The sequence below is a fragment of the Arthrobacter sp. NicSoilC5 genome (assembly GCF_019977395.1).
GTDB lineage: Bacteria > Actinomycetota > Actinomycetes > Actinomycetales > Micrococcaceae > Arthrobacter.
On the sequence record NZ_AP024660.1, the window covers coordinates 519,045 to 576,715 of the forward strand.

Annotated in this window: 49 protein-coding genes, 1 tRNA gene and 1 pseudogene (2 of these 51 cut by a window edge); 21 read left to right on the plus strand and 30 right to left on the minus strand. The window is 65.3% G+C overall.

What is annotated here, in order from left to right; translation table 11 throughout:
* From LDO22_RS02360 to LDO22_RS02445, 18 genes are all read right to left on the minus strand, one after another.
* Window positions 1-28 carry the beginning of a carbohydrate ABC transporter permease gene (locus tag LDO22_RS02360; RefSeq protein WP_224025968.1) on the minus strand. 881 nt of this gene lie to the left of the window's left edge, so 28 of the gene's 909 nt are visible here — the first part of the coding sequence; its start codon is at window positions 26-28; its stop codon lies beyond the left edge, outside the window.
* Window positions 25-963: a sugar ABC transporter permease gene (locus LDO22_RS02365; protein ID WP_224025969.1), complete on the minus strand. Its 939-nt coding sequence runs from the start codon at window positions 961-963 to the stop codon at window positions 25-27. The genes LDO22_RS02360 and LDO22_RS02365 overlap by 4 nt, the downstream gene beginning before the upstream one ends.
* Window positions 953-2,173 (minus strand): extracellular solute-binding protein, encoded by a 1,221-nt coding sequence (locus LDO22_RS02370; RefSeq protein ID WP_224025970.1) that lies wholly within the window; start codon window positions 2,171-2,173, stop codon window positions 953-955. The genes LDO22_RS02365 and LDO22_RS02370 overlap by 11 nt, the downstream gene beginning before the upstream one ends.
* Before the next feature lie 272 nt (window positions 2,174-2,445).
* Window positions 2,446-3,501, minus strand: a complete 1,056-nt coding sequence (locus LDO22_RS02375) for a LacI family DNA-binding transcriptional regulator (protein WP_224025971.1) — start codon at window positions 3,499-3,501, stop codon at window positions 2,446-2,448.
* A 171-nt stretch (window positions 3,502-3,672) separates the two neighbouring features.
* The gene (locus tag LDO22_RS02380; RefSeq protein WP_224025972.1) at window positions 3,673-4,677 is read right to left on the minus strand and encodes a carbohydrate kinase; all 1,005 of its coding nucleotides are present in this window, start codon (window positions 4,675-4,677) and stop codon (window positions 3,673-3,675) included.
* A gap of 91 nt (window positions 4,678-4,768) precedes the next feature.
* Entirely contained in the window at window positions 4,769-6,193 is a 1,425-nt protein-coding gene (locus LDO22_RS02385) for a glycoside hydrolase family 32 protein (RefSeq protein ID WP_224025973.1), read from the minus strand.
* A gap of 320 nt (window positions 6,194-6,513) precedes the next feature.
* On the minus strand, window positions 6,514-7,584 hold the full coding sequence (locus LDO22_RS02390) for an ABC transporter ATP-binding protein (protein ID WP_224025974.1): 1,071 nt from the start codon (window positions 7,582-7,584) through the stop codon (window positions 6,514-6,516).
* Window positions 7,581-8,528, minus strand: coding sequence for an ABC transporter ATP-binding protein (locus LDO22_RS02395; RefSeq protein WP_224025975.1), 948 nt, complete (start codon window positions 8,526-8,528; stop codon window positions 7,581-7,583). Before LDO22_RS02395 ends, LDO22_RS02390 begins: the two co-directional genes overlap by 4 nt.
* Complete coding sequence (locus LDO22_RS02400) at window positions 8,525-9,451, minus strand: ABC transporter permease (RefSeq protein ID WP_224025976.1); 927 nt, start codon at window positions 9,449-9,451, stop codon at window positions 8,525-8,527. Before LDO22_RS02400 ends, LDO22_RS02395 begins: the two co-directional genes overlap by 4 nt.
* 32 nt (window positions 9,452-9,483) lie before the next feature.
* A complete protein-coding gene (locus LDO22_RS02405) occupies window positions 9,484-10,461 on the minus strand; it encodes an ABC transporter permease (RefSeq protein WP_224025977.1) in 978 nt (325 codons plus the stop codon).
* A 94-nt stretch (window positions 10,462-10,555) separates the two neighbouring features.
* A complete protein-coding gene (locus LDO22_RS02410) occupies window positions 10,556-12,229 on the minus strand; it encodes an ABC transporter substrate-binding protein (protein ID WP_224025978.1) in 1,674 nt (557 codons plus the stop codon).
* Window positions 12,230-12,307: 78 nt separating this feature from the next.
* Window positions 12,308-13,378, minus strand: a complete 1,071-nt coding sequence (locus tag LDO22_RS02415) for a LacI family DNA-binding transcriptional regulator (protein WP_159633123.1) — start codon at window positions 13,376-13,378, stop codon at window positions 12,308-12,310.
* Window positions 13,379-13,569: 191 nt separating this feature from the next.
* Window positions 13,570-14,568, minus strand: a complete 999-nt coding sequence (locus LDO22_RS02420; RefSeq protein ID WP_224025979.1) for an aldo/keto reductase family protein — start codon at window positions 14,566-14,568, stop codon at window positions 13,570-13,572.
* The gene (locus LDO22_RS02425) at window positions 14,568-16,076 is read right to left on the minus strand and encodes a glycoside hydrolase family 32 protein (RefSeq protein ID WP_224025980.1); all 1,509 of its coding nucleotides are present in this window, start codon (window positions 16,074-16,076) and stop codon (window positions 14,568-14,570) included. Before LDO22_RS02425 ends, LDO22_RS02420 begins: the two co-directional genes overlap by 1 nt.
* A 583-nt stretch (window positions 16,077-16,659) precedes the next feature.
* Complete coding sequence (locus LDO22_RS02430) at window positions 16,660-17,793, minus strand: alkaline phosphatase family protein (protein ID WP_224025981.1); 1,134 nt, start codon at window positions 17,791-17,793, stop codon at window positions 16,660-16,662.
* A complete protein-coding gene (locus LDO22_RS02435; RefSeq protein WP_224025982.1) occupies window positions 17,790-19,058 on the minus strand; it encodes an alkaline phosphatase family protein in 1,269 nt (422 codons plus the stop codon). The genes LDO22_RS02430 and LDO22_RS02435 overlap by 4 nt, the downstream gene beginning before the upstream one ends.
* Before the next feature lie 209 nt (window positions 19,059-19,267).
* Window positions 19,268-19,687 carry a hypothetical protein gene (locus tag LDO22_RS02440; RefSeq protein ID WP_224025983.1) on the minus strand — a complete coding sequence of 140 codons (420 nt, stop codon included), beginning with the start codon at window positions 19,685-19,687 and terminating at the stop codon, window positions 19,268-19,270.
* 803 nt (window positions 19,688-20,490) lie between these two features.
* Window positions 20,491-20,664, minus strand: coding sequence for a CsbD family protein (locus LDO22_RS02445; RefSeq protein ID WP_159633138.1), 174 nt, complete (start codon window positions 20,662-20,664; stop codon window positions 20,491-20,493).
* A gap of 254 nt (window positions 20,665-20,918) precedes the next feature.
* Here LDO22_RS02445 and LDO22_RS02450 point away from each other — a divergent pair, with 254 nt between their 5' ends.
* Window positions 20,919-22,481 carry a CehA/McbA family metallohydrolase gene (locus LDO22_RS02450; RefSeq protein WP_224025984.1) on the plus strand — a complete coding sequence of 521 codons (1,563 nt, stop codon included), beginning with the start codon at window positions 20,919-20,921 and terminating at the stop codon, window positions 22,479-22,481.
* Window positions 22,482-22,562: 81 nt separating this feature from the next.
* Here the strand turns inward: LDO22_RS02450 and LDO22_RS02455 are convergent, their stop codons facing one another.
* Complete coding sequence (locus LDO22_RS02455) at window positions 22,563-22,886, minus strand: hypothetical protein (RefSeq protein ID WP_224025985.1); 324 nt, start codon at window positions 22,884-22,886, stop codon at window positions 22,563-22,565.
* A gap of 285 nt (window positions 22,887-23,171) precedes the next feature.
* On the opposite strand from LDO22_RS02455, the pseudogene LDO22_RS02460 reads away from it, so the two are divergent.
* Window positions 23,172-24,147, plus strand: a pseudogene (locus tag LDO22_RS02460) (IS481 family transposase).
* On the opposite strand, the gene LDO22_RS21745 reads toward LDO22_RS02460, so the two are convergent.
* Both LDO22_RS21745 and LDO22_RS02470 read right to left on the minus strand, forming a co-directional pair.
* Window positions 24,137-24,418: a hypothetical protein gene (locus LDO22_RS21745; RefSeq protein WP_263422190.1), complete on the minus strand. Its 282-nt coding sequence runs from the start codon at window positions 24,416-24,418 to the stop codon at window positions 24,137-24,139. The pseudogene LDO22_RS02460 and the gene LDO22_RS21745 overlap by 11 nt on opposite strands.
* Before the next feature lie 578 nt (window positions 24,419-24,996).
* Complete coding sequence (locus tag LDO22_RS02470; RefSeq protein WP_224025986.1) at window positions 24,997-26,973, minus strand: amino acid transporter; 1,977 nt, start codon at window positions 26,971-26,973, stop codon at window positions 24,997-24,999.
* A 343-nt stretch (window positions 26,974-27,316) separates the two neighbouring features.
* Between LDO22_RS02470 and LDO22_RS02475 the strand changes: the two genes are divergently transcribed.
* Entirely contained in the window at window positions 27,317-27,760 is a 444-nt protein-coding gene (locus LDO22_RS02475) for a YdeI/OmpD-associated family protein (RefSeq protein ID WP_224025987.1), read from the plus strand.
* A gap of 145 nt (window positions 27,761-27,905) precedes the next feature.
* Here the strand turns inward: LDO22_RS02475 and fdhA are convergent, their stop codons facing one another.
* The gene (gene fdhA / locus LDO22_RS02480; protein ID WP_159634534.1) at window positions 27,906-29,123 is read right to left on the minus strand and encodes a formaldehyde dehydrogenase, glutathione-independent; all 1,218 of its coding nucleotides are present in this window, start codon (window positions 29,121-29,123) and stop codon (window positions 27,906-27,908) included.
* A 319-nt stretch (window positions 29,124-29,442) separates the two neighbouring features.
* Window positions 29,443-30,375 (minus strand): LysR family transcriptional regulator, encoded by a 933-nt coding sequence (locus LDO22_RS02485; RefSeq protein ID WP_159634531.1) that lies wholly within the window; start codon window positions 30,373-30,375, stop codon window positions 29,443-29,445.
* Between the two features lie 157 nt (window positions 30,376-30,532).
* Here LDO22_RS02485 and LDO22_RS02490 point away from each other — a divergent pair, with 157 nt between their 5' ends.
* Window positions 30,533-31,837 carry an aromatic ring-hydroxylating dioxygenase subunit alpha gene (locus LDO22_RS02490; protein ID WP_224025988.1) on the plus strand — a complete coding sequence of 435 codons (1,305 nt, stop codon included), beginning with the start codon at window positions 30,533-30,535 and terminating at the stop codon, window positions 31,835-31,837.
* Window positions 31,834-33,249, plus strand: coding sequence for a ferredoxin reductase (locus LDO22_RS02495; RefSeq protein ID WP_224025989.1), 1,416 nt, complete (start codon window positions 31,834-31,836; stop codon window positions 33,247-33,249). Before LDO22_RS02490 ends, LDO22_RS02495 begins: the two co-directional genes overlap by 4 nt.
* Window positions 33,250-33,441: 192 nt before the next feature.
* Here the strand turns inward: LDO22_RS02495 and LDO22_RS02500 are convergent, their stop codons facing one another.
* Window positions 33,442-33,804, minus strand: coding sequence for a rhodanese-like domain-containing protein (locus LDO22_RS02500; protein ID WP_224025990.1), 363 nt, complete (start codon window positions 33,802-33,804; stop codon window positions 33,442-33,444).
* Between the two features lie 320 nt (window positions 33,805-34,124).
* On the opposite strand from LDO22_RS02500, the gene LDO22_RS02505 reads away from it, so the two are divergent.
* The 4 genes from LDO22_RS02505 to nrfD all read left to right on the plus strand — a co-directional run bounded on the left by LDO22_RS02505 (window position 34,125) and on the right by nrfD (window position 40,070).
* Window positions 34,125-34,397: a hypothetical protein gene (locus LDO22_RS02505; RefSeq protein WP_224025991.1), complete on the plus strand. Its 273-nt coding sequence runs from the start codon at window positions 34,125-34,127 to the stop codon at window positions 34,395-34,397.
* Between the two features lie 146 nt (window positions 34,398-34,543).
* Complete coding sequence (gene fdh / locus LDO22_RS02510; protein WP_224025992.1) at window positions 34,544-37,873, plus strand: formate dehydrogenase; 3,330 nt, start codon at window positions 34,544-34,546, stop codon at window positions 37,871-37,873.
* Window positions 37,874-37,971: 98 nt separating this feature from the next.
* The gene (locus LDO22_RS02515; RefSeq protein ID WP_224025993.1) at window positions 37,972-38,982 is read left to right on the plus strand and encodes a 4Fe-4S dicluster domain-containing protein; all 1,011 of its coding nucleotides are present in this window, start codon (window positions 37,972-37,974) and stop codon (window positions 38,980-38,982) included.
* Window positions 38,979-40,070 carry an NrfD/PsrC family molybdoenzyme membrane anchor subunit gene (gene nrfD / locus LDO22_RS02520; RefSeq protein WP_224025994.1) on the plus strand — a complete coding sequence of 364 codons (1,092 nt, stop codon included), beginning with the start codon at window positions 38,979-38,981 and terminating at the stop codon, window positions 40,068-40,070. The genes LDO22_RS02515 and nrfD overlap by 4 nt, the downstream gene beginning before the upstream one ends.
* A gap of 15 nt (window positions 40,071-40,085) precedes the next feature.
* On the opposite strand, the gene selD is transcribed toward nrfD, so the two are convergent.
* Complete coding sequence (gene selD / locus LDO22_RS02525; protein ID WP_224025995.1) at window positions 40,086-41,096, minus strand: selenide, water dikinase SelD; 1,011 nt, start codon at window positions 41,094-41,096, stop codon at window positions 40,086-40,088.
* Window positions 41,097-41,155: 59 nt separating this feature from the next.
* Between selD and LDO22_RS02530 the strand changes: the two genes are divergently transcribed.
* The 3 genes from LDO22_RS02530 to selB all read left to right on the plus strand — a co-directional run bounded on the left by LDO22_RS02530 (window position 41,156) and on the right by selB (window position 44,417).
* Window positions 41,156-41,250, plus strand: a tRNA-Sec gene (locus tag LDO22_RS02530).
* A gap of 35 nt (window positions 41,251-41,285) precedes the next feature.
* Window positions 41,286-42,617 carry an L-seryl-tRNA(Sec) selenium transferase gene (selA, locus tag LDO22_RS02535; RefSeq protein WP_224025996.1) on the plus strand — a complete coding sequence of 444 codons (1,332 nt, stop codon included), beginning with the start codon at window positions 41,286-41,288 and terminating at the stop codon, window positions 42,615-42,617.
* Window positions 42,618-42,620: 3 nt separating this feature from the next.
* A complete protein-coding gene (selB, locus tag LDO22_RS02540; RefSeq protein WP_224025997.1) occupies window positions 42,621-44,417 on the plus strand; it encodes a selenocysteine-specific translation elongation factor in 1,797 nt (598 codons plus the stop codon).
* Window positions 44,418-44,459: 42 nt separating this feature from the next.
* Here the strand turns inward: selB and LDO22_RS02545 are convergent, their stop codons facing one another.
* A complete protein-coding gene (locus LDO22_RS02545; RefSeq protein ID WP_159634504.1) occupies window positions 44,460-44,975 on the minus strand; it encodes a nucleoside kinase in 516 nt (171 codons plus the stop codon).
* Between the two features lie 47 nt (window positions 44,976-45,022).
* Here LDO22_RS02545 and LDO22_RS02550 point away from each other — a divergent pair, with 47 nt between their 5' ends.
* Window positions 45,023-45,775 carry a lytic transglycosylase domain-containing protein gene (locus tag LDO22_RS02550; RefSeq protein ID WP_224025998.1) on the plus strand — a complete coding sequence of 251 codons (753 nt, stop codon included), beginning with the start codon at window positions 45,023-45,025 and terminating at the stop codon, window positions 45,773-45,775.
* Between the two features lie 42 nt (window positions 45,776-45,817).
* Here LDO22_RS02550 and LDO22_RS02555 read toward each other — a convergent pair whose 3' ends face one another.
* Window positions 45,818-46,984 carry a cytochrome P450 gene (locus LDO22_RS02555; protein WP_224025999.1) on the minus strand — a complete coding sequence of 389 codons (1,167 nt, stop codon included), beginning with the start codon at window positions 46,982-46,984 and terminating at the stop codon, window positions 45,818-45,820.
* 241 nt (window positions 46,985-47,225) lie between these two features.
* Between LDO22_RS02555 and LDO22_RS02560 the strand changes: the two genes are divergently transcribed.
* Genes LDO22_RS02560 through LDO22_RS02580 form a run of 5 tightly spaced genes read left to right on the plus strand, consistent with a single transcriptional unit; the run spans window position 47,226 to window position 52,250 of the window.
* Complete coding sequence (locus LDO22_RS02560) at window positions 47,226-47,795, plus strand: hypothetical protein (protein WP_224026000.1); 570 nt, start codon at window positions 47,226-47,228, stop codon at window positions 47,793-47,795.
* A 1-nt stretch (window position 47,796) separates the two neighbouring features.
* The gene (locus tag LDO22_RS02565; RefSeq protein WP_224026001.1) at window positions 47,797-49,974 is read left to right on the plus strand and encodes a glycosyltransferase; all 2,178 of its coding nucleotides are present in this window, start codon (window positions 47,797-47,799) and stop codon (window positions 49,972-49,974) included.
* Window positions 49,975-50,001: 27 nt separating this feature from the next.
* Window positions 50,002-50,268, plus strand: a complete 267-nt coding sequence (locus tag LDO22_RS02570) for a hypothetical protein (RefSeq protein WP_224026002.1) — start codon at window positions 50,002-50,004, stop codon at window positions 50,266-50,268.
* Window positions 50,269-50,309: 41 nt separating this feature from the next.
* A complete protein-coding gene (locus LDO22_RS02575; protein WP_224026003.1) occupies window positions 50,310-51,203 on the plus strand; it encodes an SMP-30/gluconolactonase/LRE family protein in 894 nt (297 codons plus the stop codon).
* Window positions 51,204-51,218: 15 nt separating this feature from the next.
* A complete protein-coding gene (locus tag LDO22_RS02580; RefSeq protein WP_224026004.1) occupies window positions 51,219-52,250 on the plus strand; it encodes an aldo/keto reductase in 1,032 nt (343 codons plus the stop codon).
* A gap of 28 nt (window positions 52,251-52,278) precedes the next feature.
* On the opposite strand, the gene LDO22_RS02585 is transcribed toward LDO22_RS02580, so the two are convergent.
* Window positions 52,279-52,524, minus strand: coding sequence for a hypothetical protein (locus LDO22_RS02585; RefSeq protein WP_224026005.1), 246 nt, complete (start codon window positions 52,522-52,524; stop codon window positions 52,279-52,281).
* Between the two features lie 16 nt (window positions 52,525-52,540).
* Window positions 52,541-53,974 carry a flotillin family protein gene (locus LDO22_RS21750; RefSeq protein ID WP_263422191.1) on the minus strand — a complete coding sequence of 478 codons (1,434 nt, stop codon included), beginning with the start codon at window positions 53,972-53,974 and terminating at the stop codon, window positions 52,541-52,543.
* 370 nt (window positions 53,975-54,344) lie between these two features.
* Between LDO22_RS21750 and LDO22_RS02600 the strand changes: the two genes are divergently transcribed.
* The 3 genes from LDO22_RS02600 to LDO22_RS02610 are packed head-to-tail and all read left to right on the plus strand — an operon-like array spanning window position 54,345 to window position 57,124.
* Window positions 54,345-55,667, plus strand: a complete 1,323-nt coding sequence (locus LDO22_RS02600) for an MFS transporter (RefSeq protein WP_224026006.1) — start codon at window positions 54,345-54,347, stop codon at window positions 55,665-55,667.
* Between the two features lie 6 nt (window positions 55,668-55,673).
* Window positions 55,674-56,351: a flavin reductase family protein gene (locus tag LDO22_RS02605; protein WP_224026007.1), complete on the plus strand. Its 678-nt coding sequence runs from the start codon at window positions 55,674-55,676 to the stop codon at window positions 56,349-56,351.
* Window positions 56,351-57,124 carry an enoyl-CoA hydratase/isomerase family protein gene (locus LDO22_RS02610; RefSeq protein ID WP_224026008.1) on the plus strand — a complete coding sequence of 258 codons (774 nt, stop codon included), beginning with the start codon at window positions 56,351-56,353 and terminating at the stop codon, window positions 57,122-57,124. The genes LDO22_RS02605 and LDO22_RS02610 overlap by 1 nt, the downstream gene beginning before the upstream one ends.
* Here LDO22_RS02610 and LDO22_RS02615 read toward each other — a convergent pair.
* Window positions 57,069-57,671, minus strand: the 3' portion of a protein-coding gene (locus LDO22_RS02615; RefSeq protein WP_224026009.1) for an SDR family oxidoreductase. Its footprint extends 285 nt past the window's final position; only the last 603 of its 888 coding nucleotides appear in the window; its start codon lies beyond the right edge, outside the window — the gene reads right to left on this strand; it ends in the stop codon at window positions 57,069-57,071. The two genes, LDO22_RS02610 and LDO22_RS02615, sit on opposite strands and share 56 nt — an antisense overlap.

Genomic DNA, 57,671 nt, shown 5'->3' on the forward strand with positions numbered 1-57,671 from the left:
CGGGTCGGTCGGCGACTGTAGCCGTCATAATGCCTTTTCCCTTCTGTTCGCGGTCAGTTGAACCCCATAGCTGACGGCCATAATCACGATTCCAAGCAGGAAGGCGATGGCCGCTGCATAGTTGGCATCCTGATTGACGAAGGAAAGCTGAAAGGCGTACATGTTCGGCGTGTAATCCTGACCGATGGCTGCGGGGGCGATCACCCGCAGGAGGTTCGGTTCATTGAAGAGCTGGAATGATCCGATGACGGAGAAGATCGTGGTCAGCAGCAAGGCACCTTTGATGGCGGGTATCTTGATGGACCACGCCACCCTCCACTCACTGGCGCCGTCGACCCGCGCCGCCTCGTACAGTTCGGCGGGGATGGACCTGAGGGCCGCATACATCACGATCATGTTGTAACCGACGAATCCCCACGTCACGATGTTCATGATCGAGAAAAGGACGTTACCCCCGGCGAGGAAGTCCGGCGCCGGAAGCCCAAGCGACTTGGCCAGTTGCGCGAAGGGGCCGAAGTCTTTCCCGTAAAGGTAACCCCACATCAGTGTGGCGATCACGCTGGGAATCGCGTACGGCAGGAACACCCCGAGACGAATGAACTTTTGCAGGCGCAGCATCCCGCTGTCCAGGATGAGGGCGAAGAGCAGTGACAGGCCAAGCATGACCGGAACCTGGATTACAAGGAACAGCGCCATACGGCCGACTCCACTCAGGAAGGACGGGTCAGTCAGGGCGCGGGCGTAGTTGTCCATGCCGACAAACGAGATGCCTCCGATGAGTTGCTTCTTGAAGAGGGAGAGATAGCCTGCATAGCCGAGAGGTACCGCGACCATCAGAATGAAGGTGACCATGAAGGGCATGGACAGCGCATAGGCTGCCACGTACTGGCGCCGCCGCGCGATGTTCGCCGTCTTCCTGCGCGGGGTCCGCTGTGCTTGCCGGGGAGCGGTTTCAGCTTGCAACGGTGAAGCCCTGTCCCTTGGCGTATTGCACCAGGTCATCCTGCCAAGCGGACAAGGCAGCGTTGAGATCGCCCCGGTCGCCGATGGCTTTGCCCATGGTCTTGTCGTAGCTGCTGGCGGCGTAGTCGTTGAACGGCAGGAACTGGAAGCCCTCCTGCACGGTCGAAGCGATGTCAGTGAACTCCTTGTTGACCTTCTGGCCACCGTAGAAGCTTGCTGCCGCATCGGCGAAGGCGGGGTTCTTGAGGGTTTTCGTCGACGGCGGGAACAGGAACTGTTCGTTGGCCAGGGTCAGTGCCGCCTTGTCATCCGTGTTGACGAAGCGGGCCAGCATGGCAGCGGCAATGGGGTTCTCGCTTGACTTCAGGACGGCGTCGGTTGAACCGCCGTAGTTGCCGCTGGCGGGCTTCGAGGGGTCCCACTGCGGCAGTGGTGCGGCGCGCCATTTGCCGGCCGTGCTCTTCGCGGTTCCCTGCAGGAACACCGGGCCCCACGCACCTGTCAGCCATGCCGCGTACTTTCCGTTGTTCAGGCCCTGGTACCAGGCGTCGGCAAAGTCGGGTTCGTTACCGATGTTCCCGGAACGGAAGAGATCGTTCCAGTAGGCGGTGACCTTCTTGCACGCGGCGTCGCCGGCGAGGTTGATTTTGACGTTCTTTGTTCCGTCGTATGAGAAGGGCCGGCCCCCGGCCTGCCAGAAGAGGCCCAGCATGTTCGCCTCCGAGCTGGGTGCCCAGTTCACGAGCATGCTCGATGGGTTCTTGCCCCGATAGTTCGAAACTGCGGCCGCGAAGTCGTCCCACGTCTTGGGGATGACGATTCCGGCGGCCGTGAACAGGTCCTCGCGGTACAGCATCCCCATGGGGCCGGTGTCCTGCGGAACGCCGTAGATCCCCTTGCCACCGGGCGTCACGCCGTCCCAAACCCAGGCCGGGTAGTCGGCCTTCAGGTCACCGATGCCGTACGGGGACAGGTCCAACAGGTTGTCTGTAAGGGTGAACGAAGGAAGTTTGTCGAACTCCATCTGCACCACGTCCGGTGCACCCTTTCCAGCCTGTATCGCTGCCCGCAGCTTCTGGTAGTGCGCCCCGCCCTGGCCGACGTTCACTACCTCGACTTTGACGGCAGGGTACTTGGCCTGGAACAGGTCGACTTCTTTTTGGATGTCCGGCACCCACGTCCAGAAGGTCAGCTTCGTGTCCTTTTTCATGGCCGCATCAATATCAGCCTGGGATACGGGGGAGGAGGGGCCGCCCGACGCCGGGGACGTCCCACCGCCACAAGCGGTGAGAGCGCTAACACTTAGCGCAGCCAAAGGGAACGCGGCCAGGATGGAGCGACGTGAAATATCTCGTGACATGACTTCTGCTTTCTATTGGGAGGGTGACGTGGGTGCGGCGGCTCGCCCGTAAGGTTGGCGCGCCGCTGCGCCAGTGAACGTGGGTGGTGTTCGTTCTTACGGGAGGTGGTGAAGCTGGCCAGTCAGGCCAGACTGCCGAAGTAGGGTGCGGTGGATGCCCGCACGATCAGTTCGGTGGGAAGGTGAATGCTGGTGTTTTCCGCTTCGCGTCCCTCAATGAGATGAATGAGTTCGCGGACGGAACGTTCTGCGACGGAGGAAAAGTTTTGGCGAACCGTCGTGAGGGGAACCATTTGGTAGGCGGCTTCGGGAACGTCGTCGAAGCCGATCACTGATATGTCATTTGGGATGCGCATGCCCTGCTCGGTGAAGGCGCGGATGGCGCCCATCGCCATGTGATCGTTGGCGACAACGATGGCAGTCGCGGCCGCCCGATCGAGGGTCAGTGCCGCTTCGTATCCGGACTTGGGTGACCAATCACCTTCAAGGAGGGGGCCCGGGTTTAGTCCCAGGTCCTCCACTTCCTGCAGCCATCCGTCGCGGCGCTGGGCTGCTGAGTCCCAACTAAGCGGTCCGGCAAGGTGCGCAATCCGACGATGCCCGGAGTTGTAAAGATGGCGGACGGCAGTCCTCGTGCCTGCCACCTGATCCGAGTCGACCAGCACGTACTTGGCTGACTCGGTCGTTATGGGGCTCGTGGTGACCAAGGGCATGTCAGTCAGGGCAGACGCTTCGAGATGGAGGGCTCCCGCCACACCGGAAACAATCACTCCCTCAACGCCACGCACCATCAGATAATGAATGGCTTCTTCAAGTTGCGCCTCGGACGCCTCTCTGACCGTGGTGAGTGTCAGGCCATAGCCAGCCTTCCAGGCAGCCTGTTCCAGGCTGAACAATCCCGCGGTGGGCCCGTAAAGAGAGCTTGCGGTTGCGATCAGCCCGATTTGATGGGTCCGTTGCGTAACCAGGGCACGGGCAGCTGCGTTCGGGCGATAACCCAAGGCCGCCACCGAACGCAGGACCTGGGCGCGGACCTGCGGCCGCACATTGGCTTCGTTGTTGACGACACGGGACACCGTCTTGGCGGAAACCCCGGCATGAGCTGCGACGTCCGCAAGTCGGGGCAACGCCTGTTTTGATGCTTCTTTCGGTGATGCTCCGACAGCGCTGTCATTCATGAGTGTGATCTAACTCGCTTACTGACAGCGCTGTCAATGATAAGGCGCGTCTTCGTGACCCATTCGTTATAGTCCGACGTTGCGCGGACTTCGTTGAGGTGAGTGAAGCTGCGCCCAGCCCACCGACGTCGGTGGACTCGAGACCCTCTTCACCTTCCGGGTCGAAGCATGTCAGGGCAAAGAAGCCACTACAGGAGTGCTCCCGTGGGTTTGTTCTGTTGCGGGTCTCGATGTTGCGGAGTCCGGTGCTTCGACTGCACCTTTCAGTTCGTCCAAAGTTGGCGGGTTGGCTCCGGCCCGCTGTACGGTGATGGCCGCCGCTGTGGCTGCAGTGCGTCCCAGCTGCTCCAGGACAGCAGGGGCGAAGCCTTCAGTTCCGCGGGTGAGGAGACCAAGGATGAGCGCGGCCATGTAGGAGTCCCCAGCGCCAATGGTGTCCACGACCGAGGTCCTCACCGCAGGGATTGTGACGCCTGCGGCAGCGGAGGTGAATTGGGACCCTTCGGCCCCTTTTGTTATGACCGCCAGGCCGGTGCCGAGCCGGAGGATATGGTCGGCGATTTCCTCAAGGGTCTTGTTGGGATAGAGCCAGTGGGCGTCTTCGTCGCTGAGTTTCACGACGTCGGTCAGGGATACGAGTTCTTCGAAAATCCCTTTCGCTTCTGCATGGCTGCCCAGCAACGAGGGACGGATGCTCGGATCGTAGGTCACGGTGCACTGTGCGTGGGCTTGTTCCATCAGGGCTTTGACCACGCCCGCCCCCGGGCCCAGGAAGGTGGCTATGGAACCCGTGTGGAGGATTTTCGGCAAGTAGGCAGGCGTTGCTGGTGGCAGTTCCCAGTGGATGTCGAAGTCGTACTCCGCGGAGCCGTCAGACCCAAGGATTGCTGCGGTCGTTGCCGTGCGCGCGAGAAGCTTTGATCCCGGCAGGAGAGTCACTCCTGCCCGGTGTAGGTGCTCTTCTATCAGTGTGCCGCGTGCATCCGGGGCGATGGCCGTCAGCAGCCCGGTGGCGACGCCCAAAAGCCCTAGGCCGTAGGCGACGTTGGCCGGCGATCCACCGGGATGCTCAACCTGGCCGTCCGGAGTGGTGACCACGTCGACGAGTGCTTCGCCGACGACCAGGACGTCCAGGAAGCGTTGGGTGTCATGGGGAGTTGTTTTGGGGTTTGCCATGATCTTCTCTCCGGCAGGTGATGGTAGCGGAGCGGGCAGGCCATTCGGCGGCTGATGGCAGGACGGCCTGCCCGCAGCGTTTTGCGTTGGGTTATGACAACGCGCTGATTTCGTTGATCGTGAGGTTGCCGAAGGTGGCAGTTCCCTCGTGTGCGTAAAGACGGATGCCATTGTCGCCGTCAAGGGGGAACACCCGGTGTGAGTGCACTACCCGTCCGTCTCCTACGAACAGTTCGACGCTTGTCCGGTCAACGAGGATACGGAGCGTTAGGCGCCCTGCCGAGGGGTCGAAGGGCGTCTGGCTTTCCCCGCCGGTTGGGTTGATGGTGGGTCGCCGGTTCACGTACACGAAGGGGCCGCGGAGGAATGCGCCGGCTGCGACGTGCCGGCCCCCGCCGGCTGCACGGCAGATCTCAAGGCCAACGTTGGCGGGCGGGCTGGCCGGATCCCACCTCAGCTCACAGTTCAGGTCATAGGCCAGTGAGTTGATATCGAGGTCCCGGGTGCCGGTGACAGTGACGTCACCAAGGCGGTGGCTTTGCTTAACGTGGTCGCTCAGGCCGGCTGTCGGGGCTGAGACGAGGTGGTAGCTGGTGCCGTCCTTCTTCAGCCGGACATCGCGCACGATCATGTCGTCACCGTTGTACGCGTCAGTCGCCAGGGTCGGAGTGTTGTGGGGGTAGTCCCAGAAGTTCGCCCACCCGAGCGCCCGGCGCAGGGTGGCATCCTCTGCTCCGGAGGTGTCGTGGTGTGGGTAGGTGACTGCTCCGTAGAAGTCATAGCCGTAGTCCAGCCATTCCGGCTCGGCCTGGTCGGGAACAAACGAGGTGCCGTTGAATGACCCAATCCAGTACGCGTAGGTTGCGGGCAGGCCGCGGCCTTTGCCGTTGGCGCTGGTGCCGAGGACCCAGTGCGAAGTACCGTCGTCGGCGGTCATTTGAAAAAGGTCGGGGCACTCAAGCAGCCCCAGATCAGTGCGGATGAACTCGCCGACCCGCTGCCAGGAGCGCAGGTTCGGGGATGTATAGAAGCCGAGCTTCTGCCCTTCGGCGTTGACCATGAACCACTGACCCCGGTCGGCGTCCCAGATCACTTTCGGGTCGCGGAAGTCCTGTACTCCGGGGTTGGGCAGGACCGGGGCCGGGTCACCGGGCTGGAACGAGCGCCCACGGTCCGTGGAGTACCAGAGGTATTGGGCCTGGCGGCCTTGGGGCGCCTGCGTTACGAGGGCAATCACGGCGTTCTCGCCGTATCCGGCAGTGTTTCGTTCGTCGATGACAAGGCATCCTGACCAGCAGTCGCCGTTGTCGTTGCTGAACTTTGGAATGGCGACGCCGCGGTCGCGGAAGGAGACGTGGTCGGTGGTGGTCGCGCGGCGCCACGATGTGCCTCCACCACCCTGCAGGTAATCGCCGTTGTAGAGGTAGTAGTAGTGGTATTCGCCATCGATGTAGATGGGCCGCTGAGGGTCGTTTTTCCAGTTGTCGGGGACGCTGAAGTGATAAGTCGGGCGCATGCGGATTGGTCCTTTAAAGGGCGGCTTGGCCGGAGTGGCGCTTGGGGTCTCTGGTGGTGCTGCTCCTGCCGGCTGGGCCAGGGAGGCGGAGAGTGCGAGCGATCCTGTGAAGGCAACCGCTCCACTTCCGGTGAGGAGGGCGCGCCGGGAGACAGGGGGTAAATTTTGCATGGGTTCCCTTTCGGTAGACAGCTTCGGTGCTGCTACAGCATGGATATTGATGTTTTCGGGCAGCGCAGGGCGGTGCTGCTGTCGTATTCGATGTACCGTGCACCTGCCAGGACAGACGGGACGGGTAGCCCGTTTGTGAAACAGGAATTTCAGGTTGCAGGCTGCGGTTCCGTTGAAAGTGCGTGGCCGCCGCCGGCGCCTGGCCGGTAGAGGTGGCAGCGGACCCAGTGGCGGTCCAGCGGATCGCCCACCTGGTGCCGGACGGGTTCCTCGGCTGAGCAGCGCTGACCCGGATCGCCTTCGAAGGGGCAGGTGGTGGAATCCATGACAGCCTGCCGGAGCCGGGCGCGCTGAACGGGGTCGTAGGAGCCGGCACGGGCCGGATCCGGAACAGCCGAGACCAGCAATTGGGTGTAGGGGTGGGCCGGGTTGGCCAGCAGGTCCAGGGATTCGCCCTCTTCCACGATTTCGCCGGCGAACATGACAGCCGTCCGGTCCGCGAGGTACCGGGCTGAGGCGAGGTCGTGGGTGATGTAGAGCATGGAGATGCCCTGTTCATCGCGTAGTTTCCGCATCAGGTTCAGCACGCCGATGCGAACTGAGACGTCCAGCATGGACGTTGGTTCGTCGGCCAGGATGACTTGAGGTTCGACGGCGAGCGCGCGTGCGATGGCGACCCGTTGACGTTGCCCGCCTGAGAGTTCGTGGGGGTAGGAGTTGAGCATGTCAGCCTGCAGCCCGACGGTGGTCATGAGCTCCTCGAGACGATGCCGGGTCTGCTCTTCGGTTCCGCGCCGGCCGGAGCCGCCTTTGCCGTGAATCACGAGTGACCGTCGCAGGAAGTGCTCGACCCGGTGTACGGGGTTGAGGGAGCCGAAGGGGTCCTGGAAGACCATCTGAAGCCGGGAGCGGAACGTGCGTGAGGCCTGGAAGCGGTCGCGTTTGAGGACGTCGACGCCGTCGAGGAGTATGGCGCCTTCGCTGGGTTTCTCAAGCCTCGCGACACAGCGGGCCAGGGTGCTTTTGCCGGAACCTGATTCCCCGACGAGTGCCACGATTTCTCCGCGGCCGATGGTGAGGTCTACATGGTGCAGTGCCCGGACGGTCTGGCTGGAGAACAGGCCGCCGGTGTGGAATGACTTTCCCAGTCCGCGCACCTCCAGGGCCGGGGTCCGGGTGGAAACATCCGGCCGTGTTGGGGAGTGGACGGTGTGGCTCATTGTGCTGCTCCTTCAAAGACGGCGGCTTCGGCGTCAAACGGTGCCACGAAGTGGCCCGGCGCAATTTCGGTAAGGTCCGGGATGTTCCGGAACTTCACGCCTTCGGGCAGGCCCTTGAGCGGGACCCGCGGGCCCGTGAGCGGCGGGAAAGCGCCCATGAGGGCCTGGGTGTAGGGGTGCCCGGGGGTGGTGTAGATGTCGTGGGCTTTGGCGGTCTCCACGATGCGGCCGCCGTACATGACGGCCATGCGGTGGGAGAGTTCCACCATCAGGGACATGTCGTGGGTGATGAACAGGACGGAGAAGCCCAGTTCGCGCTGGAGGTCCTTGATCTGCGCCATGATTTCCTGTTGCACCACCACATCCAGCGCGGTGGTTGGCTCGTCCAGAATCAGCAGTGACGGCTTCAGGGCGACGGCCATGGCGATAACGGCGCGTTGCCGCATCCCGCCGCTGAGTTGATGCGGATACGACTTGAGGCGGCCCGGATCGATTCTCACCAGCTCCAGCAGCTGTGCAGCGCGTCGAAGGGATTCCTGGCGCGAGTAACCGGCGTGCGTGGTGAAAATGTCGGCCATCTGCTCCCCGATGGTCAGCACCGGGTTCAGCGAGTTCATGGCGGACTGGAACACCATGGCAACGTCCTGCCAGCGAAAACGGCGCAACTCGTCCTGGCTCATCGCCAGCACGTTCCTGCCTCCGAAGGAGATGCTGCCGGCAGCGATCTTCGCCGGGTCCTTGAGCAGCCGCATGATTGAGTTGGCGATGGTCGACTTTCCACAACCCGATTCGCCGGCCAGCCCGAACACCTCGCCGGCGCCGATGCTGAAGGAGACGTTGTCCACGGCCGTGGTCGAGCGGGTGTCTCCGATGTACTTGACGGTGAGGTTCTTGACGTCGAGGACTGGTTCGTGGGAGCCGAAGGAGGTCTGGGAGACGGTCACTGTGCCGCGCTCCTTTCGGTGGTTGCGGGTTTGCGGATCTTCCGCAGCCGCGGGTTGGTTACTTCGTCGACTGCGTAGTTGATGAGTGCCAGGGCGAATGCCACCAGGGCGATGCAGAGGCCGGAGGGGACGAAGACCCACCAGCTTCCGGTGAGCAGGGCGCCTTCGTTTCCGGCCCAGAAGAGGTTGTTTCCCCAGGAGACGGTGCTGACGTCCCCCAGGCCAAGGAATTCGAGGCCGGCCTGGGCTCCGATGCCGTAGATGACGCAGGCAAGCAGTGTCCCCATCACGATTGATGCCATGTTCGGCAGGATTTCGCGGAACATGATCCTTCCGGCGCGCTCTCCGGACACGACGGCGGCAGCTACGAAGTCCTTGGAACGGATGGACAGGGCCTGTGACCGGAGAACGCGAGCCGAGCCGGCCCATCCGGTGACGGTGAGTACCAGGACCACGGTGCCCAGTCCCGGGGGCAGGAAGGCGGCCAGGATGACGAGCAGCGGCAGGCCGGGAAGGAGGAGGAAGACGTTGGTCAGCAGCGACAGTGTTTCGTCGACGAATTTCCCGAAATAGGCCGATGCCAGCCCGACGAGGATACCGACGAAGGTTGACGCAAACCCGACGGTAAGGCCCACGAACAGGGAACTCCGGGCGCCGTGGACGGTCAGGGCGAGCACGTCCTGGCCCTTGGCAGTGGTTCCGAGCCAGTGCTCGCCGTCCGGTTCCAGTGAGGCCATGCCGGTGATCCGGGAGGGGTCGCCCGGGAACAGCATGGGCGCGGCCAGCGCCAGGACGATGAAGACGAGCATGATGGCCATGCCGGTCATGGCCTTCTTGTTGGTGGTGAGTCCGTGGATGAAGCCGCGGTTGGTTTTGCGGGCAGCTTTTGCTTCGGTTGGCTGCTGGAGGATAACGCTGGTCATGGTCGGTCCCTTGGTTACTGGGTACGCAGTGCTCAGTTGCTGCGCACGCGGGGGTCGAGGCGGACGTAGAGGATGTCCACCAGGAAGTTCGCCAGCAGCACGGCGGCGGTGATGGTCAGGAACAGGCCCTGCATGAGTGGGTAGTCAAGGCCCTGGACGGCGTTGAGGAGCTGGTAGCCGACGCCGGGGTAGGCGAACACCACCTCGGTGAGAAGGGCGCCGCCCACGACGAAGCCCAGGCCCATGCCGAAGCTGGTGACGGACGGAAGCATCGCGTTCCTGGCGGCGTACCGGAGCATGATGCGGGCCGGGCGGAGGCCCTTGGCTTCGGCCATGGTGATGTAGTCCTCGGAGTTGGTGGCGATCATGGTGTTCCGCATTCCAAGCATCCAGCCACCGATGGAGACCAGCACGATGGTCAGCGCCGGGAGTACGAGGTGGGCGGCGACGTCTCCGAGGAACTCAGTGGTGAACGCCGGCTCCAGGCCGTCCGTGAACGCGTGCCGGATCGGGAACCAGCCCAACACCACGCCGAACAGGTACAGCGCGCCCATCGCGAGCCAGAAGTATGGAAACGAACCGATGAAGACCAACACGGGAGGCAGGGCTGAATCGACCGCGCCGCCGCGGCGCCACGCTGCCAGGATGCCCAGCAGGTTACCGACGACGGCGGCAATCACCAGGGCGGTCCCGCCGAGCAGCAGGGTCCAGCCGATCTGGGACGAGATGACCTCGGTGACCGGGGTGGGGAACCGTGAAATCGATACCCCCATCTGCCCGGTGAGGATGTTCTGGAGGTAGCCGGCGTACTGTTCCCAGATGGGCCGGTCGTCTACGCCAAGCAACTTGCGCAGGGCCTCAATCTGTTCGGGCTGCATACGGTCCTGGGAGCGGGCGAACATTCGGGAGACGGGGTCCCCGGGCATGAAGCGGGGGAGCAGGAAATTCAGGGTGATGGATGCCCAGAAGGCGATCAGGTAGAAACCCAGGCGGCGCAGGATGAAGCGCACGGTTTCCCTCCAATTCGGGAGTTGTGAAAAGTGTGGGGGCTGGCCGCCGGATAGTCCGGCGGCCAGCGGTGTCGCGCGGTGGGCGGCCAGGCCCTTACTTGCGCGGTTCCAGGCTGGTCAGCACCAGAACCGTGGTGGGTGCGCGAACCGAGAGGGTGGCGTAGGGATTGTCCTGGGTGGGCCAGCCAATAAAGCGGGTGTCGTTGTAGGCACCCCACTCCGGGCCGGAGAAGAGCGGCACCAGCGGTGCGGCGTCGTTGTACTCTTCCTGCAGCTTGTGGGCAATATCCTTCTGCTTGGACTGGTCCGTGGCGGTAGCGAACTCCGTCAGCAGGGCATCGGCTTTGGGGTCGCCGAAACGGTGGTAGTTGTCGAACGTCTTGGTACCCACCGGCTTCACCGTGGAGGAGCCCATGGAGGTGTTGAAGTACTTGTACGGGCTGGGGTCGTTGGCGCTCCAGACGATGCCGGAGTCAAAGTCACCGGTTTCGTAGCCTGACACAACAGCGGCCCAGTCCGGGGAGTCCACTTTCGCGGTCACACCGACTTCTGCCAGGTTCTGGGAGATCACGTTGGCAACCGAGAGCCAGTCGGACGAGCTTGAACCCACGGAGATCTTGAACTCGAACGGCTTGCCGTCCTTGAGCGTGCGCTTGCCGTCGGCGCCCTTGGCGTAGCCCGCCTTGTCCAGCAGCTCATTGGCTTTCTGGACGTCGTGGTTGGTCCAGGTGCAGTTGTCCTTGACCTGGCTGTTCTTCCAGGTTTCGTAGTTGCCGGACAGGCCGGTGCAGTCCGCGGGCTGGGCGTAGCCGCTCATGCCGATCTTGGTGACCTGGTCCCGGTCCACGGCCATGCTCAGCGCCTTGCGGACGTCCACGTCGTTGAACGGCGCCCTGGTGGTGTTCAGCTGCCAGTTGATCATGGCGCCCGTGGGCGGGAACCAGTAGTGCCGGTGGTCCTTGTCCTTTGAGACGAAGGTCTTCCCGATGTTCGGGATGTACTGCGGAGCCCAGTCCACGTCGCCGTTGGCTGCGGCGAGGTTGGCGCCGTCGTTCCCGGCGAAGGCGAGCATCTTGATGCCGGCGATCTTCTGTTTCTCCGGCTGCCAGTAGTTGGGGTTCTTCTTCAGCACGAAGGACTGGGCCTGGAAGCTGTCCACCTCGGTGTACGGCCCGGTGCCTACCGGTTTGGCGTTGGCCTCCTTCTCCGGATCGGCCAGTGCGGCCCAGATGTGTTTGGGCAGGACGCTGAGTTGGCCGACGTCGTAGAGTGCGGGGGACCAGGGCTTGTTGAAGTTGAACGTGACCTTGTTGCCTTCTGCGCTCACGCCGTCGAGGTACTCGTAGCCGCCCTTGAGCTTCTTCTGAAGCTCGAACGTGTAAGCCACGTCGTCGGCAACCAGGGGCTGGCCATCGGACCACTTCACACCATCACGCAAGGTGAAGGTGATGGACCTGCCGTCGTCGGCGGCCTTCCAGTCGGTGGCCAGCCACGGCACGGTGTCTCCCTTGGCCGGGTTGAAGATCAGGAGTGACTCGTAAATGGACTGCTGGACCATGGGGTTAACGGTCGGTGCGAACGGGTTGAAGTTCTGCACGAACGTGCCCATGTCTTCGCGGGGGATGGTGAGGAACGCGCCGGCGTTGGCTGCGGCGTCGGTGCCGCCGGGCTTGTTGCCCGTGGCAGAGCAGCCGGTCAGCAGCATCGCGCCTACGGCCAGTCCGGCCGCGGCAATGCGGGCAGACGTGAAGAACCTGGTTTGTGTCATGATGGTTTATCTCTTCCTGTCTTCATCAGCAAGGTGAAGGGTGGGTGGGGGATTTGCTCTTCGACGTTGATTTCGCGGTCAGACCGAAGAGCGTTCTAGCAGCGGACAGTCGACCAACTGCTGGCCGGCAGTGATCGGCTGTCCTGCTGTAAGGGCGGCAAGCGTCTGGACTCCCAGAGCGCCCATCTTTTCGAACGGCAACGCAACCGTGGTCAGCTTGGGCCTGAGGTAGGCCGCGATGAGTTCCTGGTTGTCGAAGCCGATCACGGCGATGTCACCGGGGATGGCCAGGCCACGTTCTTTTATGGCGTCGTAAGCGCCCATGGCCATGCGGTCATTGAGGCAAAAGAGTGCGGTTGGCCTCTCCTTGGCCGGGTACCGGTCGAGGATTTGGCAGGCAGCGTCGTAGCCGCCGTCTGCCGTTGCATACCCGGCCACCACCAGCTCCGGATCGAGCTCAAGGCCTGCGTCGGCCAGGGATTCCCGGACCCCCTGCAGACGCCCGACAGCTGCAGGGATGCCCGGGTCCAGGTTGATCACACCGATCCTGGTGTGGCCGGCCTGGAGGAGGCGTTCGATGGCCACCCGTCCGCCGGCCCTTTCGTCGGGAACGATCGAGGGCAGCTTTCCGTCCAGGTCGAAACAGTTGACGAGCACCGTGGGCACTTCGTGCGCGCTTGGGGGCACATGTACACCGCGGTGGTGCGTTGCCGCGTACAGCAGGCCTTCCACCCGCTGCTCCAGCAACTTCTCAACGGCAGCCTCCTCCATTCCTTGGTTGGGGCCGGCCGTATCGCCCTGGTCCGACGGGGCAATAAGGAGGAATCGATGGTCGATCCAGGCCTGGTCCTGGGCACCTTTGATGATGTCCACTGCGAACGGTGCGGTCACGATCTCGGTGACAATCCCGTACCAGTCGCTGCGCTGGGATGCCAACGCCCTGGCCCCGGCATTTGGACGGTAGCCCAAGGCTTGGACGGCGTCGGCGATCCGGGTCCGCGTCTCTTCCGAGATGCTGGCGTTTTCGCGGTTGCTCAGCACGAATGAGACAGCCGTCCGGGAGACTCCGGCATGCTTGGCGACGTCACTCATGGTGACACCACGCTGCCGTGCAGCAACGGGTTTGCTTGAGGAGGCGTTTTTCGCCATTGAATGCTCCAGTGGTCTTCATTGAGCCGGGTAGTGCCAGTTCTGCCGGGAGGACATCTGTCCTGCCCGATTGCAGGTAACTCGCGTTACCTTGCGCGCGTGATCCAAGTTACTCGCGTTACTAAGAGGTGTCAATAGCCGCTAATGGGCGCGGACATCACCAGCCCTCTTCCGGCCGGGACGTGTGGCGGTTAGGGGCGGTTCTTGAAGGACTCGACCTTCCCCGGGTCTCTTTCGACCACCGGGCCGAGGATCTTATCGATCCTCACGAGCAGTTCCGGGTCAAGCTTGACTCCTGCAGCCTGGACGTTGTCGACGAGTTGCCCGGGCCGGGATGCTCCCACGATGGCTGCCGAGACGTTGGGGTTCTGCAGTACCCATGCGACAGCGAAGGCTGCCATCGACAGTCCGGTCTCTTCGGCCAGGGGTTTCAGCTGCTGGACACGGGTGAGGATGTCCTCGCTGAGAAAGCGGTGGTCGTTTTTCAGGCCGCCGTTGTCGGCGCGGAAGCGGGAACCCTGTGGGGCCGCGGCGCCGGGAGCGTACTTGCCGGTGAGGACTCCCTGGGCGAGCGGAGACCAACAGATCTGGCTTATGCCCAGCTCCTCGCTCAGTGGAACGATTTCCTGTTCGATAACGCGCCAGAGCATGGAATACTGCGGCTGGTTGGAGATGAGCTGGATGCCAAGTTCGTTGGCCAGGGCGGCGCCCGACCGTAGCTCGTCCGTCGTCCACTCTGAGACCCCGATATAGTGCGCTTTCCCGGCCCGGACGATATCGGCAAAGGCCTGCATGGTCTCTTCCAGCGGGGTCTCGTAGTCGTATCTGTGGGCTTGGTAGAGGTCGACGTAGTCGGTTTGGAGACGGCGCAGCGATGAGTTGATGGACTCCATGAGGTGTTTTCGTGACAGGCCGCGGTCGTTCCGGCCGTCCCCCGTAGGGAAGTAGGCCTTGGTGAAGATCTCGACGCTTTCACGGCGGGTCCCTTTGAGCGCCTCGCCCAACGCTCGCTCGGCCCGGGTTCCGGCATAGGCATCGGCGGTGTCGAAGGTGGTGATGCCCAAATCCAGTGCTTGCTTGACGCACTGCGTCGCTGCATCCTGGTCAATCTGCTCACCGTGTGTGAACCAGTTTCCGTACGCGATTTCGCTGATGTATAGGCCGGAGGATCCCAGCTTGCGGTGTTCCATCAGGCTTTTTCCTTTCCTAAATCGATGAGTTGGAGCGCAGCGTCGGCCGTGCCACCAGTGGAGTACAGGGTGAGGGATGTCTGGGCACGGTCAGGGAAGATCAGTTCAGTCACGGTGGCGAGCCCATCGTTGGCGAAAATTTCCACGGAGCAGTGGTCAACGAAGATCTGGAGCGCGTAACTGCCGTCCTGCCGGGCGGCAATCGGAGCGAGGCTGGTGGAGGGGAAAGCTTCGTGAAAGCCGGTGTCCCCGGAGCGGGTACGGTCCACGATGAGTTCTCCGCTGCGGGGCCGGATCCCGATCCGCGTCCCGGCCGTGCCGTCGGCTGAACCCCTGACAACAAGGCCGAACTCCTCGGCACCGCCCGGCGTAAAGATGATGTCAATGGCCTGTACTGCTGCGCCGCCCTCGACTGCTGCCTGGCCGTTTATGGTTAGCCACTGCAAGGGGCCGGACTCCGACGTTGCTTTTACTTCCGGCGCGGGTTGCTGAACGAGCCGGGGTTGACCGTTCACGGAAACAAGGGAAATGTCCCTGACCAGGCTCATGGGACTGCGCCAGGGAGCGGTGGGAATGTGGTTGGCGTACTGCCAGTTGTTCATCCAGCCGATCATCAACCGCCGGCCTTTTGGAACGTTGCTGAACGAGACGGCTGCATAGTAGTCCCGGCCCCAGTCAAGCCACTGGTAGTCGGGTACGCGCTCCGGATCCTGCATACCCTCGGTGAGGCTTGTCTCGGAGCGGAACGTGGCGCCGTCGAACTCTCCCACAAAATACTGGCCTGCCGACCCGCCGTTCGGGCCTCCGGGGTTCATGTTCACCGTCAGGACCCATTTCCTGACCGAGGTGTCACCGTTCAGCGGCAGCTCGAAGAGGTCCGGGCACTCCCAGATCCCGCCGGTGCCGTTTGCAGGGCCGAAGGTGCTGAGGTATTCCCAGTTCTTGAGGTCTTCCGAGCGGTAAAGCAGGACAGTGAAGTCATGTGCTTCGACGGCCACCATGACCCAGTAGCTGCCGCCCGGGCCGTCATAGCGGAAGACTTTTGGGTCCCGGAATTCCGGTGAGTTCCTGGTGAGGACCGGGTTGCCGGCATACTTCGTCCAGGCGTAGCCGCCGTCAGTGCTCCATGCGATGGACTGGGCCTGGGTGCCCTGATGGGGGGAACCCGGTTTGTATGCACTCGTGTAGATGGCCACCAAGGGGGCTTTTCCGTCTGCGCCGAATCCACTGGTGTTGCCGGTGTCCACCACGACGCTGCCGGAGAAGATTTCCTCGGTTTTATCGCAGGGGATTGCTACCGGTTGTTCCTCCCAGCTGACCAGGTCTGCTGAGGTGGCATGGCCCCACGACATGTTGCTGTGAACGTTTCCGTAGGGGTTGTTCTGGTAATAGAGATGGTAGACGCCCTCGTGGAAGACCAGTCCGTTGGGATCGTTAAGCCATGTGTTCCTGGCAGCGTAGTGGATGGCAGGCCGGTAGGTGTCGAGGGTCGGGGTGACGCTGTTCATTGTTCTCGTTTGATGGCCGTGTGCGCGGTCCGCAGTGCCATGGAGAGGCCGTGGGTTGGCATGAAGATACTGCCCTGACCCGGACAGGCGGCGCCTGGGCCGGCCTGAAGAATCGGGTTTTGTGTCATGATGGAATATCTCTTTCCTGTCTTCATCAGCAAGGTGAAGGGTGGGTGGGGGATGTGCTCTTCGACGTTGATTTCGCGGTCAGACCGCAGAGCGTTTTAGCGGCGGACAGTCGACCAACTGCTGGCCGGCAGTGGTCGACTGTCCTGCTGTCAGGGCGGCGTCCACCAGGTGCCACGTTCTGGAAGGCGCTCACCGTCATATCTCCGGAGGTGGCTAAACGGCGTCCTTCGACGACGCCGCATTTCCCGCCGCCGCCATTGAACCGTCACCTGTACTTCTTGAGAAAACGCGCCCTCTCCCGGGAGGGCTTGTGGCCAAACACCTTTAGGTAACGCGCGTTACTTTGATGTGATCCACGTTACCCGCGTTACCCCTCGGTTGTCAAAGAGCGCCAGGGTGTGGAGCCCGCTCGGCGATGCTGCTATCCGGGTCGGCGGCCGGAGCCCTGTGCGCGTCAGACCTTTGCGTTGTAGACGTCAAGTCCGAACCGGTTGAGTCCGGGCGTTCCGGCGTACCCCAGGTACGGCAGGCCGAATGTGTCCTCGATGCTGGCCAGCAGGCTGTAGTGGTTGTAGGGGGTGGTGGACCATGTCCCGCCCTTGGTGAACGGAGACAGCACCAGGGCTCCCACCCTGCCGCCGCCCATCCCTGTGATGCCGGGCAGCGCAGCGTTCGGTCCGGGACCTTCCCCGCAGCAGGCACTCGCGTCCGACTGCGGCCCGTCGGACTCGTCGAAGGTAATGACCAGGACGCCGTCCTGCTTGAACGCGGGGGAGGACGTGATGGCCGGAACCCACTGCTTGAGCCATTCGTCGGCGCTCGCAAGCCCGCCCGGATGTCCGTCAACGCAGGGGGAATCGTGCCCGTCGTGGCACAGGTTGGGGGTGATCATCGACAGGTTGGGCGTGGTGGCAGCGGAGGCGAGGTCGGTTGCTAAGGCGGTCAGGTCGACGTCGTTCGCGGCGCAGTCGGGCGATCCGGTGATCCCCGCGAAGTACACGAACGGGTTGTGCCGCGCCGCATACTGGTCGCCCACCCGCGCCTTCTGCGTATCATCGACGGCGCCCAGGGCAGGGTGCCGGCAGGGAGAGCCCATGTCCTCCATGTAGCCCTTCCAGGTTTTGCCGGCCGCTTTCAGCTGACCGGCGACGGTGGGAACGCCAGTGGGGAAGACGCACCCGTCACCGACGGCCTGGCCGGGGCTCGCGGTGCCGGCGCCCACGAACGGCGTGTAGGTCTGGCAGTCGGCCTGCATCTGGGCGTTGGGGCCCTGCCCGGAAATCTGGGCAACATAGTTGGGCTGGGAGTTGTGCGCTGTGCCGTAGTACTGGTTCAGCAGGACGCCCTGGCTGCGCAGGGTCTGGGAGAGGTAGGGAGCGGCCGACGCCGGGCCCCACGTTTCGTCGTAGCCCTTGTTTTCGAGGTTGATGACGAAGACGTGGTTGGCTCCTGGCAGGTAGCCCTGGCTTGGTGTCGACGCGGTGGGGGCGCTGATGGCGGCGGCGGGGTTGAGGGTGGCCGCAGTTCCGCCGAGGGCGGCGGCAAGCACGGCCATGGCGGCCAGGGCGGGGCGGAGTTTGATTTTCACGGGAGCTTCCATCCGTCAGCAAGTGCTTTTTCTTTCAGGCCGGACCATTCCTCGGCCGGAGGCGGGCCCACCGGGGTGCAGGCAGGGCCGGCCACAAAGGGCGGGACCAGATACGTGGGGGCGGCAAGGTTTGCGGGCGTTCCGAAGTCCAGGACCTCGGCAATATTGCGTGCGGCCTGGTCCCGGGGTGTCAGGGGAGGCAGGTTCCAGCGCCACTCGATGGCCTTCAGGACCGAGGTGTGGTCGTAGACGTCGTGCGCAACGTATCGGCGGCGTGCGCGGGGTGAGACCACCAAGGAGGGAACACGGAATCCGCGCAACGCTGTTTCCGGGCTGGTGTCCGGTGCCGTCGCCGGGGGCACGTGGTCGTAGAAACCGCCCCATTCGTCGTAATTGACCACCAGCATGGTGTTCGCCCAGCCTGGGCCGGACGTGACCGCGTTGTAGACCTCGGCGAGGAACGTTTCGCCCGAGCGGATGTCCGCGTGCGGATGGTCGTCGCCGGAGGTTCCTGAGCCTTCGTCCGTGAAGCGCGGGTCAACAAAAGAGACGGAAGGCAGAGCGCCGGCGGAGCAGTCCGCAAGGAACTCCGCGTACGGACGGGAGATGCCCTGGTACATGGTTCCCCACAGTGCCGTGAACGGGATGTCGCCGTAGTAGTACTTGCCTGAAACACCTGCCGCGGCCAGCCGGTCCCAGATGGTGGGAAGGGTGGAGGTGGTGGAGGAGTTGTGGATCCGGTCCGTGGCCGCAGCGTGTTGGTAGAAGCGGTTCGGGTACGTTTCGGCCATGGTGGCGGCGAAGTATCGGTCGCAGACAGTCCAGTCCGGTCCGGCCTGGCGCCAGAAGTCAAGATCCGGCTCGCTGTAGTAACCCACGGAGAACTCGTCGTTCTCACCCGCCCGCAGCCAACCGTCGTTTTTGCCGCTGTTGTACTGGATCCGGCCGCCCTCGTAGGAGTGGTCGGGGTCAGGGTGGCCGCAGCCTTGAAAGTCGGTCAAATGGTAGGTGGAGTGGGGGATGCCGTAGCGGTCGATGTAGCTGAGGCCGGACTGCGTGCCGTCAGCACCGGGCAGCCAGCCCAGGAAGTGGTCGAAGGAGCGGTTTTCCATCATCACGACAACGATGTGCTCGATGCCCGAGTCGCTGGGCGCCGGAAGCGTGGACGGTGCGGCGGCGGCCGGCCGGAAGGCGCTGCCGGCGGCCAAGGTGGTCGCGGCAGCGGTTCCTGCGGCGCCAAGGAAGTGGCGTCTGGAGAGGTTCACGTCTGGTTCCTTGCAGGTGAGGAGGACGGCGACGCGGGCACGCCCCCCGCCTTGGGCCGGTCGCCGGACCTGAAGTTACTGGTCGGTAAGATTTTGCGCTCACCAGTAGATCACGGCTTGTCACGGTCTTGGCTCCGAACCGGGGCTGTTCATGGAATGTTCACTGGAGGTTCTGCGGGAGCGGACTGGTCCGTCCCTGGAGCCAGTCCTCAGTCACGCTCCATCTGAATGGTGATTTCGTAGGAATCTGAGCCTTCGGGAGACTCCTCGATGCACAGTGACTCCCGGCTTGTTCCACCAGTTCCGGTCCTGATGCAACCCACGTACCGTCCCAGGGCGGCGTCGCCCGTTCCGGACGTCATGCCGAACCTGCTTGCCGCAGATTCAAGGCTGACCTTGTGGGCCACGGACCACCGTGCGCTCAGCCGCAAACAGGATGTGTCGATGGAGAGACACCCGGGATCAACCTTGGGGTCGAGGCGGGAGACCTCCACCCAATCATTCTCCGGTAGGTTGTCCGCGCGGGCCCGCATGGCACTCGCCTTCTCTTCCTGGGAGCCGCCGCCACCGTTGATCTCCTGGGCCAGCGCCGAGCATCCCGCGAAGACGAGAATGCACAGCAGGGCCACTGCCAGCGCGACACCGCCGAGGATCCATCCAAGCCGGCTTTTCTTTTTCGGCGGAGGCCCCGGCCAGCCTGGCTGCGGGTATCCGTACGGCTGGTGCTGATACTGGACCCGCGGAGAATGACGCGGCTGGGGAGGGTGGGCTGGCTGCTGCTGGCCGTCATTCACTTCGGAGCCCCAGTGAGGACCGGCCCCGGCCGCCGGAAGAGGAAGCCAGCCTTGTGCGAGGCGGCCGAGCTCCCGTACCGTCCAGATGCCTGCCTTCGGCAAAGAACCACGCGTCCCCCAGTGTGTTGATCTTCCGGCAATCCTACGCGGGCAGGCTCAACTGTTGGCCAGTACTGACCGGACCCGGACGAGTGGCTCCGGGATCAGCCATTGAACGGCACTGGAGATTGATGCAACTGTGGAGCTCCGGTGATTAGTCCGGGTGGCCCGCTGGCTGGTCATCGTCCTGATTAAAGGGCGGCGCGTGAGGTCCGCGCTGCCGCCGCCTCAGCTTTTTGGGCTTCCGGACCCCCAACGCCATTGCCTGCCCGGGTTCGCGACCGCCGTCGGGCCTTCGCCAAAGACACCAGCAAGATCACTACGGTACCCATCCAGGCAAATCCGGTGAGGAACACCAGGCCGATCGACACTAAGGGGTGCATAGCCAGAGCATAGGACCACGCGGCCGGGACATCCGGGCGAAACTCCGCATGATTGGCGCCGGGATTTGCGCGGGCAGGCACCGGTGGTTGGAGTCCCGGCGATGGACACAGAAAAGGCGCGCCCCGTTCGCTGAGCGCGCCTTTCCCTTGATCCGGTCAGTGCTTGAAAGCATCCTTGACCTTTTCCCCGGCCTGCTTCAAGTCACCCTTGGCCTGGTCTGCCTGGCCTTCGGCCCGCAGGCTCTCATCGCCGCTGGCTGCGCCTGCAGCTTCCTTGGCCTTGCCGCCTGCCTTCTCGGCAGCATTATCGATCTTGTCACCCAGTCCCATGGTCTTACCTCCTGTGGTGTGGCAGCCGTTCGCATTCGGCTGCATCCATAGTAAGCATGCTTAGGTTCCAAATTTCAAGTGTTGTCGCTGCTTTGCCCGCTTCCCGGATGCCCCCCGGCTGGCGAAAGCGGCTGCAGGCCAGGTCCCATTCGAGGGCCGGTAACTGCTATGCGGCTCCCAATTAATCATCGTGGTTCAGATGGTGTTTGCCATCACGTCGCTTCCCGTTCGGTCCGCATCGTGAGACTCGGGCGGTGAGTTCACCATGTAAAGCCCACGAGGCTGAAAGTGTTTTCCTGTCCCCCTCCCGCCGTGGATTCCTTGCCGCCGCACTGGCCGGTGCTGCCGTGACCCTGGCCCCGATGTCCTTTGCCGCTGCCGACTCGGGCAGCAGCAGGACCAAGACCATCACCGGCCACTTGGATCCCGGTGCCGCGGACTTTGTGTACCTGCCGGTCGAGGTCCCCGCCGGCGTTAACAAGATCAGCGTGTCCTACAGCTACAGCAAACCCACAGTTACCCCCGGACTGTTGTCCAACGCCTGCGACATCGGCGTCTTCGACGAGAAGGGCACCGATCTCGCCGGGAAGGGTTTCCGCGGCTGGTCCGGCGGCTTCCGCACCGAATTCTTCATCAGCGCCGCTGAAGCAACCCCTGGCTACCTGCCCGGACCGGTGGGCAAAGGCACCTGGAATATTGCCCTGGGCCCTTATCAGGTGGCCGACCAGGGCATGGACTACACCGTCAATGTCACCCTCGAGTACGGGCCCGACGCTGCCCCGTTCCGTCCCCAGTACCCGCCCAAGCAGGCCAAGGGCCGTGGCCCCGCCTGGTACCGCGGTGACGCCCATCTGCACACCATTTACTCGGATGGCAAGCGCACGCCGGCAGAGGTGGCCGCCGGCGCGAGGGCAGCGGAACTCGACTTCATGATCAGCACCGACCACAACACTCCTGCCTCCCACGGCGTATGGGGTCCGCTGGCCGGCGACGACCTGCTCATCCTCACCGGTGAGGAAGTTACCACCCGCAACGGTCACTACCTCGCCCTTGGGATCGAGCCGGGAGACTGGATCGACTGGCGCTACCGCGCCCGCGACAAGGGCTTCGAGCAGGAGGCCCAGCACATCCACGCCTCCGGTGGCCTGGTCGTCCCCGCCCACCCGTACTGCCCCTATGTCGCATGCCGCTGGAAATTCGGCTACGACGATGCGGACGCGGTTGAAGTCTGGACCGGTCCATGGACCGCGGACGATGAGTACGCCATCAACACGTGGGACTCCATGCTCGCCAGTTCAGTGCGCACCGGCGGCCGCTGGGTCCCTGCGATGGGCAACAGCGACGCACACAGCGAGCCGCAGGTCATCGGCCTGCCGCATAACGTCGTTAACGCCGCAGCGCTTTCCCACGACGCCATCCTGGACGGCATCCGCAACGGCCGCAGCTGGATTGCCGAGTCCGCCGGCATCTCCCTGGACTTCACCGTGTCCGCAGCCGGCCGGAAGGCAGGAGTGGGGGAGCGGCTCGACGTCAAAGCCGATGCCCCGGTGACAGTCAGCATCGACGTCAGTGGTGTTCCCAACGGTGTCATCCGGATCATCACTGATGAAGGGCAGACCCAGCAGGTGACGCTCCCGGCCTCCGGCCAGGGCACCCACACCTGGATCACCACCGCCCAGCTCTCCGCCTACGTGCGGGCCGAGGTGCGCCATCCCATGGCCGACGGCACGGCGAGCAACGGGACCAATATGGGGACGACGCTGCTGCTGGGTCCAATGGCCGCATTGACCAACCCGATCTTCCTCGGCGCCAAATAGGGGTCGATTGACGGAAAAAGGCCCAGGGGCCGGCTCCTGCGAGGGACCGGCCCCGGGACCTTCTTCAGCTGTTGGGCTCCGTCACTGCTGCGCCGGGACCGACGTCCTGAGGCTGTCGGTATTGGACGTAAGGTAATTGTGCACCTCATGGAAAGTCAGTTTCGGGGGTGCCGCAAAGCCCAATTCCATGCTGAGAGGTCCGATCTTTTCCTGGGCGAAGGTGTCGAACTGCTCACGGCTTTCCCAGACGTCGGTGACTTGGAATCCTTTATCCGTAGCCGTGGCCCAGTGGGATATCGAACCTGCGGGACCGGGACCGCCGGGGGTCAAGCCCATTTTCTTGTTGATCTCGTCATATTGTTCAAGCGTCGACCCGTCGAACTCCATGATGATTGCGACTGCCATGATCTTCTCCTTCTTGGGTCGGGTCCGTTTCTTGCAGACGCGCGGGTGGATGGCCTGCCACGTCCGGCAAGGCGAATATAGAACCCCTTGCATGCGGCTTACATACGCAATTCTGCGCATAGCGGGTGCGGAGCAAATGGGGTAGCCCCTACAACTGGCAAACCCTTGAATGTGCCGAATTCCGGCCCCTAGCTGTACTGAGTCAGGACGTTGGTTACATCGTGAATAGGTGAAGACCTCTTAGGTTGGTGGTTACCACACACAGCCAACGACTAAGAGGTCTTCATGTCCCACCGTAACGCCCGCCTGACTCCGAACGGTAGGCGGATCATTATCGAGCGCGTCCTTGCCGGCCGGCCAGTGGCCCATGTAGCCAAAGAGATGGGCATCTCAAGGACCTGTGCGCACCGCTGGATCAGCAGGTACCGCGCGGATGGCTGGGCTGGTTTGGACGACCGCAGCTCCCGTCCGAGGTCATGCCCGCACGCCACCTCCGCGGAAGTCGTAGCGGATGTTCTCACCCAGCGCGTCGAGCATCGCGAGGGACCAGCGGACCTGGCCGTGCGCTGCGGCACGAGCGCCCGGACGGTCTCCCGGATTCTGGTCCGCGCGGGCATGCCCAGGTTGTGGGACCTGGACCCAGTGACCGGGGCACGAATCCGCGCGTCCCGGGCCACCGACCGCCGCTACGAACGCGACGCCCCAGGCGACATGATCCACATCGACGTCAAGAAACTAGGCCGGATCCCGGACGGCGGCGGTTGGCGGACCGACCCGGCGCAAAGCCGCGCCAACCACCGCAAATCACCTCAGAAAGTCGGTTTTGACTACGTCCACGTGGCCGTCGATGATCATTCCCGCTTCGCCTATGCCGAGGTCCTGCCCGACGAGAAAGGCCCGACCTGCGCCGAATTCCTCACCAGGGCCGCAGCCGCCATGGCCGCCAACGGAGCACCGGTGAAACGGGTCATGACAGACAACGCCTTCGCCTACCGGCTCTCCCGCGACTTCCAGGACGCACTCGCTGCCCTGGGCGCCAAACACATCCTGATCAAACCCCGCCACCCCTGGCAAAACGGCAAAGCAGAACGCTTCAACCGCACCCTCCAAGAAGGCTGGGCCTACCGCCAACCCTTCACATCCAACCAAGCCCGCGTCGACGCTCTGCAGCCCTGGCTAAACTTCTACAACAACCACCGCCCCCCACGGCAGCCTCGGAGGCAAACCACCTATCAGCAGGTGCAACCAACCTACTGGCTGAGTACACCTAGCCTTGGAAAACGAACCATTCGTTTTTGGTGGGCAGAAGAATGGATGCTGTTGGTGACCTTGCCGGCGAGCTCGTCCGGCTGCCGGACCGCGGGACTTATCTGAAAGCGGCGAGCGAGCTCCTGTCGAAGCTTTTCCCCTGCGATGGGCTGGCATGGAATGAGCTGGATATGCAGCAGGTCCGAGCGGAGGTCTACGCCCGCCCCGGGAACCACCCGTTCGGTGATCTTGCCCGAAAACTGCTTGAATTCCGAAACGACCATCCGCTCGTCACAAGCGCCTTAGGCGACTCCATGGCCGGCGTGTGGCGCCCGCGGCGCCTCAGCGACATTGTTTCCGACCGGGAGTTCCACGAATCGAGGCTTTATCGTGAAGGCTTCCGGGAGATGCGGATTAACCGTCAATTGTCGCTACGGACGGCACTGGCGGGCCCGGGAACATTGCACAGTTGGGTCATGAACCGCTGGAATCAAGATTTCAGCGACAGGGAAATGGACCTTGCCAGGGAAATCCAGCCTTTGCTGTGCCTCCTCGACACGGCCTATTCACAGCCGCCGCCTACTGCAACGAACAATCCGTGGCCTGCCGACGAGTTCGGTCTGACAGACCGCGAGGCAGAAATCCTGGCGCTTGTGGCGCAAGGCCTCAAAAGCACAGCTGTCGGCCACCTTCTGGGAATCAGCCCGCGGACGGTATCCAAACACCTGGAACACTCCTACTCGAAGCTCAGGTGCACCAACCGCGTGGACGCCGTCAGGCTGTTTACAGCGGCCCCAGCCAGGCCCCGGGTACCGGTAACTTCAGCGTCCCGGCGTGAGCCGCGCATCCCCCGTTGCACCGGTCAACCCACATGGATGCCGGGCCTGGCCGCCTTGTCAGGTTCCGTCTCGCGGAGGATTTCCCGCACCAGCGGAGGCGTATCGCCCTGGCCAAGGAACAGGTAGCGCATGAGGTGGTTGACCGGGCTGCCCTCAGACCATTCGAAGTAGCACTGCGGCATGACCCCGGTCGAGTCCCGGAGGGCCAGCAGGACTGCTGCGATGGCGTTCGGCACGGCGGGGGACTTCACGCGGAGGACCCGGTAGCCGTCAACCTCAATGCCCTCGACCCGAAGCGTGTGGCTGAATTCCGAGGGGTCGGATATCTCAACTTCCAGGAAGATGACGTCGGCGGGGCCGGGGACGGGGTTCAGCCCGCGCTGCTCGAACTCCTTCTCCGCGTACTCCGTCCCGTCCCCGGTCTGGCGTTTGTTCGCGATGATGTGGAGTTCCCGGTCGTACGCGATGGAATCGGTAATGAACTGGCGGGCGGGTTGGTCGAATTCGATGGTGTCGACCCGCAGTTCGGTGGTCCGTGTAACGCGGGACACGAGGGAGACGGCGATGATGCCGCCGATGAAGAACGCGGAGATAAGGAGGCCGTCCGGCTTTTCGATGACGTTGTCGGCCAAGGCGTACAGCAGGATCAGGGTCAGTACGGTGAAGCCCACGGCGCTGGCCCGGCTGCGACGCCGGATGGCCGAGACGGTGACGGCGACCGCCCCCGAGACCATCATGGCCAGGATCCCTGTGGCGTAGGCGCCGGCCTGGGCGTTCACGTCCGCCTTGAAGGCTATCGTGATGCCGATGCTCACCACGGTGTAGACCAGCACAACAGGCCTGACAGCGCGGCCCCACTCGGGCGCCATGCCATAGGCGGGCAGGTAGCGGGGCACGATGTTGATGAGCCCGGCCATTGCAGACGCGCCGGCGAACCAGAGGATCAAGGCGCTGGAGATGTCATAGACGGTGCCGAATCCGGCACCGAAGAGTTCGTGGGCCAGAAATGCCAGGGCCCGTCCATTGGCTTGGCCGCCGTCCTGGAACTCGCTGGGCGGGATCATAACGGTGGTCAGGAAGCTGGTGGACATGAGGTAGACGCTCATGATCAGTGCAGCGGTGGTGAGCAGCTTGCGGGTATTCCTGACCCGGGAAGCCATGACGTCGTCCGGCGTGCTTCCGGAGGCCTTGATCAGCGGCATCATGGACACCCCGGTTTCGAACCCTGACAGGCCCAGGACCAGCAGCGGGAAGGCGATGATGGCCGGGCTGACCAGCCCCATCGGGCCGCCGCCACTGGAGAGCAGCCGGTCGGTCCAGCCCGCCACCAGGGACGGGTCGGCCGCGAGGTGGATGAATCCGGCCACCACGACGGCGGCGTTGAGCAGCAGGTAGACGGCAACCAGCGGGATGGCGACCCCGACGGCTTCATTGAATCCCAGCAGGAACACTCCACCCAAAATCAGCAGCAGGACCACCGTGATGATCACTGCTCCGCCCTTGAGTGCTTCGGGCATCAACGGGTTTTCCAGCAGGTGGACTGAGGCGTCGGCGCCCGAGAGCGTGATGGTGATGATCCACGAGGTTGCCACAAAGCCCAGGAGCAGCAGGACGAAGAACTTGCCGCGCCAGAATGGCAACAGCTTCTCCAGCATGGCCACCGATCCTTGACCGTGCGGGCTTTCCTGGGCGACCCTGCGGTACATGGGCAGCATACCCAGCAGTGTGAGGGCCACGATCAGCAGGGTGGCCAGCGGCGACAGCGCCCCGGCGGCCAGGGCCGCGATGCCGGGCAGATAGGACAGTGTGGAGAAATAGTCGACGCCGGTCAGGCACATGACCTTCCACCAGGCGTTGGGCTTGTGGTCCTCCTCGGCCTCCGGGCCGGTGGGAGCCACCTGGTTGGCGAGCAGCCAGCGCACCAGGGGACTGCGGTCCGGGCCAGGTTCCTGCTTGAGGTCAACATGTGCGGGGACGACGTGGTCAGAAGGGGTTGTCATCGGGTTCTTCCGTTGGGGTCTGGAACCACGGGCCCGAGGCGGAGCCCATGAAACCGGGCAGTACTGGTCCGGATCGCCGGACCTAAGCTGCTCTTACCCGGGGGTCAGGAGTTCCAGACAATAAAGAGAGGCATGTTGTCTTGGGGCCGGCGGAGGGCAGGGCCGGAAGCCGGGCGCGGCTCCACCGGCGCCAGCAAGTGCGGGGGCTGAAGGTCAATGCTGGTACTCATGGGGGCCTGGCTCTTAATGACTGCCGATCAGCTGACTGCATAGCCCGGTACCTCAAGTTTCCGCTGATCAGGCAGGTGAGGCAAGGGCTTCCGGGAGGGTGCATACTTTGGAGATGAAATTCAGCACCACCCTCCGGGGGAGCGGAAACAAGGTGGGCATCGAGGTTCCCGAGGACATTGTTCGGGCGCTTGATGCAGGAAAGCGGCCGCCCGTGGTCGTGACTGTAAACGGAAAGAGTTACCGCAGTACCGTCGCCGTGATGGGCGGGCTCAACATGATCGGGCTCAGCGCCGCCAACCGGGAGCTTACCGGTACCTCTGCCGGGGACGTCGTGGAGGTGGACCTGGAGCTGGACACCCAGCCGCGGAGCGTCGACGTTCCGCCGGACCTTGCTGCCGCCTTGGATGCCGACCCCGAGGCGAAAGCTTTCTACCAGGCCCTGAGCTACAGCAGCCAGCGCCGCTACGTGGAACCGATTGCCGGGTCCAAGACCGCCGACACGCGGTCACGCCGGATCGCGAAGGTTTTAAGCGACCTGAAGGCCGGCAGGAAGTAGGACCATAAGGTCCGACGCCGTTAAATGCAGTGAGACGAACTTCCAGCGCCGGCGGGTCTTACCGGGAATGTTGCGGGTGCCGGAGGCCGCAGGACAGCCGCGCAGTGGCGGAGTGCCCCGGACCCCCGGCTTCCCTCGTCTCCTCCTACGCCTTCACATAGCCGTTGGGGTTCAGCACGAACTTTGTTGCGGCTCCAGCGTCAAATTCGGCGTAGCCGCGCGGAGCATCTTCGAGCGGGATGGCCTTGGCGTTGACGGCCTTTGCGATCTGGACCTTGTCATGCAGGATGGCCATCATCAGTTGACGGTTGTACTTCATCACCGGGCATTGGCCTGTCGTGAAGGACAAGGACTTCGCCCAACCAGTGCCCAGGGAGAGCGAGAGGGAGCCGTGCTTGGCTGCTTCATCAATTCCACCGGGATCTCCGGTGACGTAGAGGCCGGGAATGCCAAGGGCACCGCCGGCGGCCGTGATGTCCATAAGGGAATTCAGGACCGTGGCAGGCGCCTCGTGGGAGGCATCCTTTCCGTGGCCGCGGGCTTCGAAGCCGACGGCGTCCACGCCACAGTCCACCTCGGGAACTCCCAGGATCTGTTCAATCTGGTCCTTCGGGTCGCCCTTCGTCACGTTGACGGTTTCGCAGCCGAACGACCTCGCCTGCGCCAGGCGGTCTTCATTCATGTCGCCCACAATCACGACGGCGGCGCCAAGCAACTGCGCGCCCACGGCCGCAGCAAGGCCCACCGGTCCGGCGCCTGCCACGTAAACGGTGGAGCCAACACCGACGCCGGCGGTCACGGCCCCGTGGAAGCCCGTGGGGAAGATGTCCGAGAGCATGGTCAGGTCCAGGATCTTTTCCAGGGCCTGGTCCCGGTCCGGGAAGCGCAGCAGGTTCCAGTCGGCGTACGGGACCAGTACATACTCGGCCTGTCCGCCCACCCAGCCTCCCATGTCGACGTAGCCGTAGGCGCTGCCCGGGCGGTCCGGGTTGACGTTCAGGCAGATGCCAGTTTTTCGCTCCTTGCAGTTTCGGCAGCGGCCGCAGGAGATATTGAACGGCACGGAGACAATGTCGCCCACTTTGATGAATTCGACGTCGGGCCCCACCTCCACCACCTCGCCGGTGATTTCGTGGCCAAGGACCAGGTTCTGCGGAGCGGTGGTGCGCCCCCGGACCATGTGCTGGTCCGAGCCGCAAATGTTGGTGGTCACCGTGCGGAGGATCGCGCCATGGGGTACCTTGCGGCCAACGTTGGCCGGGTTGACGCCCGGGCCGTCCTTGAGTTCGAACGTCGGATAGTCCGTGTCGATGATTTCGACGACGCCGGGTTCCTTGTAGGCAACTGCTCTGTTTCCTGACATGGCCACTTCCTTATCGGTAGGTGTTGCGGAGCGTGTGGAAGCCCGGGATATCCGGTCATGGACGGTGAACTCCATGTTGGGCGGGTCTGCGATGGAGAACAGTGCTTTCCCGGGGATGGCCGCGGGTCGCAGGGGAAGGCGGAGCGGGGGTGCTCGCAATCACCACCCCTTGGGAGATATATATGGACTACGTCGACTGATATACCAAGGCTGGGTTTAGCGTATATGGGGTATTACAGCAGGTCAACAGGGTTTTAATGCCTTTGCTGCGCCATCCTCCACCAGCCGGCGTCGAGTCTTTCCGTTCAGCAGTGCGGCGTCACAGGTCGTCTTCCGGGCGGGCGGCGAGGATCCGCTTGGCGTTGGTCTGCAGGATGCTGAGTGACTCCTGGATCAGGGGGGATCCGATGCTCCCCCGGCGAGCGACAGCTACAATCCGCCGGACGGGCCGCCCTTTGCCGGTTATGCGCAGCCGCACGACGTTTTCTGCGCTATGGAGAGGCGCCAGTCGTGGCAGCAGGCCCACGCCCAGCCCCGCACCGACGAAGGCGATCTGAGTCTCCCACTCCACAGCCTCGTGGGCAATCCGCGGGGTCACCCCCACTGCGGTGAACGCAGCGGTGAAAAGGGCGTGGTACGTGGAACCGGCAGCTTCGGTGATCCAGGGTTCCGAGGCCAGCTCTTCAAGCGTCACAGTTTCCCGCGATGCCAACGGATGGTCGGACGGAATGATCACGTCAAGGGGGTCGTCAAGCAAAACAGTCTGCTCGAAGCGCAAATCATCGTCACTATAGGTGTTGGACTGCATCGCGACGATGACAGCAAGATCGATCCGCTCGGCCACCAGCAAATCGAAGCAGCGGGCCGGATTGGCCTCGAGTACCTGCACCTCCAGCTGGGGGCGCGTGGAGCGGAGGGTGGCGGCCAAAGGGGCCAGCAACTGGGCGGCAGCCGTAGAAAATCCACCGAGGCCGAAACGCGACTGCACTTGGTCGCCGGCCTCCATTGCCGCCGCGCGCAGGCTCTCCCAATCCGCGATGAGGGTGTCCGAACCCGCCACGATGAAGCGGCCCGTGGCGGTCAGCCGGACACCCCGACCGTCCTTCGTCAGCAGCTGCAGACCGAGTACCCGCTGGAGCTCACGCAGTTGCGCTGAGACTGCGGAAGGAGAGTACCCCGTAAGCTCCGCGGTTCCGCTGACGGTGCCGCATCTGGCGAATACTCGAAGCGTTATGAGCCTTGGATCGATCATGCATATATTGTGCACGGTTATCCGCTGATTCTTGCGCTTTTGTTGCAGACCCGGCAGCCCTAATGTGACTACAACGACTTTTGGCAACGGGCTGCGGAAACGCAACCCTCGTCTTCGCAAACCAGCACACTGACCCACGCTTCTCGGGAGAAAAACCATGACTGCTCCAGTGCACCAGCCCCTCAACGCACGCGGAAAACTCGCTTCATCCTTGCCTGCAGAGCAGCTGGCGGAGATCACCGAATTGTTTGCGTTCCGCCGCACGGGATATTCACTCGACGCCCCTTTCTACACAGACCCCACGATTTTCAAAATCGACATGGAAGCCATCTTTGGCCAGCACTGGATCTTCGCCGGCAGCGTTGCCGAGCTGCCCGAGCCAGGCGATTACATCACGGTCGACTACGGCCCCTACTCCCTGATCGTGCTGCGCAACGACGACGGCGGCGTCAACGTCCTGCACAACGTGTGCCGGCACCGCGGGGCCCGCGTCCTTACCGAAGCCACCGGGTCCACCGGCAACCTGGTCTGCGGCTACCACTCCTGGACCTACTCCCCTGAGGGCAACCTGATCCACGCTTCCGCTCCCGGCGAGGCCAAGTTTGACAAGAACTGCTTCGCCCTCAAGCGGGCCCACAGCCGCGAGGTGGCCGGACTCATCTTCGTCTGCATCGCTGACGAGCCGCCCACAGACTTCGATGAAACCTCAAAAATCTTTGAGCCTTACCTCGCACCCCACGACCTGTCGAAGACGAAAATTGCCTACCAGCAGAACATCATCGAAGAGGGCAACTGGAAGCTCGTCATGGAGAACAACCGTGAGTGCTACCACTGCGACGGACACCCGGAACTGGCCTGCTCGCTCTTTCCCACGTGGGGCCTGACCGAGGGCCTGATCCCGGCCCACCTCGAAGAGGTCTGGGACCGCAACAAGGAAGCCCAGTCCTCCCTCGAGGAGCGGTGCCGCCGCTACGGCCTGCCCTACGGGGTGGTTGAAGAACTCGATACCCGCATTGCCGGTATCCGCATATCCCGCGAATCCCTGGATGGGGAAGGCGAATCGTTCTCGGCCGACGGCCGCAGGCTCTCCAAGAAGCTGCTCGGCGACCTGCCGGACTTCCGCCTGGGCCGCTGCTCGATGCACCTGCAGCCCAACAGCTGGTTCCACTTCCTGGGCGACCACGTCATCACGTTCGGCGTTTTCCCCATCAACGAGCACCAATCACTGGTACGCACCACCTGGCTGGTAGCGGACGACGCCGAAGAAGGCGTCGATTACGACCTGGACAAGCTCACCTACACCTGGAAGCAAACAAACCTGCAGGACAAGGCGTTCGTTGAGCTCTGCCAGCAGGGTGCCGGCAGCCCCGCCTACCAGCCCGGCCCCTACATGAAGAGCGAATACCAGGTAGAGGCATTCATCAACTGGTACGTACAGCGTGTGCAGGAGCACCTGGCATGACGGAACTCCTCACCGAGACGGTAATCCAGGAGCCTCAGCGCATCCGCGGCCTGGAAATGCCGTGGAACAGGGTCATGGGCAGCGCCGAGGCCCCGGCCCGCGCGGCCCGCGTTCTGGGTCCCTGGCATCCGCAGGAGTTCATGGCGGAATGCGTCGAAACCATCCCCGAGGCCGGCGGCATGATGACGTTCGTGTTCCGCCGGTGCGACGGTGCGCCCCTGGCATTCCGCGCGGGCCAGTACGTCAACATTGCCTTCCCGGTGAACGGTGAGGAGCACGAGCCCGTGGACCGCAGCTACTCGCTGTCCAGTTCGCCCACGGAACCGTGGACCTTCAGCGTCACCGTCAAGCGCGACCCGGGCGGACTGGTGTCGCCGTGGGTGCACGACAATGTCAGGCCCGGCACCGTCCTGGACATGCTGGGACCCGTGGGGGCCTTCCACCTGCCCGATGCCGACCGGCGCGCACGCTACCTTTTCCTGGCCGCGGGCGCGGGCATCACCCCCATCATGTCGATGCTGCGGACCATCCACTCGCTGCCCGGGACCGCCAACGTCGTGGTGCTCTACCACGGTGCGGAAGCCGGCGGCTTCGCATTCGACCGGGAGCTGGCCTACATCGCTTCCGTTGACTCGCGCGTCAAGGTCTTTTACGCGCTGGGCGACCGCGGCAGGCCTGAGGAGTGGGAGGGCTTCAGCGGACGGCTGAGCTCGGCAATGATCGAGGAGGTGGCCCCCGACGCCAACGGCCGGCAGGTCTACGCCTGCGGCCCCGAGGGTTACCTGAACACCGCTACTGAACTGCTCAAGAAGGTCGGCGTCGACGACACCTCGATCTACATGGAGTTCTTCTCCGGAGATCGCAAAACCCTCCTTGAATACCAGGCAGAGATCGCGCTGGCATCGGACATCGCGGAGGAAATTGCCGAGGAAATCGCAGATTCGGCAGAGGACTACTACGAAAGCCAGCCCGCCGCGTTCGGGCTATACGAACCCGGCTATGACGCTGACGGTACCTTGGAGGCATCAGGGCTGCCGCTGGAGGTTGTCGAACCGGAGGCACCCTCGACCGAAGCCGCCAAGGGCGGTTCGGAGGCGGATTCCGCAGCCCCGTCCCCTGATGCGTCAAGCTTTGACACCGTGGGAACGGGAAGCCTCACCCTCTCCTTCATGCGCACCGGCATCAATGTGCGGATCGACCCCGAAGAACACATCCTCGGTGCCGCCCAGCGCGCGGGCGTGCGGATCGGTGCCAACTGCAAGGAAGGAATGTGCGGCTCCTGCAAGGTAGTCAAACTTTCGGGTGAGGTCGAAATGAACCACCAGGGCGGGATTCGGAAGCGGGAAATCGATGCAGGCAAGTTCTTGCCCTGCTGTTCCACCGCCCAGACGGACCTGGTGATCGATGCCTAGCTGAACTGGCCGGTCCCGGCTTCATTAGCAGCCATAGGGGTCCAGATTGCGCCATATCTGCAAGGCGGCCCGGGTGGGTCATCCTCAGGTGACTGCGGGATGCCCCACCAGGGCGGCTGGGGACGTGGAGCCGGAGCTGGTCTGCCCGCTGACCCTTCATCGTCCTCGCGGTGGCCCTGCGCCGAAGAAATTTCAGGAATCAGCGCGCAGGGCAGCCCAGGCCTGGAAGCCACCGATGAGGTCAGTCGCGCGGCTCAACCCCAGACGCTGCAGTGTATGTGCAGCGAGGCTGGAGCTGTAGCCCTCATTGCAGACCACCACTATCCGCCGGGCCGGGTCGCCGGCGGTGGGGATCCGGTGGGGGCTGGAAGGGTCAAGCCGCCACTCCAGAACGTTTCGGTCGATAACCACTGCGCCCGGAAGATCGCCGTCGCGGTCCCGCTGGTCGACGGGCCGGGTGTCAACGACCAGTGCGCCCGCTGCCATCTCCCGCTCAAGATCCGACGGGTGCACCCGCTCAAGCCCGGCGCGGCTCTCGAGCAGCAGTTGGTCCACTGTAAGTGGTGCCTGCGAACTGCCCGGGCCTGAACTGCATGGGAATGCCGCGGCGCCCTCCTTGACTATGTGAGGCTGTTCCACCGTGTTCCTCGCTTTGCCTGCTGATCGTTCGTGCGTTCCGCGGTGCAGCGGAGCGACGCTCAATTCCTACGGTATGGGCAGAGCCAGGGTCAACACGCTTCCGCCACGCGACCGCGGCGGGCAAGGCCCTCCGTGACGTCCGCCTCCTTCGGGCCCGGACGGGAATACCACGGCCTGCTTTTGCCTTGTTACCGGTGAGGCCCCCACCGCCGGCTGCCTCGCTCGAAAGGACCCCCTTGCCCGTAGCCTTCATTCCGTTCACCATGCACGCCTCCGCGCAGCATGACCACCGACGCACCTTCCGCACCGACATCGAACGCTTGACCGACGGTCATCTCCGGTCAACGCCCCTGGACGTACTCAGGTCGACGAATACCCAGGCTGTCTTCCGCGGTGCCGTCCCGAAAGGCGCCCACACCGCAACCGACGCGAGCCTCGCTCAGTACCTCCAGGACCGTCTCGCCCGTGAGGACATCCACCTGGATCTCAGCGTCAGCATCGAGCGGTAAGCAAGTCTGCGAAGCCCGGCCCCCGGTGTCCCACCCCGGGCCCGTGCAGGGGCTCCTGTAGCCACCCGGCCCGGGCCGGACGTTGCCGTGGGACACGCCCAACCTTTTCCTGTTGCTCCCGCCGCCGTCTGGGATATGCTCCAGAAATGGCACCGCGAAGTTTTCTTCAATGGCCGGTCGTCCGTCAGCTAAGCACGGGCGACCTCTTGGGCCGTGGGCCGGCAGTGACGTCGGCCAAGACAAAAGCAATAGCCCCCCGGACTGCCACCGCCGACCGCGTCGTGCAGAGCGTGTGTCCTTACTGTGCCGTCGGTTGTGGGCAGCGTGTCTACGTCAAGGACGAGAAAGTGGTCCAGATCGAGGGCGATCCGGACTCACCCATTTCACGCGGCCGCCTGTGCCCAAAGGGCTCTGCGAGCGAGCAGCTGGTCAACTCACCGGGCCGCCAGACCAAAGTGCTTTACCGTGCGCCGCGTTCCACTGAGTGGCAGCACCTGGACCTGGCCACGGCCGTTGAGATGGTGGCGGACCGCTTCATCGAAACCCGCCGCAGGACCTGGCAGCAGGAAGACGACCAAGGCCGGCTGCTGCGCCGCACCATGGGCATCGCCTCCCTGGGCGGCGCAACCCTGGACAACGAAGAAAACTACCTGATCAAAAAGCTCTTTACAGCTGCCGGGGCGGTGCAGACCGAGAACCAGGCGCGTATTTGACACTCCGCAACGGTTCCCAGTTTGGGAGCCTCGTTTGGACGCGGTGGTGCTACGCAATCACTGCAGGACATGGCCAACGCCGACTGCATCGTCATCCAGGGTTCCAACATGGCCGAATGCCATCCCGTGGGGTACCAGTGGGTGGCGGAGGCTAAGGCCCGCGGAGCGAAGGTCATCCATATCGACCCCCGGTTCACGCGGACCTCGGCAGTGTCGGATAAGCACATCCCCATCAGGGCGGGTTCTGACGTCGTGCTGCTGGGCGCGCTCATCAACTACGTCATCGCCAATGACCTGTGGTTCAAGGAGTACGTGACCGCGTACACCAACGCGGCCACCCTGGTCCACGAGGACTACCGGGACGCCGAGGACCTGGGCGGCCTCTTCTCCGGATTCGACCCGGAAAAGGGTGCCTACGACAACTCGTCATGGGCCTACGACGAAGGCGAGGACGGCTCCATCGACGAACCGGCCGGTCCCGAGCACGGCGCCGAAGCCGGCGCCCGGGCCTCCGGCGATGCCTACGGCAGCGGTGGTCCGCCCCTCGAACACGCGGAGGTGCTGCGGGATGACACGCTCCAGAACCCCAGGACCGTCTTCCAGATCGTGAAGCGGCACTACGCCCGCTACACCCCGGAAATGGTGCGCGACATGTGCGGCATCAGCGAAGCCGACTTCGCCTACCTGGCGAAGACCATCACGGAGAACTCCGGCCGCGACCGGACCACCTGCTTCGCGTACGCCGTGGGCTGGACCCAGCACTCTCTGGGTGCCCAGTTCATCCGGGCCGCCGCCATCCTGCAGCTGCTGCTGGGGAACGTGGGGCGCCCTGGCGGCGGGATCATGGCCCTCCGGGGCCATGCGAGCATCCAGGGCTCCACCGACATTCCCACGCTGTTCAACCTGCTCCCCGGCTACCTGCCCATGCCCAGTGCCGGCCGCCACGACACTCTGGAGGAGTACCTGGCGGCCAACGCCTCGAAGAACCAAAAGGGATTCTGGGCCGACGCCGACGCGTACACCATCAGCTTGCTGAAGGCGTGGTGGGGTGACGCTGCGACGGCGGACAACGACTGGGCCTACGACTACCTGCCGCGGCTGACCGGTGCGCACGGGACCTATGAGACCGTGATGAGTATGCTCCGCGACGAGGTGGAAGGCTACTTCCTGCTCGGCCAGAACCCGGCGGTCGGCTCGGCCCATGGGCGGATGCAGCGGCTCGGAATGTCCCACCTGAAGTGGCTCGTGGTCCGGGACCTGAACATGATCGAGTCCGCGACGTGGTGGAAGGACGGCCCGGAAATCGAGTCCGGGGAACTCCGCACCGAGGATATCGAGACCGAAGTCTTCTTCCTGCCGGCGGCGACCCACGTGGAGAAGGCCGGATCCTTCACCCAGACCCAGCGGCTGCTGCAGTGGCGCCACCAGGCGGTGGCCCCGCCGGGGGAGTGCCAGAGCGAACTCCAGTTCTTCTATGAACTGGGGCACCGGATCCGGGAGAAGCTCGCCGATTCCCAGGACGAAAGGGACCGGCCGCTGCTGGACCTGACGTGGGATTACCCCACGGACGACCACGGCGATCCGGACCCCGAGTCGGTGCTTGCCGAGATCAACGGCCGCCACCTGACCGGTCCGGATGCCGGCAAGCCGCTCTCCGCCTACACCGAACTCCGCGCCGACGGCTCTACGACGGCGGGCTGCTGGATCTACACCGGCGTCTACGCTGAGGGGATCAACCACGCTGCCAACCGGAAACCGGGCCAGGAGCAAGGCCCGGCAGCGCCGGAATGGGGCTGGGCGTGGCCGGCCAACCGACGGATCCTGTACAACCGGGCCTCCGCCGATCCGGCCGGTAAGCCGTGGAGCGAACGCAAGAAATACGTTTGGTGGGACGCGGAGCAGGGGAAGTGGGTGGGCGACGACGTCCCCGACTTCCCGCCGACCCTCGCACCCGGCAGCAAACCCGACCCCTCGGTGGGCGGCCCGGCCGCGCTCAGCGGGGACGATCCGTTCATCATGCAGTCCGACGGCAAGGGCTGGCTGTTCGCGCCCAAGGGGCTCGTGGACGGCCCGCTGCCGACTCACTACGAGGCCCAGGAATCACCGGTGGCCAACGGGCTGTATCCGCAGCAGCAGAGTCCGGCACGACTGAGGTATGCCCGGTTGGACAACCTGAGCGCACCGAGTGCCGGTACCCCGGGGGCGGATGTCTATCCGTTCGTGTTCACCACGTACCGGCTCACGGAGCACCACACTGCGGGCGGGATGAGCCGCTGGCTGCCGTACCTCTCTGAACTGCAGCCGGAGATGTTCTGCGAAGTGTCGCCCGAACTGGCCGCTGAGCGCGGACTGGAACCCTATGGGTGGGCCACCATCATCTCGCCCCGCTCTGCCATTGAGGCAAAGGTGCTGGTGACCGACCGGATGAGGCCGCTGGCCGTCGGCGGCCACACCGTGCACCAGATCGGGCTGCCCTACCACTGGGGCGTCGGCAGCAACGCTGTGGTCAGCGGTGACGCGGCCAACGACCTGCTGGGCGTGACCCTGGATCCCAACGTCCAGATCCAGGAATCCAAGGTGGCCTCCTGCGACATCCGTCCAGGCCGCCGGCCGCGCGGGGAGGACCTCCTTGCCCTTGTTGCCGAATACCAGGCGAGGGCCGGGCTGACCATCGAGACCAGCAACCGCGCCGTCACCAACCCCGCGGCGGAAGGCATTGATCCCATGTGGCCTGGCAGCCACGCCAAGGGCGGCGGGGAATGACCGTCGTCATTCCCGGCGGGGCCCGCACCTACTTTGCCCGGCCCGGAACGCTGCCCAGCGGCAGCGTTCCGGGCACCGATCCCACCTTGGAGAACTAGATGGGCCAGCTGTCCGGACCAACCGACCCCACCGCCGATGCCCACTGGGAACACAACCATCCGCGCAAGGGCTTCTTCACTGACACTTCGATATGTATCGGCTGCAAGGCCTGCGAAGTCGCCTGCAAGGAATGGAACCACAACCCGCAGGACGGCAACCTCGAACTGCTCGGATCCTCCTACGACAACACCGGATCCCTTGGCGCCAGCACCTGGCGGCATGTCGCCTTCATCGAGCAGGGCCAGGACCGGATTGTCGAGGCACGGGAATCAGGCCGGGCCCTGGTCAGCCTGGGCATGCCCCGCATCGGTCCCCCCACCCCCGCAGCGTCCGCCCCGGCGGATCTGGCTGCGGCGGACACAACGCCGCCTGACACAGCAGACTTCCGCTGGCTGATGTCCTCCGACGTCTGCAAGCATTGCACCCACGCCGGCTGCCTTGACGTCTGCCCCACCGGAGCGCTGTTCCGCACCGAGTTCGGCACCGTGGTGGTCCAGGACGACGTCTGCAACGGCTGCGGAACGTGCGTGGCCGGGTGCCCCTTCGGCGTGATCGAGCGCCGCAGCAACGGCACGGTCAAGGTGGCCACCAGCAGGGAAGACCAGCACGCCGGGCATCCCGCCGTCCCCAACGTGGGCATCGCCCAGAAGTGCACCCTCTGCTACGACCGTCTGGTGGCGGACGAGACGCCCGCCTGCGCCAAGGCCTGCCCGACGACGTCCATCAAGTTCGGCGACCACGACGACATGGTGGAGGCGGCCCGGGAACGGGTTGCCGACCTGCACGCCAAAGGCCTCACTGAGGCGAGGCTTTACGGGGCAAACGAAAACGACGGCGTCGGCGGAACCGGATCCGTCTTCCTGCTGCTGGACGAACCGGAGGTCTACGGACTTCCGCCGGACCCGCGCGTACCCACAGCTGATCTGCCAAAGATGTACCGGCGGGCCGGCATGGCGGTAGCAGGCATGGCCGCCGCCGCTGCGCTGGCTTTCCTGGGAGGACGCGCGTGACACTTTCCGAGTTCGACAGTTTCCGGCCAACAGAGCCCGCACGCCGTCGCCGGGAGGGCGGCAAGCGGGGGACGGGCCGCCGCCGGGACAACGGTGACGGCTCCCGGGAAATGCCGATGGTGCCGGAGCCGGAATTCACCTCGTACTACGGCCGTTCCGTCGTGAAACCCGCCCCCTGGGGCGATGACGTGGCGATCTACCTCTTCCTGGGTGGCGTGGCAGCCGGTTCGGCCCTCCTGGGCGCCGGCGGCCAACTGACCGGACGCCCGGTGCTGCGCCGGAACGCCCGGCTGGGTGCCCTGGCAGCGGTGAGCGCGGGTGCGGTTGCCCTGGTGAAGGACCTTGGCCGGCCGGAGCGTTTCCTGCACATGCTGCGGACTTTCAAGGTCACCTCCCCGATGAGTGTGGGCTCGTGGATCCTCAGCGCCTTCAGCGCCGGCGCCGGCGTCTCCGCCGTGGCGGAAATCGACCGGATGAGCGGAGACCGGCTGCCCCTGGGTCCGTTGCGCAAGGTCCTGCGCGCTGTCGAAGGACCGGCAGGCATCGAAGCTGCGGTGTTCGCCGGGCCGCTGGCGGCGTACACGGCCGTCCTGCTGGGTGACACTGCCACACCGACGTGGAACGCAGCCCACGAGGAACTGCCTTTCGTTTTCGTGAGTTCGGCCTGCCTCGCGTCTGCCGGGCTCGCGATGGTCACCACGCCCGTGCACGAGACGGGTCCTGCGCGCAACCTCGCCGTGCTCGGCGTCCTGGGGGATGTGGTGGCCATGAAGGTGATGGAGCACCGGATGGACCCGGTAGCCGCGGAACCACTGCACCAGGGCAAAGCCGGCGCCATGCTGAAGTGGAGCGAGCGGCTGGCGGTCGCCGGAGGCCTGGGCACACTGCTGGGCGGACGAAACCGGATGGTCGCCGCCGCGTCGGGTCTGGCACTGCTGGCCGCCTCGGCCCTGACCCGGTTTGGTGTGTTCGAGGCAGGCCTCGCCTCTGCCAGGGATCCGCGGTACACCATCGAACCGCAGAAGAACCGGCTCGCAGCGCGCCGCGCCGCCGGCGTTACCGGCGACGCAATCACCACCGGCAGCTGAGGCAGCTGCCCGGTTTCAGCGGATCTGGATACCCTGTCCCACAGTGGTGTGACCGATGACGGGGTGGCCCGGCAACTCGCCGACCACCAGCAGGCCGCCGGACGTCTGCGCATCGGCCAGCAGCAGCAGATCGTCCTCGGTGATGCCCGGTGCGGCCTCCAGGTGCGGACGCACCCAGTCGAGGTTGCGCCGGGTCCCGCCGGAAACGAAGCCGTCCCGGAGCGCCTCGCGGGCTCCGCCAAGAAGGGGAACGGCATTCATGTCGATCACCGCGCCCACTTCCGAGGCACGGACCATCTTGTGGAGGTGTCCAAGCAGGCCGAAGCCGGTCACGTCCGTCGCCGCACGGACGCCGGCGGCCACCGCCGCCTCGGAGGCGTCGCGGTTGAGCGCCGCCATCGTCTCCACGGCTTCGGCAAACACTTCACCGGTCTGCTTGTGCCGGTTGTTCAGGAGACCGACGCCGAGTGGCTTGGTCAGCGTAATGGGCAGCCCCGGCCGGGCGGCGTCGTTGCGCAGCAAGCGGTCAGGATGGGCGACGCCGGTGACGGCCATGCCGTACTTGGGCTCCGGGTCATCAATGGAGTGCCCGCCGAGCACGGGGCACCCCGCCTGGGATGCCACGCTCAAGCCACCACGCAGGACCTCAGTCATCAATTCCATCGGCAGGACGCCGCGGGGCCAGCCGACCAGGTTGATCGCAGTGACCGGCCGGCCGCCCATGGCATAGATGTCCGACAGGGCATTGGCGGCGGCAATGCGGCCCCAGTCATATGCATCGTTGACTACGGGGGTGAAGAAGTCAGCGGTGGTCAGGACCGCAAGATCTTCGCGCACCAGGACCGCCGCAGCGTCGTCGCCGCTGTCAAGGCCCACCAGGACCTCCGCACCGGGTTGGCCGATGAGGCCACGGACGGCATCTTCGAGTTCGCCGGGAGGAATTTTGCACGCACAGCCGCCGCCGTGGGCATAGTCGGTGAGCCGGAATGCGCCGGTAGCACCATCATCGAGCTGCTGGACTGACATCTGAGCCTCATTCACCCGCCCAGCGTACCCTCCAAGGCAACCCTGCTATATTGAGGCGCGGTGGCGTCCGGGTCCTGGTGGGCCCCCCGGTCTTCAAAACCGGTGAGGCTGAGCATCTCGGCCTGGCGGGTTCGATTCCCGTCCGCCACCGCCAACTTCGGCAGTGCATGCCGCGATATGAGGAGGTCTGTGGACCACGTCGATCCCCGGCGCCTGATTCCCCGCACAAATGACCTGCTGGCCTTGCCTGCTGTCCGCGAAGCCCGCACCCGGCTGAACGAGCGCGTCATCCGCGAACTTGTCCGGGACGTCCAGGAGCAGGCACGGCGCGGCGGGCTGCCCCCCGGCCAGGTGGAACCGGCCCTGCTGGCCGCCGTCGCTGCGCGTACGGCAACCTCCCTGCGCCCGGTGCTGAACGCCACCGGCGTCATCGTCCACACCAACCTTGGGCGCGCCCCCCTTTCTGAAGGTGCGGTGGAGGCTCTTGTCGCGGCCAGCGGCTACGTCGACGTGGAGCTGGACCTGTCAGACGGCAGCCGCTCCCGCCGTGGCGCCGGTGCCCGGGCGGCACTTCTCGCTGCCTGCCCCGCCGCTGAAGACGCGCTGGTGGTCAACAACGGGGCCGCGGCCTTGGTGCTGGCTACAACAGCCTTCGCCGCTGGCCGGGAGGTCGTGGTGAGCCGTGGCGAACTCGTAGAAATTGGTGCCGGATTCAGGCTGACCGACCTGATGGAATCGACCGGTGCCAGGCTTCGCGAGGTGGGCACCACCAACCGCACGCACCTGCATGACTATGCAGGAGCCATCGGTCCTGACACAGGGTGCGTCCTCAAGGTCCATCCAAGCAACTTCCGGGTTGACGGTTTTACCTCAGCTGTTTCCCTGGACGAGCTGGGCCGCCTGACCGCGGCCAACGGCGTCCCCCTCGTTGCCGACCTGGGCAGCGGACTGCTGGCCCCGGATCCGTGCCTGCCGGATGAACCCGACGCTGCCTCCGCCTTGGCGAGCGGGGCCGACGTCGTCATCGCCAGCGGCGACAAACTGCTGGGCGGCCCCCAGGCGGGGCTGCTGCTGGGCCGCACGGAGGTCATCACCCGGCTGGCCCGCCATCCGCTCGCCCGCGCCGTCAGGGCAGACAAACTTGCCCTCGCCGCCCTGGAAGCAACGGTTGCGGGCGGCACGCCGCCCGTCGTGCAGGCGCTGCACACCGACGTCGGGCAATTACGCGGCCGTACGGACCGGCTCGCCCGGGAGCTCGGCGTCCCCGTGGTCCCGCATGACGGCAGGGTAGGGGGCGGCGGCGCCCCCGGCGTGCCCCTGCCTGGGTGGGCACTCCGGCTCCCCGAAGGACTTGCGCGGCCCTTGCGGACAGGCGACCCGGCCGTGCTGCCGCGCGTCCACGACGGCTCCTGCCTGATCGATCTGCGCTGCGTGCCCGAAAAGGACGACGGCCGGATTGTCGAGGCGGTGCGGCGTGCCCTGGCAACCCTTGAGGTTGCGGATGCAGGCAGGGCGGGCTGAACCGTGCACGTCATTGCCACAGCCGGGCACGTCGATTCCGGTAAAAGCACCCTGGTCCGCGCCCTCACCGGGATGGAGCCGGACCGCTGGGAGGAAGAACGGCGCCGCGGGCTGACCATTGACCTGGGCTATGCCTGGACCACGCTGCCGTCCGGACAGGACGTGGCGTTCGTCGACGTACCGGGCCACGAACGCTTCCTGGGCAACATGCTCGCCGGCATCGGACCCGCGCCGGTGGTGTGCTTTGTGGTGGCCGCCGACGAAGGCTGGCAGGCACAGTCGAGCGACCACCGGGACGCCGTCGCTGCACTGGGCATTGAACACGGCGTCGTGGTGCTGAGCCGCGCGGACCGGGCATCCGGGCAGCGGGTTGCGGAGGTGCTCGCGCGGACCCGAACGGAACTGGCCGGGACCGGCCTGCAGGACGCGCCCGCAGTCGCTGTGTCCGCCATCGACGGCACGGGCCTGGCTGACCTGCGTGCAGCGCTCGACGGCGTGCTGGCCAACGTGCCTCATCCCACCACGGATGGGCGGGTCCGGTTGTGGGTGGACCGTTCGTTCACCATCACCGGTTCCGGGACGGTGGTGACCGGGACACTGGCAGCAGGAACGCTCGCCCAGGGTGACCGGCTGGAACTGATCGGCCACGTCGATACCCGGCCGGTGGTGGTCCGTGGCCTGCAAAGCCGGGACACCTCGTACACGTCGGTGGAACCGGTCAGCCGGGTGGCGTTGAACCTGCGCGACGTTGCCGCCACCGATATCCGCCGCGGTGACGCGCTGGTTACCCCGGACGCATGGCCCACCACTGCAGTGGTGGGAATCCAGCGCACCACCGGGGTGGCCTACACCGAGGTCCCGGAACAACTCATGGTGCACGTTGGCACGGCGTCCGTGCCCGCCCGGCTGCGCCCCTTCGGCGCCGACCATGCCCGGCTGGTCCTCGACAGGCACCTGCCCCTCGTCCTGGGGGACCGGCTGGTGCTGCGCGATCCCGGAAGCCGCTCGGTGCTGGGCGGCGCACGTATCCTCGATGCCGACCCGCCGGCCTTGCGGCGGCGCGGCGACGGCGCCCACTGGGCGGAGCGCCTTGCAGGAATGGACCCCGCCGGAGACGTACTGGGAGAGGTGGCAGCCCGCCGGGCTGTGCAGGCGGAACATCTCCGCCGGCTCGGGCTGGTGTCCGGGCATGACGCGGAGGCACCCGCCGGTGTACGGGTCATCGACGACTGGTGGGTGCACGCTCCCGTCCTGGAGGCCTGGCAGCATCAGCTGCGCAGCGCGGTCCAGGCGCTGCAGGAGCGGGATGCCCTGGCCCCGGGCCTTTCCATGGGTGCGGCGCGGGACCTGCTCACGATGCCCGACGAGAAGCTGCTTTCCCACGTCATCCGCGGGGCCGGCCTGGAACAGGACGGCGGACACGTCCGGCTCCCTGGCAGCCAGGGCAACCTTGGTCCCATCGAGCCGGCAATCGCCACGCTGGAGGGCAGGCTGAGTGCGGATGCGTTCCGGGCCCCCGAAGCCGATGAGCTGGCGGCCCTCGGCCTGGGTGCCCGCGAGCTCGCAGCCGCTGAACGCACCGGGCGCCTGCTGCGCCTGCGCGACGGGGTGGTGCTGCTGCCCACCGCCCCGGCGCTTGCCATGCGCACCCTCGCCGGTTTGGACCAGCCCTTCACCACGAGCCAGGCCCGCCAGGCGCTGGGCACAACACGCCGGATCGCGGTTCCGCTGCTGGAACACCTGGATTCGCGGGGCTGGACCAAGAGGCTGGATGCCGGACACCGCACGGTGGTGCGCTGACCCGCCGTCGGCCAGGAAGAGCAGTGCCCTGCCTTCGGACGGCTAGGCAGGGTGGGCTGCCTGCACGTGGTGCAGGATGTTGTCCACGACCCGGGACAGCGGCGCGGTGGCGTCAATCGCGATGCCGCCCGGCGGGATCTCTTCCCGTGTTTCGTGCAGGTGCTCGATCAGCTGCCGCTCCGCCGGTTGCCCTCCCCATTCGTCTGCCGGGCGCTGGTCGAGGCGCCGCTTCAGCGTGCCCAGGTCCACCTCGAGGACGAAGACGCCGTCGAACAGATCGATGAATTTGGCGAGGTTCCTCGACCCGCCGCAGAAGAACGTCACCGCGTCCCGCTGGTCTGCTGCCTGGGCCCGGACGTCGGCGACCCTCCAGATGTGGTGCCTGTGCACAGCGACGCCGGTGGCGTCCCCTGCTGGTTCACCGGTTTCCGGGTCACCCTGGTAGGCAAGTTCACGGTCGCCGTTGATGGCGTGGTAGCCGCGCCGCCGCAATTCGTTGCAGACCGCGGTCTTGCCCGTGCCCGAGCCGCCCTCGATAAGGTAATTCTTCCTGCCCATGCCTGATGGTACCGATGGGGGAGAGGACGGGGTGGTTTGATTGGTCAGTGCTCCGTGTAAAACGCTTTGTGGCCCTTAGCCTGTTCGTAGTCTGCGCCAGCGCAGTTTTCTCGTTCTGGCTGCTGGGCCAGCCCGGGGCCGGGGCCCGTACGGCCGCCCTCCTGCCCCCGCGAGCGGGAGTCAAGCTTCAGCCAGGGCCCGATGGGCTCGCCACCGCCGTAAACGTCACACGAAGCCCCGACGCCGAGTGGCTTGGCACGGCTGCCGCCCACACCGGAATCCCCGCACGGGCCCTGCGCGCCTACGTCAATGCGGCCGTTGCCGCCAACGAATCAGCTCCGACGTGCGGCATCGGCTGGAACACGCTCGCCGCCGTCGGCTTCGTCGAATCAGCCCACGGCACGTACGGCGGCGGCAGCCTGAGCTCCGCCGGCCAGGCCAGCGGCCCGATCGTGGGCCCCAGCCTCAACGGCGCGGGATTCGCCGCCATAGCCGACACCGACGGCGGCGCCTTGGATGGCGACGCCGGCTGGGACCATGCGGTGGGACCCATGCAGTTCATTCCCTCCACATGGCGGATCGCAGGCATGGACGGGAATGGGGACGGGGCGGCGGACCCGTTCAACATCGATGACGCCGCCCTCAGCGCGGCGACGTATCTTTGCGGCCGCGGCCGTGATCTCACCACAGCGCAGGGGTGGACAGCTGCCATTTACGCCTACAACCAGTCCGACGCCTACATTCGCCAGGTGAGCTCCCAGGCCACCGCGTACGCTGCGAAAGCGGGCACCGCCGGGTGAATGCATCCCGCGGCTTTCCCCCGGATCATTCGTCCGGGCCGGTCAGGCAGGTTGCCAGGTGACGGGAAGTTCCTTCAGCCCGTAAACGATGCTGCTGTCCATTCGTTCCAGTTGCGCTCCGGAAGCCACGGAAAGTCCAGGGAGGCGGGACAGCAGCGCTTCCAGTGCAATCCTTGCTTCGAGCCGGGCGAGCGGTGCCCCAAGGCAAAAATGGATGCCATGGCCAAACGCCAGGTGCCGGTTGGGGTTGCGGTCCACATCGAACTCGGCGGCCCGCTGGAACTGCTGCCCGTCACGGTTGGCCGAGCCGATCCAGGCGACGATTGGAGCGCCGGCGGGAATCAGTTGGTCGCCCACGACGGTGTCCGCTACCGCGACCCGGTACATCGACTGGACCGGCGACCGGAAGCGGAGCACTTCCTCGAGCGCCTGGGGAACCAAGGCCGGCTCGCTGAGGAGCCGCTCGAGGGTGCCGGGCGACTCCGCCAGGCACAAAACGGCGTTGCCGATCAGATTGGTGGTGGTCTCATTGCCGGCTACCAGCAGCAGGGCACAAAACCCGAGCAGCTCGGGCACCGTCAGTTTTTGGCCGTCGATCTCCGCGGCCAGCAGGCTGCTGATGAGGTCCGTGCCGGGACGGCTCCTGCGCTGGTCGATCAAGGCAAGGAAGTACTCCACCATCTCCGACGTGGTGGAGTCCTGCGTTTCGCTGGCGGGGAGGGTCCGCGTCTGGCTGACGATCACGTCGGACCAGTGCTTGAAGCGCTCGCGGTCCTCGCTGGGGATGCCCATCAGCTCGGAGATGACGATGACCGGCAACGGGTAGGCCAGCTCCCTGATCAGGTCTGCGCTTCCCTTGCCGGCGATCTCCGCCATGAGCTCGTCCGTGAGTCCGGCGATGCGGGGAGCCAGCGCGTCAACAGCCTTGGGCGTGAACGCCTGTGTAACCAGCGAGCGTAACTGCCGGTGCCTCGGGGGATCGGTGGTGATCAGGCTGGACGCGAACAATTGGCCGGTGCCGGAGGGATTATCACCACCCATGCGGGACGAGAAGGTGGCGTGTTCGGACAACACCCGCTGGACGTCGTCGTACCGGAACACATGCCAGCTCCCTGACTGGTCATCCTGGAAGACGGGGGCCGTTGCCCGCATGCGTTCATACTGCGGAAAGGGATCAAGCGGGTATTGCGCGGACTGGGTGACATCCATGGTGGCCTCCCTGCTCACCTGGCGCCATGCCGTCCACGGCGGGCGCCAGGCCGTCAAATGACTGACCGTAGAACCTTGATCCTAGCCAAAGCATGTCCCTGCGTCACCACGCCGGAACGGAAACCGCAGTGCCTGCCTTATGCACGGCACCGGGGCGGATCCGCGTCCCGGACTGCAGCTGCCGGACACCACCGCCGGGTTTTTGTGCTAGCCACAAGGGGTCCCCTAAGGTTATTGCTCGATGAAAGCCCCTGAAGAGACATCCGGTCAGTCGCCCGCCATCTCCCCGCGTGGACCCGTGTTCGTCGACGCGTCAGGCCGCCGGCTCCAGCGGGTCAAGATGATCGGACTCGGGGTCGTCGGGCTTGTGGCGGCATACGTCATCCTCGTAGTGGCCGCCTTCATCGGCGGGTCCGGATCCTCGGCACCATTCCTTCCCCTGCCGGCCGCCGCCGGACCCCGCGAAACGCCAACAACCCCGCCCTCTGCCGATCCGCGGGCCGGCCTGACCGGGCCCGCCGTTCCCGTTGTTGAGCAGTCGCCGGCGGCCGTCCCGGTGCCCGTCTCTGCTGTTACTGCCGTACCTCCGGCGGAGGGTGCCGCCGTCGTGCCCGCTGCGCCCGCTGCCCCCGCCGCTGCTCCTGCCCCGGCTCCGACCGCCGCCCCCGGAACATCCGGAATCGCCACCGGCACCGGCGCAACCGCCCCTGGATCCAGCGGAACAGCGCCGGGCTCCAGCGCGACCGCCCCCGGCGCGAGCGGCTCGGCGCCGGGCCAGACCACACGGCCCACCGCCCCCGCGCACCAGTAACATGACCCGCCGGAATAAGGGTTCCCGACCCGCCACAAGCAACGTCCCCGCCTCTGTCAGGGCGCATTGGTTTGTCCTTCTCGCCACCCTGATGGCCCTGGGGCTCGCCCTGGCCGTGCAGGGATACATCCACCATCTGGGCGGAGCGCCCGGGGACTCCCTGCCGGCGGACAAAGCCGCAGGCGCCGTCCCCACAACGCTCTCGCACGGCGGTCCCGTGGTGGATTCGCGCGGCGGCTCCGTAACAACCGTCAGTCCGCCGGACCGGACCATCGCCCTGACCTTCGACGACGGCCCGGACCCCGTGTGGACGCCCCGCATCCTGGACGTACTTCGGGAACACCACGTCCACGCCACCTTCTTCGTTGTTGGTTCCGCGGCGGTGGACCACCCGGACCTGGTGCGCCGCATCGTGGCGGAAGGCCACGAAGTGGGCGTCCACACGCTGACCCACACCGACCTTGGCACAGCCCCCGACTGGCGCCGCGAACTGGAGGTGCAGGGCGGCCAGGATGCGATTGTGGGAGTGACGGGCCACGCGGCTTCCCTGCTGCGCCCGCCTTACACCGCCGGCAACAGCGCCATTACGAACGGCATGTGGTCCGCGCTCCACGGAATGGCCGACGAGGGCTACCTCACCGTGCTCAGCAGCCTGGACAGCGAGGACTGGCAGACCCCGGGCACCAAAGCGATCGAAGCCAACCTGACCCCGTCGGGGCCGCAGGGGCAAGTGGTCCTGATGCACGACGGCGGCGGGGACAGGGAACAGACCGTCGCCGCGCTGGACTCCGCCCTGTCGCGCTTCTCCGCGCAGGGGTACAAGGTCACCACGGTCGGGGACGCCGTGGGCGTTGACAGCATGCGCCCCGCATCCAGCGTTGAACAGCTGCGCGGCTCTGCCCTGGTCTGGGGCATCCGCCTCAGCGATTTCGTCGTCTGGGCGATCTCCCTCGGGCTCGTCGCCGCCGGCGTCGTGACCTTCCTCCGTGCCGTCCTGGTCATGTTCTTCGCAGCACGCCATAGCCGTGCGGCACGGCGCCTCCCCGGATCGGGACGTGGCCGGCGCCGCGTCGACGTGATGGTGGGGCCCGTGGTGACTGAACCGGCGACCGTGATTGTCCCGGCCTATAACGAATCCGCCGGAATCGAAGCCGCAGTCCTGTCGATCCTTGCCTCCACGCACCCGGTCGAGGTCATCGTGGTGGACGACGGGTCCACCGACGGGACGGCGGACATCGTGGAGGCCCTCGACCTGCCCGGCGTCACCGTCATCCGCAAAGAGAACGGCGGCAAACCGTCCGCACTGAACGCAGGGATCCAGGCGGCCAGCCACGACCTGGTGGTCATGGTGGACGGTGACACGGTCTTCGAGCCCGATACGGTGCGTGCCCTCATCCAGCCGTTTGCGGATCCCCGGGTGGGGGCAATTTCCGGCAACACCAAGGTGGCCAACCGGGGAGGCATCCTCGGCGCATGGCAGCACATCGAGTACGTCGTGGGGTTCAACCTCGACCGGAGGCTGTTCGACGTCGCCGAATGCATGCCCACCGTCCCCGGGGCCATTGGCGCCTTCCGGATCGAGGCCCTCCGAAACGTCGGGGGCGTCAGCGACGACACGCTCGCCGAGGACACCGACCTGACCATGGCACTGTGCCGGGACGGCTGGCGGGTGGTGTACCAGGAGGACGCACGGGCCTGGACGGAGGCGCCCGCAACCCTCGGCGCCCTGTGGCGACAGCGGTACCGCTGGTGCTACGGCACCCTCCAGGCCATGTGGAAGCACCGGGGTGCCGTGGTGCAGGGAGGTGCTGCGGGCAAGCTTGGCCGGCGTGGACTGGGCTACCTGCTGGTACTGCAGGTGCTGCTTCCCCTGTTCGCGCCCATCGTCGATGTCTTCGCCCTTTACGGCCTGATCTTCCTGGACCCGCTGCGGATCGGGGCGCTGTGGCTGATCTTCCTGGCGGTCCAATTGCTCATGGCCGCCTACGCATTCCGGCTCGACAGGGAACGGCTGGGACCGCTCTGGACACTCCCGCTGCAGCAGTTCGTCTACCGGCAGCTCATGTACCTGGTGGTCATCCAGGCCGTTGTCACGGCAGTTGCCGGCGTCCACCTGCGCTGGCACCGGATGGAGAGGTACGGCAGCCTGCGCGTCCCGCAGACCCAAGGCCAGGGCTAGGGTAAGTTCAGGCCCATGGAATGTGTCGTGATCTACAGCTTGCGCGAGGGCGTGGACAGATCCACCGTCATGGACGTCTATCCCCGCCACAAGGCGTACTACGAGGCTTTCCGGGCCGCCGGGGGAGGACTGCTCGCCCTTGGCCCCTTCCAGTCTCCGGAGCCCGGCCTGAGCTCGATGGGCATCTTCACGTCGTCCGGGGAGGCCGAACGTTTCATTGCCGGTGACCCCTTCGTGACGGAAGGTCTCGCGGACCCTAAGCTGCTCGAATGGAACGCCGTGCACCTGGCGTAGGCGGGCACGGCAGCAAAACTGGACGGCGAAGGGGCTTTCTCATGGGTGACGGACTGACGGCCGGCGTGCTGGAGCGCCTGTACACCGGTACGGTGTGGGCGGAGGGGCCATTGTGGGTGCCGTCGTCGCAGACTGTGCGGTGGAGCGATATCCCCAACGACCGCATTCTCGAGTTCCACCCGGACACCGGGGTGACACAGGAATACGCGACTGGCGTGGAGTTCACCAATGGCCGTACTCTCGACGCCGACGGCAGCGTGGTGCAGTGCAGCCACGGCCGGCGCCGGGTGGAACGCGACCGGGATGGGACCGTCACCGGCCTGGTTGACTCCTTCCAGGGCCGCCGGCTGAATTCGCCCAACGACGTGGTGATTGCCCGCGACGCCGGCATCTGGTTCACGGACCCGCCCTACGGGATCCTTCCGGGAACAAAGGAAGGCCATGAGGGAGAGCAGGAATATGGGGGCTGCCATGTGTTCCGCTTCGACCCGGCCTCCGGAACGCTGACCCCCGTGGTGACCGACCTCGTGCATCCCAACGGACTGGCCTTGTCGCCGGACGAATCTGTCCTCTACGTCGCGGACACCGCCGGCAGCGCCTACGGGGTCCCGCTGCGGATCGCCACCTACGCCGTGCGTGACGGCCACTGCAGCCCCAGGACCGGCACTCTCGAGTTGGAGGACGGCCACCCGGCCGACGGGCTGCGGGTGGACGTCGAGGGACGGATCTGGACCTCGGCCGGCCCCTCCGTGCGGATCTACTCACCGTCCTTCGAACTCCTGGGCACCATCACCGTGCCGGAGACCGTCTCCAACCTGTGCTTTGGCGGACCCGACGGGCAGGACCTCTACCTGACCGCAACCACCAGCCTGTACCGGATCCGCACCACCACCACGGACGCGGCCGCACGCAACCATCCCACCGACCGCAACTGAACGCGAGGACACACCATGCAGCACCGGACCCTGGGCCACAGCGGCGCCGTCGTCACCAGCTTCGCGCTGGGCACCATGACCTTCGGCGCGGAGGCGACCGAGGAAACATCCCATGACATCCTGGACAGCTACTTCGAAGCGGGCGGCAACTTCATCGACACCGCCGACGTCTACAGCTCGGGCGTGTCCGAAGAAATCATCGGCCGCTGGCTGGCCCGGCGGCCCGGCCTGCGGGACACAGCGGTGGTTGCGACCAAGGGGCGTTTTCCCATGGGGACCGCACCAAACGATGTCGGAACATCCCGGCGGCACCTGACCCGCGCCCTGGACGATTCCCTCCGCCGCCTGGGCGTGGAGCAGATCGACCTCTACCAGATGCACGCGTGGGATCCCATCACGCCCGTTGAGGAAACCCTCCGGTTCCTGGAAGATGCCGTGACCCGCGGCAAGATCGCCTACTACGGCTTCTCGAACTTCCTGGGCTGGCAGCTCACCAAGGCTGTCCATGTGGCCCGCAGCCAGGGATGGCACCCGCCCGTCAGCCTGCAGCCGCAATACAGCCTCCTGGTCAGGGACATCGAGTTCGAGATCGTGCCGGCCGCGCTTGACGCCGGGATCGGCCTGCTGCCGTGGTCGCCCCTGGGCGGCGGATGGTTGTCGGGCAAGTACAGGCGTGACCAGAGTCCTTCCGGGGCAACCCGCCTGGGGGAGAACCCCGAACGCGGCATGGAAGCCTGGAAGGCGCGCAACGACAATCCGCGCACATGGACGGTGATCGAAGCTGTGGAAGGCATCGCGGCCTCCCATGGCGTCAGCCCCTCCCAGGTTGCCCTGGCCTGGCTGGCGGACCGGCCTGCCGTAACGTCGGTGATCCTGGGTGCCCGGTCCACGGAACAGCTCGCTGACAACCTGGCGGCCGGCAACCTGAGCCTCAGCGCGGACGAGGTCAGCCGGCTCACCGAGGCCAGCCGGCCCGAGTTAGGGGTGTATCCCTACGGCCCCATGGCCCAGGAGCAGCGCAGCCGCAAAATGGAGGGCGGCAGGTAGCCCATCCGGGAGAGGAAGCCGCCGCGCTTCACTGGGCGTGCTTCAACACGTCCGGCAGCTCCTCCACGTACACCGTTTGCGGCGGGTCGAAATAGATCACCAACACTTCAGCGCCCACCGGATAATCGCTCTTCTTGTCGAACGGGTGGGCGTGGAAGGCCATGGTGCCGCCAAGGTATGGCAGCATGACTTCGCCGATGGTGCCCGGGCCGATGCGCCCGGTTACCCGGCCGATTTTCCCGGTCAGGCTCCGGTCGATGTCCCTGCGTACCATGGCGTGCCCGGAATCCCTACGCGCCCGGCGCCTTGGCCTGGCGCTTGGTGTCTTCACCCTTCCGGAGCGCCGATGCGAGGGCCGGAAGGTAGTCGCCAGCCTGCGCCAGGATTCCGCCCAGCATCTTGTTGACGCCCTCGCCGCCGTTCAGGACGGTCATTTGGCCAACATGCGAGAACGGCTCGGCCGCTGCGGCAATGATGGCCGGCATGTTCTCGGCAAGCTGCTGGGAGATGACCGCGTCCTGGTTGGTACCCAGCGCTTCCGCGCGGGCCTTGATGCCGTCGGCCTCCGCGAGCGCCTTGGCCTTGATCGCTGACGCTGCGGCGTCGCCTTTCGCCCTGGTCGCTGCGGCTTCGGCCTCGCCGGTGACCTTGGTGGCTCCAGCCGCGGCGGCCGCCGCGGTGGCGTTGGCCTGCGCCTGGAGTTCGGTGCGGCGGGCGTTGGCCTGGGCCTCAAGCTCGGTGCGGCGTGCCAGGGCCTCGGCTGCGCTGATGTCCGCCGCCTTCTGGCCCTCTGCGTCGGTGCGTTTGGCGTAGGCTTTCGCGTCCGCAGGTTTCCGGATGCTGGTCTGCAGCTTCTGCTCTTCCCGGTCCGCCTCAAGCTTGGCAACCTCCGTTTCCTGCACCACCACCTGCTGCCGGGCCGTGGCTTCGGCCAGCGGGCCGGCCTGGGCAGCATTCGCCCGGGCACGCTCGGCGTTGGCCTGGGCCACCGACTGCCGGATGGCTGAGACGCTTTGCGCATCCGCGATCAGGGCCGCCGCCTCCGCCTCCTTTTCCGCCGCCTCCCGGTTACGGGTGGCCTCGGCGATCCGGGCTTCCATCTTCACCTGCGCGATATGCGGCTTGGCGATGTTCTGGATATAGCCGGTGGGGTCCTGCAGGTCCTTGATCTGCAGCGAGTCCACCACAAGGCCCAGTTTCTCCATTTCCACGCCGCTGGCGCTGCGGACCTGCGAGGCGAGTTTGTCCCGCTCGCGGATGATCTCCTCGACGGTCATGCTGCCGATGATGGAACGCAGGTGGCCTTCGAAGACGTTGTACACCTGGCTTTCCATCTTTGGTTGCTGGCCCAGGAAGCGGCGGGCGGCATTGGCGATAAAGGGCGGTGCGTCCCCAATCTTGTAAATGACGACCCCCTCCACGATGACCTGGATGCCCTGTGAGGTAACGCAGGAAACCTTGAGTTCAGTTTCATTCAGGGTCAGCGACAGGGGCCGCACGGTCTGGAGGCCGGGAAGGACCAGGGCGCCCTTGCCCGTGACGATTTTGAAATCCATTCCTTCCCTGGTTTCCAGGGTTCCCCGGGTCAGCCCGGAAATGATCAGGGCCTCGTTTGGCTCAGCCACCTTCCACATCAGCTTCGTGGCCACCCAAATGAAACCAACGGCAAACAGCACTCCGAGAATAATGGCGATAAGTGGAAAGAACGGTGCAAAGTCCGGCATGGCCAGGTCCTTTCGACGCCGCAAAACGGCATCACGGTGAAAACCCCAATAAATGCAGCCGTCCAATTACCCGACCAATGAAAGTGCCGTCAATTCCGGTGCACCTGGCCGGCTGTTGTAGACAGTCTGATTGGGCCCCGCCCAAGAGTCCAGAGCGGTGACGATATTTGCCTGCGGCAACGGAATAAGGCGTACGACGGCGGCACCTGGCATCCGCCGCCGGCGGCCGGGAAGCCGTTGACATGGGCAACTACTGCTCGCACGATGGGAAGACGAACCGCAATGCGGGTCCAGCGCCTGGTTTCACTATTCCTTTCCTTGTTGTGCATTCAAGCCGGGCGTTCTACTACATCTGACCAATGGAGTGATGATGAGTATTCAAGGAGTGACCCGGGAGCAGGCCGTCAGGCGCGCCACCGTGGCAAGCGTGGTGGGTACCACCATCGAGTGGTACGACTTCTTCCTCTACGGGACTGCCGCCGCACTGGTGTTTCCCCAGCTGTTCTTCCCGGGCCAGGTGGCCTTTGCCGGTGTGCTGGCCGCCTTCGGCACCCAGTTCGTCGGCTTTGTGGCCAGGCCAATCGGCGCCGCCATATTCGGCCATTTCGGTGACCGGATCGGCCGCAAGACAACACTCATGGCCACGCTGTTCCTGATGGCGTTCGGAACGGTGCTGATCGGCTGCCTTCCGACCTATCAAAGCATCGGCGTGGCCGCGCCGGTCCTGCTGGTAGTCCTCCGCATCATCCAGGGCATCGGCGTGGGCGGTGAATGGGGCGGTTCTGTCCTGCTGAGCATGGAATGGGGCGACCAGAACCGCCGCGGCCTGTCCGCTTCCTGGCCGCAGATCGGGGTGCCGCTGGGCCTGGTCCTGTCCACCGGCGTCGTCAGGATCACCACCGCCGCCACCGGCACTGACGGATTCGCTGCCTACGGCTGGCGGATCCCGTTCATCCTGAGCATCATCCTGATCGGCGTGGGCCTGTTCGTCCGGCTCCGCGTCATCGAGAGCCCGGAGTTCGACGCAGTCCGGAAGTCGAACAAGGTGGTGCGTGCCCCGATCATCGAGGTGATCCGGCGGCAGCCCAAGGAAATCCTCCTCTCCGCCCTGGTCCGCACGTCGGAGCAGGCCCCGTTCTACCTGTTCATTACGTTCGTGATCACCTACGCCACCAAGCAGCTGAAGCTGGACAGCAATTCCATCCTTGATGACACACTGATCGCAGCCGCACTCGGGCTGATCAGTGTTCCCCTCTTCGGGCGCCTGTCAGACCGTTTCGGCCGGCGCCGCGTGTACGGAACCGGCATCGTGCTGACAGCGCTGTTCGCTTTCCCCTATTTTGGGTTGCTCAACACCAGGGACGCCCTGTGGGTTGGTGTTGCCGTCGTGGTCAGCCTGATCCTGCATGACATCCAGTACGGCCCGCAGGCTGCCTTGATCGCCGAAAGTTTTGACACCGACATCCGCTACACGGGCGCCGGCCTGGGGTACCAGCTCGCCAGCGTCGTCGCCGGTGGTCCCGCGCCCCTCATTGCCGCCGCCCTGCTGGCGACCTATGGGAACTCGACGTCGATCTCGCTGTACATCATCCTCTGCTGCGTGATCGCCATGGCCGCCCTCATCTTCCTTCCCAGGGCCAAGGGAGCCCTGGCCAAGGATGCCGCGGCCGCCGCCACGCCAGGACGCCCGTAGGACCGGATGCGAACAGACTTCGATCCGAAACAACTGGGTCCGCGGGACTTCTACAAATTCCTTACGTCAGTAGTGGTTCCGCGGCCCATCGCCTGGGTTTCGAGCACCTCCCCGGCAGGGGTAGACAACCTGGCGCCCCATTCGTTCTTCACGGTTGCCTCAGTGGACCCCCCGATCATTCAGTTCACCTCGGTGGGCGAGAAGGATTCGCTGCGGAACATCGAGGCAACCGGGGAGTTCGTGGTGAACCTCGCCCCGGCAGCGTTGATCCAGGAGGTCAACGCCACCGGGACCAACTTCAGCGCAGATGTGAGCGAATTCGACGCCGCCGGCCTGGCCCGTGAGCCCAGCGCGGCGGTCCGGCCGCCCAGGGTCAAGGAGTCTCCGGCCGTTCTGGAATGCTCGCTTCACCAGACCCTGCGCATGGGTGACTGCGTCCTGGTGTTCGGCCTGGTGGTGCACGCGTCCGTCTCATCCCAGGTGCTCAGCGGTGACCATCCGGACGTGGCCGGGCTTGATCCGCTGTCACGGCTGGGCGGGGACGAATGGGGCATGCTTGGCCCCATCCGTCACTTGCCGCGGATCCGCGCGTCGCAGTGGCCTGGTTCTTTCACCCCGCGGGAGGGGCACATGACTGAGCCTGGCACGGGAGGCATACAAACCCCGGGGGAGGCAGGCTCCTGATGGCCACGGTCAGTGTTGACGGGGCGGAGTCCATTGCCACGATCTCCTTCGGCAGCGGTGGGAGGCTCAATGCCCTGGGGGAGCGGGACTGGGAGGATTTGCGGTGCGCAGTGCACGGCCTGGCCTCCGACCCGACCCTGCGCGCTGTCGTGGTGCGCGGCCGCGGTGGAGTGTTTTGCGCCGGCTCCGACATCCGCGAATGGGACGGGACGTCGGGCACGGACGTTGGCCGGACCTTTGACGTGTTGGAAGCCGCCCTGCAGGCGCTCGAGGACTTGCCCGTCCCAACCCTGGCGGTGGTCGAAGGGGTTGCGGCCGGCGGGGGCTGCCAGCTTGCCCTTGCCTGCGACCTGCAGCTCCTGACCCCCACAGCACGGATGGGGATGCCTGTGGCACGCCTGGGCTTGCTGGTTCCGCCCACCTTCGCCGCCCGTCTGGCACTACGGGTAGGTCCGTCCCGGGCCAAGGACCTTCTCTACACGGGCCGCATGCTGACGGCGCGCCAGGCGTGGGACATGGGGCTGGTCACCACCCTGGCCCCGGACGACAACGCAGACGCTGCGCTCGCTGCGGTCCTCGACCCGTGGAAGGGAGCCTCAGCGGCTTCCTTGAGGGCATCGAAAGCGGCGGTGGATGAGGGCCTGCGCCTCCTGACGGAGGCCGGCCGCCGCGCGCCAAAGGGCCCTGCGGTGGATCCCGTCGAGTTCCCGGACCGGGTCACGGGCTTTCTCCACCGCCGGACCGGGGCGGGTCCGCCGGCTCCACCACCGTGATGTCCAACGGCATCCTGTTTGCCCGCCGCAGGCGGCCGCCCAGCACGTTGCGCAGGCTGTGCGTGACCATCCGCCGCCGGGTCAGGAACCGGAATTCCGCGGCATCTGAGGTCACGAGGTCCAGGATGGGCCGCGCCGCCTCACGCGGGGCCTGCCCCAACAGGCCGACCACCACCTGCAGGCCGGTGAGGCGCTGCCCGTACCCTGCCTGCGCCGTCACACGCCCCAGGAGGTCGGTCTCCACCAGTCCGGGGTTCATGCCGTGCACCCGGACACCGGTGCCTTTGGTTTCCAGCCGCAGGGTCTCCGTGAACTGGCGGACCCACCGCTTGCTTGACGCGTAGGCGTTCTGCAGCGCCACCGGACCCCGGTCGCCCTGGCCGTACAGGTTGACCAGGTCGCCATGGCCCTGGCCCAGGAACACAGGCAAAGCAACCCTGGAGCCGTGGAACGTACCCAGGATGTTGGTGCGCACCACCCGCGTGAAGTCATCGATGGGCGTCGACGCCGTGGGTCCGAAAACCCCCGAGGTGCCGGCGTTGTTGAC

What these genes read in the sequence shown, in the direction of transcription:
- selD (WP_224025995.1), bottom strand. Translation starts at nt 41,096, where the DNA reads ATGTCAGTCCAGCAGCTCGATGATGGTGCTACCGGCGCATTCCGGCTC.
- LDO22_RS02515 (WP_224025993.1), top strand. Translation starts at nt 37,972, where the DNA reads ATGGGCCAGCTGTCCGGACCAACCGACCCCACCGCCGATGCCCACTGG.
- LDO22_RS02555 (WP_224025999.1), bottom strand. Translation starts at nt 46,984, where the DNA reads ATGGATGTCACCCAGTCCGCGCAATACCCGCTTGATCCCTTTCCGCAG.
- LDO22_RS02385 (WP_224025973.1), bottom strand. Translation starts at nt 6,193, where the DNA reads ATGCGCCCGACTTATCACTTCAGCGTCCCCGACAACTGGAAAAACGAC.
- LDO22_RS21745 (WP_263422190.1), bottom strand. Translation starts at nt 24,418, where the DNA reads ATGGTCGTTTCGGAATTCAAGCAGTTTTCGGGCAAGATCACCGAACGG.
- LDO22_RS02585 (WP_224026005.1), bottom strand. Translation starts at nt 52,524, where the DNA reads ATGGTACGCAGGGACATCGACCGGAGCCTGACCGGGAAAATCGGCCGG.
- LDO22_RS02445 (WP_159633138.1), bottom strand. Translation starts at nt 20,664, where the DNA reads ATGGGACTGGGTGACAAGATCGATAATGCTGCCGAGAAGGCAGGCGGC.
- LDO22_RS02380 (WP_224025972.1), bottom strand. Translation starts at nt 4,677, where the DNA reads ATGGCAAACCCCAAAACAACTCCCCATGACACCCAACGCTTCCTGGAC.
- LDO22_RS02375 (WP_224025971.1), bottom strand. Translation starts at nt 3,501, where the DNA reads ATGAATGACAGCGCTGTCGGAGCATCACCGAAAGAAGCATCAAAACAG.
- LDO22_RS02455 (WP_224025985.1), bottom strand. Translation starts at nt 22,886, where the DNA reads ATGGCAGTCGCAATCATCATGGAGTTCGACGGGTCGACGCTTGAACAA.
- LDO22_RS02600 (WP_224026006.1), top strand. Translation starts at nt 54,345, where the DNA reads ATGAGTATTCAAGGAGTGACCCGGGAGCAGGCCGTCAGGCGCGCCACC.
- LDO22_RS02415 (WP_159633123.1), bottom strand. Translation starts at nt 13,378, where the DNA reads ATGGCGAAAAACGCCTCCTCAAGCAAACCCGTTGCTGCACGGCAGCGT.
- LDO22_RS21750 (WP_263422191.1), bottom strand. Translation starts at nt 53,974, where the DNA reads ATGCCGGACTTTGCACCGTTCTTTCCACTTATCGCCATTATTCTCGGA.
- LDO22_RS02425 (WP_224025980.1), bottom strand. Translation starts at nt 16,076, where the DNA reads ATGAACAGCGTCACCCCGACCCTCGACACCTACCGGCCTGCCATCCAC.
- LDO22_RS02420 (WP_224025979.1), bottom strand. Translation starts at nt 14,568, where the DNA reads ATGGAACACCGCAAGCTGGGATCCTCCGGCCTATACATCAGCGAAATC.
- LDO22_RS02545 (WP_159634504.1), bottom strand. Translation starts at nt 44,975, where the DNA reads ATGGGCAGGAAGAATTACCTTATCGAGGGCGGCTCGGGCACGGGCAAG.
- LDO22_RS02475 (WP_224025987.1), top strand. Translation starts at nt 27,317, where the DNA reads ATGAAATTCAGCACCACCCTCCGGGGGAGCGGAAACAAGGTGGGCATC.
- LDO22_RS02575 (WP_224026003.1), top strand. Translation starts at nt 50,310, where the DNA reads ATGGGTGACGGACTGACGGCCGGCGTGCTGGAGCGCCTGTACACCGGT.
- LDO22_RS02485 (WP_159634531.1), bottom strand. Translation starts at nt 30,375, where the DNA reads ATGATCGATCCAAGGCTCATAACGCTTCGAGTATTCGCCAGATGCGGC.
- LDO22_RS02610 (WP_224026008.1), top strand. Translation starts at nt 56,351, where the DNA reads ATGGCCACGGTCAGTGTTGACGGGGCGGAGTCCATTGCCACGATCTCC.
- LDO22_RS02580 (WP_224026004.1), top strand. Translation starts at nt 51,219, where the DNA reads ATGCAGCACCGGACCCTGGGCCACAGCGGCGCCGTCGTCACCAGCTTC.
- LDO22_RS02370 (WP_224025970.1), bottom strand. Translation starts at nt 2,173, where the DNA reads ATGAAAAAGGACACGAAGCTGACCTTCTGGACGTGGGTGCCGGACATC.
- LDO22_RS02565 (WP_224026001.1), top strand. Translation starts at nt 47,797, where the DNA reads ATGACCCGCCGGAATAAGGGTTCCCGACCCGCCACAAGCAACGTCCCC.
- LDO22_RS02490 (WP_224025988.1), top strand. Translation starts at nt 30,533, where the DNA reads ATGACTGCTCCAGTGCACCAGCCCCTCAACGCACGCGGAAAACTCGCT.
- LDO22_RS02560 (WP_224026000.1), top strand. Translation starts at nt 47,226, where the DNA reads ATGAAAGCCCCTGAAGAGACATCCGGTCAGTCGCCCGCCATCTCCCCG.
- LDO22_RS02470 (WP_224025986.1), bottom strand. Translation starts at nt 26,973, where the DNA reads ATGACAACCCCTTCTGACCACGTCGTCCCCGCACATGTTGACCTCAAG.
- fdhA (WP_159634534.1), bottom strand. Translation starts at nt 29,123, where the DNA reads ATGTCAGGAAACAGAGCAGTTGCCTACAAGGAACCCGGCGTCGTCGAA.
- LDO22_RS02410 (WP_224025978.1), bottom strand. Translation starts at nt 12,229, where the DNA reads ATGACACAAACCAGGTTCTTCACGTCTGCCCGCATTGCCGCGGCCGGA.
- LDO22_RS02400 (WP_224025976.1), bottom strand. Translation starts at nt 9,451, where the DNA reads ATGACCAGCGTTATCCTCCAGCAGCCAACCGAAGCAAAAGCTGCCCGC.
- LDO22_RS02605 (WP_224026007.1), top strand. Translation starts at nt 55,674, where the DNA reads ATGCGAACAGACTTCGATCCGAAACAACTGGGTCCGCGGGACTTCTAC.
- LDO22_RS02495 (WP_224025989.1), top strand. Translation starts at nt 31,834, where the DNA reads ATGACGGAACTCCTCACCGAGACGGTAATCCAGGAGCCTCAGCGCATC.
- LDO22_RS02390 (WP_224025974.1), bottom strand. Translation starts at nt 7,584, where the DNA reads ATGAGCCACACCGTCCACTCCCCAACACGGCCGGATGTTTCCACCCGG.